Source organism: Paenibacillus sp. FSL R10-2788 (genome assembly GCF_038003885.1).
Taxonomy (GTDB): Bacteria; Bacillota; Bacilli; order Paenibacillales; family Paenibacillaceae; genus Paenibacillus_AQ; species Paenibacillus_AQ odorifer.
Genome location: NZ_JBBOQA010000001.1, coordinates 1268774 through 1326444, shown reverse-complemented (window position 1 = coordinate 1326444; position 57671 = coordinate 1268774). Strand labels below are relative to the sequence as shown.

Sequence of the window (57671 nt, the reverse complement as noted above, 5' to 3'; positions counted from 1 at the left end):
GATACAAAGTGTAAGGAAGGCTCATAGTTGACGAGGATTTCAGTTGTTTTACCTTTACGGTATAAAGCGTTACGAACTGCAGCATATTGATAAGCTTGGTTAGTAGCTACATCTGGATTGTTGAACTCATCCGCAGCGGCAGCAGCACCTTGCATCATTTCTTCAATGTTAATGCCAGCTACAGCAATCGGCAGTAAGCCTACAGGTGTCAATACGGAGTAACGTCCGCCTACATCGTCTGGAATGATGAAGGATTCATAACCTTCTTCAGTTGCCAATTTCTTAAGGGCACCTTTTTCCTTGTCTGTAGTAGCGTAAATGCGTTTACGAGCTTCTTCCTTGCCGTATTTCTTCTCCAGCGCAGCGCGGAAAATGCGGAAAGCAATCGCTGGCTCAGTAGTAGTTCCAGATTTGGAGATTACGTTCACGGAGAAGTCTTTACCTTCTACTAGATCAAGCAGATGCGTGATGTATGTAGAGCTAATGTTATTACCAGCGAAATAAACTTCTGGAGTTTTGCGTTTATCTTTAGAAAGGTTATTGTAGAAAGAATGCGATAACGCCTCAATAGCTGCGCGTGCTCCCAGATAAGAACCTCCGATACCAATTACAATCAGTACCTCGGAATCGCTTTGGATCTTCTTAGCAGCTTGTTGAATGCGAGCAAATTCTTCCTTATCATATGCTGTCGGCAGATCGATCCATCCAAGGTAGTCAGAACCTACACCAGTTTTGTTATGCAACTGTTCGTGTGCTAGCTTAACTGGGGCGGCAAGGTTGTCGATTTCTTGTTGGTTAAAAAACGAAAGAGCTTTTGTGTAGTCAAAATTAATCTTCTTAGACATCGGTAATGGTAACCTCCTGTTTTATCTCTTTAAATTTAAAACCGTTTGTTACAACTTTATAATTAGGATACTTTAATTTGCCTTGACTGGCAAGGTCTTAGGGCACATAGAGGGCATTAGAACCAAGTTTTTCAAAGTTCCTTGGAAGCGTTTCCTGTATCAAAAGACATAGGTGTGCTGTGGTGCTGGACAAAGTGCCGTGATAGAATAAAGAAAACGGAAGGTGGCTATATAAATGAAACAAATCGGTTTTATCGGACTCGGAACAATGGGTGCGCCTATGGCCTCCAATTTACTACGTGGCGGCTTTCAGGTTACGGTATACAACCGTACGGCAGCCAAATGTAAACCTCTTGAAGCAGAAGGTGCCCAGACTGCTCTCACGCCCCGCGAAGCGGCTGAGGGTAAGGATGTTATTATTACCATGATCAGCAATGATGATTCGGTTCGTGAAGTGTTTTATGGTCAAGATGGTATTCTTGATGCTGTGAAGCCTGGTGGACTAATTATTGATTCCAGCACAATTTCACCAGGACTAGTTCGTGAAATTGCCGCTGCTGTAGAAGCTCGCGGTGGACATTTCCTAGACGCGCCAGTAACTGGAAGTAAACCAGCAGCGATTGAAGGAACCTTAGTGTTCATGGTCGGCGGTAGTGCTGAGGTCATAGAACAACATCGTGATATCTTTGATACTTTGGGTAAGAAGCTGCTACATATGGGTGAGAACGGCAGCGGCGCTGTGGCCAAGCTGGCTCACAATGCTATGGTCGGCATTCATAATGTTGCCCTAGCCGAAGGGTTCGCCATTGCCGTTAAATCAGGCGTACCAGCAGACAAGTTCTTGGAACTGGTACAACTTGGTTCAGCGGGCAGCAAACAAGCTGAGCTTAAAGGACGTAAAATCATAGAAGATGATTTCAGCAATCAATTCTCCCTCGCTCTAATGCTTAAGGATTTGAAGCTTGCCTCTGCCCACAGCGATTCAACAGGCGTTCCTTCTCCTATGCTGGGCTTGGCTAAAAGCATGTTCCAAGCTGGATTCACCCAAGGTTATGGTGAAGAAGATCTCTCTGCTGTAGTGAAATGTTACGAAGAGTGGATCGGCCAAAAGATGGGTGCAAATGTATCCGATAAATAAATTCAAGAACTCAATACCTACTTCATAAGAACATTTACGACCGCCCCGCACATGATATTGCGATGCGGTCTTTTCTTTATAGACAATCCCATTGTCAAACCAAATATACGAACGTTTGTTTGTATATTTATAATACCAAATTAACTGTTTTAGTGCAAGAAAATATTGGTTGCTGTGGAGTTACTCATAACGTTGTGGCGGTGTTGGTGGGATAGTTACTAAGAAGGTCGCGAAGTACTGGTTAGTCGCAAAAAGTTACTGAATTAGTGGTGAAATGCTGGATAGTTACTGGTTAGGCTAGTTTGTCGCTGGCTATCGGACTCCATAGTCGTTATTGGCATAAAAAGCGCCAATTATGGGCCTATTTCCATGGAATAGTTGCACTGGTGTCCGAAAACTTGCTCAAAAGACTATAAATTTGCTAATAGCGTCATCTGGGTCCTTAGCGGTAGGATTGGTGTCGACCCGGTGCTACATTGGTGTTGATCTAGTGTTAACGTCATCTGGGTCCGTACGCGGTGGGTTGGCGCTAACCGGGTGCCTAAAGTTGGTGATGACACAGCGCTATCGGACTCAGCTGACCTTATTCGCAGTATAATCTCACATTTGGCATGCTATCGGACTCCATAGTCGTTATTGGCATAAAAAATGCCAATTATGAGGCTGTTTCTATGGAATAGCTGCACTGGAGTCCGAAAGCTTGCTCCAAAGGCTACAAATTTGCTAATAGCGTCATCTGGGTCCTTAAGTGGTAGGAATGGTGCTGACTCAGTGCTAATTTAGTGATTATCCGATTCAGCTCTAACGTCATTTGAGTCCTTAAGCTCCAAAAGAGAATGGTGAATACATAATTGAACATCAAGCAATCACCAGCCACAACAAAAAGCAGCGATCCTCCAATAACGGGAGAACCGCTGCTTTGCTGACTTCTACGATTTTTAAAGTGTATCCGGGTCGTCTCACTCAATGAAAAAAGCTACTTATAGGACAGCCCTTAGAAAAGTCTGTTTTCTATAGAACCGGGTAAGAACAGCAATAATCAGTTACTTCAAATACTTCCAACGCAAATTTAGAGTTGCCAGGAACATTGAACGTTGACGCTCCCTTAATCTCCTGCCATACCTCAGTGCCGGGAAGCAGCACTTTAAGATCGCCGGACAGAATCTCCATAATTTCAGGACCATCAGTACCAAATTCATACACACCCGGCAACATGATGCCCAGTGTCACCTTAGATCCATCTTGCAAAATTACCGTACGGCTGGTTACTTGTCCGCCATAATATACATTGGCTGCTTTTTCGATCGTTGCGTTGTTAAACTGACTCATTACTTGTTCTCCCCCTAATGATTATTCAGTTAATTACAGAAGTGCTTTCACACGGCTAACTACGTTCTCTACAGTAAAGCCGTATTCTTTCATAACTCTATCGCCAGGGGCGGAAGCTCCGAAAGTAGTGATGCCTAGGATATCGCCTTGGTCACCAGTGTAACGTTCCCAGCCGAAGGTTTGTGCCATTTCGATAGCAAGACGAGCTTTGACTCCTGGAAGAATTACGGAATCGCGATATTCTTTGTCTTGTTTTTCGAACAGATCCCAGCTTGGCAAGCTGATTACACGAACATCGATGCCTTCTTCTGCCAAAGCAGCTTGCGCTTTAACTGCCAACTGTACTTCAGAACCAGTTGCGATAAGTTGTGCTTGTGGAGTGCCATTTTTGGAATCAGAGACAACATAACCACCACGTTTGATATTTTCACGAACGCCATCTACGGTTCCAGCAAGAATTGGCAAGTTTTGACGGGTCAGAACCAAAGCAACCGGATTCTCTTTGTTTTCCATAGCATAAGCCCATGCTGCAGAAGTTTCGTTAGCATCAGCCGGACGAATAACAGTTAGACCTGGGATGATACGCAAGGAAGCCAATTGTTCGATTGGTTCATGCGTAGGACCATCTTCACCAACTGCAATACTGTCATGTGTCAGTACATAGGTTACTGGCAATTTCATGATCGAAGCCAAACGAATTGCTGGACGCAGGTAGTCAGTGAATACGAAGAATGTTCCTCCGAATACTTTAAGACCAGTGTGCAGAGCAATACCGTTCATTGCAGCAGCCATACCAAACTCACGTACGCCGAAATAAATGTTGCGGCCATCATAAGATTCTGGTGTGAAAGATGTCAAACCATTCAAATGCGTCATAGTGGAGCTTTCCAAGTCAGCGGAACCACCCACTAGCTGAGGAACGCCAGCAGTCAGACCGTTAAGCGCACTACCGGAAGCGACACGAGTCGATACTGCTTTATCTTCAGTAGTGTAAGTTGGAAGGTTAGCATCCCAGCCTTCTGGAAGATCGCCATTGATTACTGTTTCGAATTGTGCAGCCAGCTCTGGATATGCTTTTTTGTAAGCTGCAAATTTATCGTCCCAAGCTTTGTTAGCTGCGATTCCGTTTTTCTTCACTTCTGCAAAATGTGCACGAACTTCGTCAGGCACATAGAAATCTTCTTCGTATACCCATTTGTAGAAATCTTTGGTCAGCTTAGCTTCTTCTGCTCCAAGTGGAGAACCGTGAGTACCGCCATGGCCGCCTTTACCTTGTTTGTTAGGGCTACCATAACCAATAACCGTTTTCACTTCGATCAAAGTCGGTTTGCTAGTCTCAGCTTGCGCCTCAGCAATAGCTTTTTCAATAGCCGGAAGGTCATTTCCGTCTTCTACACGCAGAACTTGCCAACCATAAGCATCAAAACGTTGAGCTACATTTTCGGAGAAAGAAAGATTCAATTTACCATCAAGGGAAATATCATTTGAATCATACAATACAACCAATTTTCCGAGTTTCAAATGACCCGCAAGAGAAGCGGACTCAGAAGAGATCCCTTCCATAAGGTCACCATCACCACAAATAGCATAAGTATAGTGGTCAACTACGTTATGTCCTTCTTTGTTGTAGGTTGCGCCCAATTGAGCTTCGGCCATAGCCATACCAACGGCCATACCAATACCTTGTCCAAGCGGACCTGTAGTTGCATCAACACCAGCTGTGTGACCAACTTCCGGGTGACCAGGAGTCAAGCTACCCCATTGACGGAATTGTTTCAATTCTTCCATAGGAAGATCATAGCCGCTAAGGTGCAGCAAGCTGTACAGAAGCATGGAACCATGTCCAGCGGACAATACAAAACGATCGCGGTTTACCCATGTTGGATGATCAGGGTTATGATTCATTGTTTTTGCAAACAGTTGGTAGCCCATTGGTGCAGAACCCATTGGCATACCTGGATGGCCGGAATTCGCTTTTTCGATAGCATCAATAGCCAACGTACGAATTGTTGTGATAGACAGGTTATCTACTGTTGAGTTTTCTTCCTTCTGGATCGCTTGTTCTTGTTCACTCATTTAATAGTTCCTCCTCTGAAATCTCAAGAATGTCATTTTGACTCTTATTGTATCACTAGTGTGGAAGCAATTCCAATTGTTTTTAAAAACTCTTTGTTTGACAGCTTATGTTTTGCAATATCTACGCATTTATATACGCAAAAGTAACTATGTCATGAGACGGGTTTTTACTTAGCCTATGGTCTAGTTTTCTATTGCGACTAAAGTTTGTTTTACAATGCTCGAATATAAAGTAAGATGGAGTTACTCAAGTAAAATTTTCATTCATTATCCAATATCTCCAAGTGGAAAGGAATTCTGAACATGACTTCGAAAAAGGATGTTTATATTGTGCTTACCGGTACAGGTACAGCCTTCAGTGGTTTCATTAAGTGGTTTACAAAAGCTGATCTGAACCATGCTTCGATCGCCTTTGATAGTGAACTACGTGAGGTGTACAGCTTCGGAAGAAAAAAAATGCACAATCCATTCGTCGCGGGTCTGATTCAAGAAAATTTCATTCACCCTTTTTATAGCAGCGCAAATTGCTCTATTTATCAGTTACGTGTTAGTGCCACGGAATACGATGCCATGTACAATCATGTCCAAGGGATGATGAAAAATCAGGAACGTTATAAATACCATCTTTTAGGCCTGATCGGCGTACTTCTAAATGTTAAAATAGATCGAGAGAACGCTTATTTCTGCTCTCATTTTGTTGCTTCCTTATTTGAAAATACCGCAGTTCAGCCTGTGAATAAGCCTTCCTGCTTTGTTACCCCGGAGGATTTCGCTCTTTCACTCTGTTCCCATAAAATATTCAGCGGCAAGTTATCCTATTATGTGCGTAGAGCTCAAAGAGCCTCTGCGCGTTCGACGAATATACCTTTACATACACCTTCCGTTGCGACAAGAATGATGAGAATGAATGAAGAACGGACTGAAGGAGTTATATAAGTTGTTGCTCGTAAAAAAAGGGCTATGCGATCGTATTTCCGCGTAGCCCTTTTTAGATGAAAAAAGGATAACGTCGTAGATATATCATTACTTCACACGATGGTTCCGAAAATATTCGGACCAATCGCCAGCGATCACAACAGTAACTGTATCTATTTTGGTATTGTACTCATTCTTAGCTGTGAAGGTAAATTTCACTGGACCATCGGGAAGTTTCACAAATGCTGGATCATATAATTCGCCTGTCCACAAGGTTTTGTCACTGTTCGTTGGATTTAGTTGCGTAGAATAACCTCCCGTCATCGTTACCTCAACAGTATCAGGTAGACCGGTTGCTATCCCTTGCAATATAAATCGCTCACCTGCCCAAAACACATTGTAGCCTCTTGGACTCTCCTCATTACCGCTCTTGTTCAAATTGTAGCCTTTACGGTTGTTATTCCATTCCTCTGTGTGCTGGACCCCACCTTTAATACTCAGCAGATTAACCATGAAATATTTACGCGCTGAGATATTACTCCAGTTATAACCATCAAAAGCTTCCACTTCCACGGCATATTTTTCGTTCTCAACCAATATTCCCGCGGGCACTTGCCACTGTTTGGCACTTGAATTTTGTTCGCCAGATTGAACCTTAACCATCCCTGTCGCCAAGTTGATAATTTGTACCTTATACCGCTGTTGTTCATCTCCATCCTCATCTTGATAATCCCACTTGATGATTGGTGTAAGCGTACTTGCGATCATAGGCTTACTTGAGTCAGTACTTGTTGGGTACGTTATCGTTACGGTCGGTTTACGGTTGGCTACGGTGATAATCAGAGATAGCTCTCGATACAGTCCTAGAGAATCCGTAACGGTTTGTTTCAAGGTAAAGACGCCATTTGAGGTGAATTTCTTCGTAAATTCAGCTTGAGTACTAGCCAATCCGTACGTCCCGTTGGATGATTTCAAATCATACTTATAGCTGATCGTATCTCCTTTTGGAATGTCTGGATCCGTCGCTTTGCTCTTGATATTAAGAAGATCCGTCCGATAAATCGGCTCTTTGGCAGCATCTCTACCTGTATCCGTGATTAATGTGAATCCAGGCTGCGGCGGATTGTCGATGATAAACGTTTTTTCGTTAGATATTTCTGACCAGGATAACTTGGAATAAGCCCGCCCATATACAGTGAAGTATTCAAATCGATTGAATGTATGGTTAGGGAGTTGATATTGCCGCAGCTGACCTGTGGTGTCAAGGTTTTCAACTGTCTTAACTAAGAGTCCGTCTTTTGAAAAAAATTCTAAACGGTACTTCTCCTGCCGATCACTCTCTGGATCTGTATAATTCCATTTAATTAATGGATCTCCTTGTATTTCGGCATCTATTACGGATGGATTGGTTACGGTTCCCGACGGGGTTATCAAGGTCATCGAGGGCGCTAGATTCTTAGTAACATTCACCTTCAACGTAGCTATATTAGACTTATCACCGATCTGATCGATAACCCAGTGTTCCAATGTATAGATACCGGACTCAGGAAAATTAACATCAATATTAGGAGTTCGAAACCATTGCGTAATGCCATCACTATCTGTTACTTTCCAGAAGTATTGCAGACTAGCGAGATCTGAGAGATCTCCATCCTCATCAAAAGATGTATATTGTCGGGTATCATATTGGAATACTGCCGATGGACCATTAATAGCAGCTGTTGGAACATGATTTTTAACAGTAAATACACGTGTTGCATTGGAACTTAAAGCTCCAATACTTGAGGGATTAGGTACGTCTGTTGCTTTAAGGCGCATTTCCCATCCTTCTGATATAGCCTGTTGCGGTGAAATTCCGTTTCCAGCAATAAGATCTCGTATCGTCAAAGATTGGTTCCGGTTACTGCCAGCATAATAATAAGGACTATTGTTGAGTTTGATGTACCATAAATAAGCAAGCGAATCTCCATCTTCATCAGGATCTGGTGTTAGATTATCCATTGTAATTACAGTATCTCGATATACTTCAGCTGGCATGTTAAATGCTGCTGCGGGTGGGTGATTAATCACCTGGACATTTTGGCGATACCAATCTGACCATAAACCTCGGTTGTCATGCACTTGTAAACTAATTTGATAATTACCGATTCCAAAAGCTGCGATATTAGGTGGCGTTGTAGCTCCACCCCAATGCTCCCAAACTTTGTTCCAACCATCTTTGATAACCGTCCAGTAATACATATCTAATGGATCATTATCCGGATCAAACGATTTGTCTGTTATGGTAGTAGCTTTGCGATAGGAAACAATATTAGGATCAACAGTAAATAGCGCTACGGGAGGTAGATTACCTGCAGCCCCCACCGTCCTTACACACCAGTCGCTCCAGACCCCTAACCCATTTTCGCCATCGACATCACGTACTCTAAGGCGTATGTCATATTGTCCAGAACTCGGTAATTGAGCTGGCGGTTGACCGTCTGTCCATATTTCAGAATCAGTTTTTTTATACTGCCATTGCCAAGCTATAAGTCCCTTATTAACAGCCATGATGTGGTCCAAATCGTAGGAACTATCTGTTAGCTGAAGAGATCCCCACGCCAGTTTGGCAGCAAACAATGCAATGGGCTTCCGATGAACATGATAGGTCATTGAGGATAAATTATCTCGACTCCATAAACGATAGTCATCGAATCGGTCATCGTTTTTAGGATTATCTCGTGCTTGAAAGGTTGCGTTATAGAGTCCGCTATATGGAAAGGAGGTATACCTTTCTGAACGCCATAACCCACTATCCGAAATGATACCCATCGAATTATCGAAGAAATACGGGTTATGATCGTATCTATAGCGTTCTTGATATTTAAAATCTCCTTCATAGTCCTTGTATGTGGTTGATATGTCTATAGGAGTGTTAATCAATATAAAGGATTTATTCCTAAGCCTATAGGATACATTAACGACCAACGATTTCTCATCCTTATAATTATAAGGATCCACAACCTTGATAATGATATTGTGCCGTCCAGGAGGAATTCCGTCTGCCAAAACATCTATTGGGATGGAAAACCATTTATTATTTAATGCCTGTTGGATATTGACTTGTTTATAGAACACATTAGGGATTTCAGCACTAACGACTAGATCATTATTGTCCACATCTCGAACATATCCCTCGATGTTCATACCACTGAATCCTGGCTCATTCAGTAGCTGCTGCTCGCTTGGTGTAGTCACTGTGAGCGTAGGTGCTGAATTTATTATTAGAGGTATGTTATCCCAATCATAATATACGTTGTTATGCCAACCATTCATCCATTCGTTAGGTTGGTGTTGCGCATCACTTGCTCTTAGTGCGACTTTAAGAGCTTTTGGAATTCCATACTTCGTTGGATAAGCATAACTTTCATAAAAAGCGGTCGTATTTCTGTCAAGGTTAAACTGAAGACTATCCGAACTTTTCACAGGTGGCATTTCTTCAATTCTCCATGAGGCATCAGTAGCATAATCAGTATTACCACTTCCATCTGTCCTGTACATATAACTGTAAATATTAAGAAATCTAGTACGCTGCGTATCATAGTACCAATTAATATCCCCTGATGTTAAAATTACAGGCGCATCAGGTACATAATCGTAGCGCAGTATTCTTGTTGTTAGATTAAAAGTAATATTGGTTAGGGTCATAGCAGGCATATTCAAATTCAAAGATCCTATATTCCCCATAGCAGGCTCCCAAGGAGTTGTTTTATTAAATCCTTCAAGACGAATATCCATAAAATTGACGATATTTGGGTCACCTGCCGCCTCTACCTTAACACTCCCCGAATAAAATTCAGGGAATGAAAGAAGTAGTAATACAAGGGCCATAAACGTTGAAATTGTTTTTTTTAATTTCCGCATCTCTAATCCTCTCTACCATGACCAATCGACATCAGGTGCTTGATTTTTAACCGTAAAGATTCGTTCGATTACATTTTGTGTAGCTTCCGAATCTATGGATTGCCGATCAGCCTGCGTCACAAACTCAGCAATAGTCGGCTGACCAAACTCTTCAAATACAGTTAGTCTTACTTCGTATTTTCCGACTTCCTTTACCTTGAGATTCAAACGATCTAAATTCTCATTGCTAAAAATAGCCCATGGCTCACCTGTAAAACTACCGTTGTTATCTGAATCGTAGCGGTATTCCCAAAGCCTACTAACCACAATATCTTGATCTGGAGAGTAAGACATATCATCTATTGATAGGGTCGCTTGATTACCATCTGAAGGATTACGATACGCAGTTCCAGCCATCGTAAAGTACGCAAAAGGTTTCTGGTCTGGTGCTATATCAAAAGTTGTTTCGTTTCTCGCAGTTAGCCCTAATGTATTCTCCACAAAAATGGTTGCTTTATATTTCCCTGGCTTCTTGAATAGCACATCTTTGCTATATACTCCGTTCAGGGATCCGCTATATTTAATATCAGAATTCGTTCCACCTGATACGGCTGTGATGGTGATTTTAGTCTTAGCATCTACTAACGGATAGTGAGTCGGGCTACTAACGTAACTTTGTATGATAACCTTTCGATTTTGCTTTAATGTACCATCTACCCTGATAGATGCATCTGGTTTTGGCTCGATGACATTGATCTCAGTGCTAGTACTTCCAGTCATTTTGTCATCGTCTATTACAGTCAAAGCAAGTGTTTGTTCCCCCAAATGGTCTTTATCATACCAAAGCGTTCCCCTTGGCAAAGTGCTCAATTCTCCCTTAGCATTAGGCGTATCCCAAAAGTAATCCGTAATATAACCATCAGGGTCATACGACCCTGCTGCACTGGCTACAAACTCTTGTCCTGCTTTTACAGTTTTGGGTGCATTTATAAGAGCTACTGGAGGTTTTAACTCTCTCGGTAGTTCTGGCGGTGATGTAGGACCTGGAAACCCTCCTCCCGGAGGATCTGAGGTTGTATACACTCCTGCTTTGACTGTAAAAGATTCTTTTAACGAGTCGAACTTACTTCTTTTGGTCACGACTTCATTCTTAAATCTCACTACTATACTTAGTTCGTACTCTTGACTGTAGTTACTTTTACCTGCCACTTTCTCCTTTGGAATTACAAATTTGAAAGTTTCGTTTGCCGTTAGGGTTTTGGTATACACCTTTTTTGTCTGGAGTGAACTGTCATTCCCTTTTTCTTTGGCATAAAAAATCCATTCTGAAATGTTCGAAGTATCTTTATAGGATACGAGTTCGCCCTTCAAAGCGATTTTAACTGGCACGTTCTTATTATCAAACTTAATTGGGTTTGGATTAGGTTGTTCTATAATTGCGGAACCTGTGAGTGTAGCTTCATCTGGGAGACCGTATTCAAAGCTGACTGTTCCCCCGTAGCTGTAGGTGGTTACTTTGGCGTCAGCCTTATAATAATAATGTGTGTAAGCATAATATTTCCGACCTTCTGCTTTTCCAGTTAAACCCGTATTATCTTCAGGGTCCCAAGGTACCCCTGCAGGAATCATATAGTTCAAAATAATTCTTCCATTTTTAAACTTTGGATCTTGAGCATAAGAAGATTTCTTAACAACATAAGATTTTATAGTAGATTGAATAATATCTTGAGAATCAATAACTTCCGTCTTCGATCCGTTATACCACTTTAGGTATTCATTTTTTTGAAAAGGTCCTGCAGTTACTACCGTTGTTGGTGGATTCTTAGAGGGATAACCATCTGCAGCAGCTACGTCTTTTGTCTTCATTTGATCTTTGTATTCATCGTACTCGTTGATTTGCCATCTTCTACCGTCTGAGTATAACCATATTGAATTGTATATTTCAGACTCATAAAGCGACTCAAAAGAAGCTCTATAACCCTGAACCTCTTTTATATACTTTTGATTAGATACTCCCTTTAATGTAACCTTAATTTTCCCATTCTCAAGAGAAAGGTTGGTTTTTTCGTTAGATCCACTATATTTAAAAGTACCTGTCTTAACTGATGAACTAGATACTCCACTAGGAAGTTCCAGATAAAAGTCCTTAGCAGCATTGCTTGATCCTTGCAATCCTGTAGTAATAGGAACAGCAACCGAGATCAATTTCATCTCAGCTGCTTCTACTGAAATGGTTGTCATTAGGGAAGTGAGTAGCATAATGCATAGACATGAGATGATTATTTTTTTCATTCCTACTCTACTCCTGTGAGTTGACTACAAATTTCTCGTCAAATTCACCGCCATAGAACAAACGAATAACAAAGTATCTAAAGTCTTCCTCATACAAATAAGCTTGGTAAGTACTTAATTGCTCACCTGGCTTAATGGTGTAGTAATAAAAGGCTTCCTTACTATTTAATTTTTTCACATTAGCTTTGGGCCAAATTGTATCTAATTGAGATTTACCCTGTAAACTTAACGTCCATAATTTCTCACGATCATTCAATGATCTTTTCACAGTGTTTTTGCTGTTATTCTTAATAGTAATTTTAGTCCAAATAAAATACTTTGGGTTACTAACAAGCCCTCCAAAAGAATCATAATCATATTTCTTCACTAGATTTTGTGCATCTTTTGACTTGAAATCATAAATCATAAACTTCTCAAGCGTATAGCTAAGCCCACCTGCCGTAACCGTAACCGGCAACTCCAAATCCTTTTTCAAACCATATTTACTTAAGTTATCCCTCATAATAGGTACTGGTGTAGCAGTAGGTTTTGCTGTAGCTGTTGGTGTAGCCGTGGCTACTGGTGTAACCGCTGCTGCGTTAGTAATCACGTTCTGCCCCAATACCATGCTAAATAACATTGTCGTAGTCAAAGCTGCCCTTACAATGGTCTTCTTCATCACTGAATCTCTCCCTTTTCTTTAATTGGCTTTTTATTACTTATTGAACTTATACTCCTGAACTGCTGGTACCCTGATGGGCTGTTGTGTTTTGGATCTGGAGATCAGAACCGGGTGCTCCGTCTCAATGACGGCAATAACCGAAGGACCTGCGATGTATTTGGTTATGCCATATTCGCTATCCTCGTATAAAAGTGGAAAAGTCACGCCATCGGAATCGTCAATAATATCGAATTTCACAATTTTCACTTGTGTCTTAAAACGACTGCCCCCTTGGGGGGAAAGGCCGCTATCAAGGCCTAGATTGTTCTGTAGGGTTTGCTGAAAAGTATCGTACGCATCTTCGGGATCTATAATCAGACGACCACGAGTCAATTCGGTCTCATCTAATTCCTGTGCGGCATCGTGAACAGCGATATTATTTGCGTCTTTTAACATGCTGCGCAGCTGGTCCCACTCCTGATTCTGGATCTGAAAGAACCAGGAGTAGATAAAGATCAGTAGGACAAATGCCAGCTTAATAATGTAATCCATAAATTACGCTCATCCCTTAGTCAATCGAGATACTCACTCATAATTGATCCATGCCCATAATATCGAGTCGGCTGCGAAACCGTAGAAAAATTATAAGGAAACAGATTTATCCGCGGCGCGGTTACATACACATCAATTCGTTGCTTTCGCTCTTGAACGGTGTCTGTACTGCTAGTAATTTCTATCGAAGCTTCAGCAAATCCAATCGCCTTCAGATTTGAAATTACTTCATTCCGCATAGAAGCTGTAACCATCCCCTCTGTTGCTGCTTTTTGTGTGATATAGGACGTATTAGCTTTGACCTGTAAATCTAGCAGATAATCTATGTAGGAGAAGATAGGCTGCAGGATAATAAACAGGACTAGCCACATGAACAATGCCCGGAGGACGGTCTCCTTCATTAGACACGCCTCCTTCTAATACTGTTCCACTTGCTTAGTATGTGAGATGATATCGTCCTGACTGCTGCCGATCATATGCGTAGCTACCGTGACAAACATCCCCGCAATTACAAAGCCAATGGCCAAAAACATAGCGACGGAAATAGAGTCTTTTTTCATCTGACTTATACCGAAACGTGAGTCATGGACATAGTTAGTGCAGTCTGGCTGGAATCCAGCGGTTGAGTTAGAGATACCCCCGGGATCGTCGGTCTATTATCATCGGCAGCATTAATCACGTCACGCACCAGAGGAATCAAAATGGCAATTACGATGGCCACACACAAAAAACCGATAGCGATAAACAAACCTGTAGAAATAGCATCTTTTTTCATTGTTAATTTCTCCCTTTTTATTTTAGGTTTTAAAAATAAGGTTGAATATACAATTTTTCACTGGAACATGCCGACTCCATTAAAATTTCCTTTGATTAGCAAAATGTACTGCATCGCCATCGCAACGATCATCAAAAAAGTAGCAATCGATGGAATAACATTAATAATCGTCGATAGATCACCGATGAAAGACCATTTTTTTAAATACTGATCGCTGGAGATTTTGGAGATAATCTTGCCTTGTTCACGCAAATAGTTTGCAGCTTCCGTGTCATCATCCATACCTTCTGTAGCCAGTAAAATGGACCGGATGTCATTAATAAAGTGATGGTTATCCGGAAATTTGGCACAAAACCATTCAATCGCCCCCTCCACACCCTCATCTACTGCCCGTTCTGACAGCTCATACAAGTCCTGACGTATATATTGAAAATGTCCCGCTGTACTCCCACAAAAAGCACCAAACTGCACATATCCGCGCTTACGTAGGCGATTATTCTCATAGAGACGAATGAAGGAGATCAACTCGCCATCTTTTTGAATATTCGTCTTTTGGTGAAGCCACGCCAACACCCAACCAAGCGGAAGATAACGCATCGGACTGCTGATTACGAGAATAAGTAGAGCAATTAGAGGGTCATAGAATGAAAAAGGAACAGATCGGATGAAATCGCTGACGACTTGGCTAAATAAATAGATGATTGCCGCTGAATAACGAAATAGCGTAACTTTTCGAGCCGAAATTGATAAACCGCATTCATTCAACAATTGCTGAAATCTATCACTCTGCACGTGTTCACCCAGCGAATTCCACCGGATGCCCAGTCGGACAAGATATCGTTCCTGCTTACTGCTGCTGCTCACAAACACAAGTAATGCGACATACACGATTCCGATCACTGTAATTAGTAGTAATAATCTATCCATAGTTCATCACCTTAGTGGTAGTCCAGTTTGGGCCTGGCAAGAATAGTACTGATCACAAAAGAGATAAAAAGACCGGAGACGATCACCATCAAAAAGGAAAGGCCTACCGTAGTTTCGAACTGTAGTTGGAAATAGACATCGGGCTTCAGCATATACATAAAGGTTCCAACCGTAGATACCAGCACCAGAAGATTCCCATATAAGCCAAGGCTGATCGCATCTCTGCTTCCTGCTTTTACAGTTAAAATCGTCTCTCTCTGCTGCTCCATAGAACGATTCAACAGCATTAGCGAGCTTTTTAAATAACGGGTTCCCTCCTTCTCGGCATAGAGCAAATCTGATATAAACTCTAAAGCGAAGGTGGTGCCAATCGCACTGGAGAATCTCCCTGCCTCCTCAACAAGCTCCTTCTCATTACTGTAATTAGAAAATGCGGCACCAAGCAGCTTCAGAGGACTCTTTAGTACATTTTTATCTGTTAGAAAATCCGCTGTACGATCAAGAATCGAATCTACCGACAAATGAGTGAATTTGGTGGAGATTTTGACTACATCGAGGAGATCGTAGCTTCCATGTACCTTCCGCTGTGCATAGATGTATCTCATACGAAAATAAGGAATCGTCGCAGATATTACAGCTATAAAAAGCGGAAATCTCCACGCCCCCTGAATCGGCTGTCCTTCATTAAAAGTAATCCCCTCCAAAAAGGGATTGTTAAAACTCAACCTTCCAGGGAGCTCACTAAGTGTCAGTAGTCCTGATAAGAAAACCGCAATAAATAAAATAGCTGTACGCATAACAAAACGCATTACGCTAATGCCCGGCTCATACTTTCGGTGTACGAAATAGAGAAGCTTGTCCAGATGGCGGTAGAGCCACAGCCTTTTTTTAACCGAACTAACTCTTTTGCCAAAAATACTCATCTTATGTTTAATTCGAAAATCGACTTTCTGGAATACCTGCCGTAAATGCCTTTCGATGAGCAGTTTGGTGAGTAACCACAGTCCCCACGCAATCCATAAATGAAGGACAAAACGAAAAATATACAATAGTAAATCCATAGCAGCACCTCCTCACTCATTAAGTACTATCTTAGATTTCAAGCTTTCTTTAAGCGGCTGATCCATCGGCTTTGTTGAAGCAAGTCGTCCCAGCTCTTTTTGGACAATCTGCGTAGCCTGCGCATTTTTCTTAGTCATTTTCAGCATCAGATTTTTCGTCAGCTTGTCATTGTAAGACCAACACATTTCCTGCGGCTCCCAGCGCATAAGATCATTAGCAAACACTGAATTTCTATCCTCTTCGTAAAAGATTTCTGATATTCGCGCCAGCCGCTTCTTCCCGTTCGGAACACTCTCCAAAATAAACACCAGCTCGCATGATTTCAGCGCAGAGATTAAATGCCCCTTTAGACTGCCGCCAATTCTTGTGGATACAGCAAATGCACCTTGATAAGGAATGTCCTCCGAATCCACAGTGTGGAAGGTTCCGGTAATCCCGTCGTATCCTTTTTCCCCACTCCACAAATAAAATTCCCACTCGTTATAACGCATCTCTGTCATATACAAAATATTCGGGTCATGCCGCAGCGATTCTACTCCCACCTCCATCAGTTCCTCATTCGCAGCTTGAATTGGAATAATCCGATGGCCTTTAATTTGATACGGTAAAATGGATTCCGGATGTTTCTCAATCATCACTACTCCCATACAGAAGGAAGAGCCAAGCAGTTGCTCACCAACGATCGTATTGGCAAAGGTTGTTTTTCCTGACCCTACAGCACCCGCAATAATGGTATTGCGAAACGTGGACGATAACGCCCGAATAAACTCAACCGCCTCGGCAGGAATACATTCCGTACCCGCTTGATCTTCCAAATCCAGAAATTCCACAACCTGTCGCCGCAGTGATATCGTAGTAAAACCCTCCCAGACCCTAGGTGATACCCAAATCGCAAGCCGAATAAATCTACCTGGCCAAAGCGGATCATCCATTTTGAACTCCACCGAAGGATTATCCTTGTTCAGCTTTTTATTGGGATCACTTTTTAGCAAGGAACGCTTCAGCTGCTCCACCCGATCCAGTGAAGGCATCTCATACGGGTAAGCTATAAACTCACCTTTATGGTTATAAAAAATTTGCTTCCCAATCATTTGTAATCCGGTTGACTCGCTGTATGCACGATCAGTAAACCAACGATACGCTGGTCCAAAACCCTTCCACTCGTGATACAGGGCCTCTGCCGCCGTTCGGTACGCTTCTGGAACCTTTCCAGTAAAAGGTGTTTTTCGTAAGTACTTCTCAATCTCATTCATAAAAAAGCTAACTGCCTGCGGATCGCCAATTAATGCCTTTGCATTTAGCTCGAAGTAAGCGTCATCCTCACGTTCTAACCCTTCGTTCATCTCGGTTTTCATTTTTTGTAAAAAAGCATAAAAATCTTCCTTGCCCGGTTTGCTAGTGCGCAGCACGCTTTGTTTTAGAGAAAAGAGTGGACGACTCGCGAGAGTTTCAATCATAGAAATATCCCTTTCTTTTTGGCCTCTGGCGCTAATCCCATCGACACCAATAGAGAATGTACCTTATCATCCACATGCTGTAGCTCTTTTTTGCCTAGAGGCAAGCTTTCCTGCAAGGGTTGGTAATACGGTAGCTCCAGCAAGATTTCAGTGCCAAATCTAAGGGCCATATTTTTGGACGAAGATATTTCCTCCACATTACTGCGGTTAATGATCAGCTGGAAATCATGCGGACGCAGATCTATATGCCCCGCAAGCTCGAATAGAGGTTCTAATCTGTATTCATGTTTAGGATGAGTGACAATCATACGTAACGACGACTTTTGCATACCGACATACCACGCAGCACTCTCGGGAATTGAACCGAAATCAGCAATAACCACATCCGCATTTGCTCCAGCTCTAGCCAAGAAATATTCGATCTCCTCCTCCAGATAATCCTGGACACTTAAGTAGTCGTAATTCCCCGGTAGATACAAATAGCCATCCTGCCTAATCAATTGCTCGAAATCTTCATCATGAATCATCTTCCCTGTAAGCTTGGGGCGCAGTTTGTCTAGACTGATCGTAGCTTTGCGCTCATACCCGGGATCATATAGATCCAAACCAAGTACAAGAACACGTAGACCTGCCTCAGCAATTCGTCTTGCAAACAGCTTCGCCACACTTGTGCAACCAATGCCTGGACCTGAGCCAAAAAAACCAACCAAATTGCTCCGTTCCTCCCCATCCTCTTCCAGGATAAAACGAATCTTCTCTATCACTGCTGACGAGGTAGAACGAGGAGGAATAAAATATAGACCTAAGCTTTCACATAACATATGCACAGCTTGATAGCCCCGAATTCCCTTTTGCAGATACAAATACAGGATCATAGAGCTTGGATATTTGTATCGCAGCTCGCTAAGCGCTTGAACAGGTACCTGGTCACTAGTAACCATTAACATATGACCTTCGGTATGCGCCGGATCGGGATACACGTTTTGTGTAACTACATTAAATCCCGCGTTTTTGATATCATTAATCGTTAACTGATCTATGCCCAGACTAAATATTTTCAAGGCAATCTCCCCCTACTCTACCCGTACGATCCACAGCTTTTTGCCCTGCTCCAAAAATTTCCCTAGCCTTTGACCCTCATTTTTCTTCAGCTTCAATTCTGGTGTCGCCACCTTGCCAGTAGAAGTGAATCGGTTATTGTTGTTACCTTTCTCAGAATCCTGCACATCATTATTGTCTTCTGTTCGCACATAGTTCACGGTAACTCCAGATAAGAAGATCTCTTTAGTAGGATCGCTAAGCCAGCTTTGTTCTTTCACCTGCTCCTCGTTTTCTTTTTCCCCTGTATTTGAAACGAGCGCCTCTCGCTGCTTCTCTCGATCACCTTCTACAAGATAAATGTCTACCTTATCCCGGCTTCGCAACGAACCATTAATGGCATAGATGGCCTCCTTCGGAATAGGAAATATACCTTCATCCCGCAAAGGCTCTAAATCACTAACATCCACCAGTGATGCTGTCAAAATACTACCGTTAGTCAGATTCACATTCGTAATTTTGTACTCCACTTGTGCGATTTCCGTAATTACACCAGAGGGTATGTCCTTGGTCTGAACAGAATCCAGATATAAATCACTTGCTTTCAGCTCATAATTTTTAGGTAGAGACTCCCCAGCTCGCACCTTAACTTTGACCACGGTTTGGGAAAGCACGTAGGGCTTGAAATAGAGATCATAACCTAGCAATCCCCCGAATCCAGTAATCAAAATGAGACTTGCGAAAAAATAATTACGTTTTAACAAACGTCCCCGCTGTAACGCCAAACCTTCCACCTCCTTAACTACATGATTTTTGAGAACGACAAAAAGCACCTTGGCATAAATAGCCAAGCTGCTGGTAAAATGCTTTTTTACCTGATAGAGATTTAGTGAACTATTAAATTAAAGGATTCCGGTGAAAGCCCTCGGGCATAACCGTTGCTTTCACCGGAGAATACCTTTATTTAAATACTACAGTTTTATTCTGATGGACGAGAATCCGGTCTTCGATATGCCATTTCACCGCACGAGCCAGAACAACACGTTCAATGGTACGTCCAATCCGTTTCAGCTCAATAACATCATCACTGTGGCTTACCCGCTGTACATCCTGTTCAATAATCGGTCCACCGTCTAGTTCTTCAGTAACATAGTGAGCAGTTGCCCCGATAATTTTCACCCCACGTTGATACGCTTGGGCGTATGGATTGCCGCCAATAAAGGCAGGCAGGAAAGAGTGATGAATATTAATGATCTGATGGCGATAATGCTCAATAAAGGACGGCGAGATAATCTGCATATACCGTGCCAATATAATAACATCGATATCGTCTCCGATGACCTCTAACTGGCGTTTTTCTGCTTCAGCCTTAGTATCCGCTGTGACTGGAATATGATGAAATGGAATGCCAAACGACTCGACATAAGATTTCATATCCAAATGGTTACTAACGACGAGGGCAATATCGGCATCGAGATCGCCCGCTTGCCACTGCCAGAGCAGTTCAACAAGACAATGGTCTTCTTTAGAGACGAATATGGCAAGTTTCTTCTTATGACGAACATTAAAGATCTTCCAGTCCATCTTAAAACGCTCCGCCACTCCGCCAAATTGAGAGCGAATCTCTTCCAGACGATCGCCTAATTCAGGTAGGTCAAACTCGACTCTCATAAAGAACATTCCACCATCTGGATCCATCGTATACTGATCCGACTGCACAATATTTGCGCCATGCTGATACAGAAAGTGTGATACAGCCGCCACAATTCCCGGTCCGTCAGGACAGGAAATGAGCATACGTGCCCGGTTGGAATAATGCTCGACACCTGACGAATTGTTTCTTTTTACGTGTAATTCCATGACCCTCTTCCCATCCTCTCATCTACATACGCAATCTGAAGTATAGCTTAAGCGTTCACGAGCACTTATTTGCCTGCTAACCAAGCAATTAAGCGATGATTAATAGCTTCCTCGCTTAGCTGCGGGAACAGCTGGGCAGCGACAACTTCATCGTATAGACGCTCCAGTGGTTCACGTGGATCAGCTTTTTTAGCTTTGGCATCGTTCTTCAGCAGCTCCCAGACATTAAGTACATATTGACGGGAATCGATCTCCTGCTTGGCAAAAAATTCACGTAATGTTTCAACATCCTGCACGAATTCCGCTCCAAATCGTTCAGCTACATTACCACGCAGCAAAGCGATCTCCACCTCATACATCGGACGTTGTGTCTTAGCATCTTTACCAATCCATGGGGTCTCCAGAATGAAAGGAAGACCTTCCAGCTTTTCATGGTGTACGATTTTGTTAATCGTATCAAAGCCAATCCAACCCGAGCCAATTGGAGTGTGACGGTCTTTGCGAGCGCCACATGGATTTTTACTGTCATTAATGTGGATTACACCAAGACGGTTCAATCCGATAGTCTCATCAAATTTGTTGAGAACACCGTCCAAATCATTAACGATATCATAGCCAGCATCATGAATGTGGCAAGTATCAAGACAGACCGACAGACGTTCGTTATGTTCGACCTTAGCAATAATAGAAGCGATTTCTTCAAAACTGCGGCCGATCTCTGTTCCCTTACCAGCCATAGTTTCTAAAGCGATATGCACTTCCGTTTCGTTCGTGCCTCCAAGCACCTCATTCAGACCATCTGCAATCCGCTGAATACCATATTCAGCATCTTTATCAGTGAACGCACCTGGATGTAATACAATATGCTTGACCTCAAGTGCATGCGTACGGCGAATTTCCTCTTGCAGGAAATCAACAGCCAGTTGATACGTATTCTCTTTATAGGAAGCGAGATTAATAATGTAAGGTGCATGGACAACAATCTCCTCTACACCATTCTCTTTCATAACCTGCTTCCCTTCGTTGGGATACATGGCATCAATCGGCTTGCGGCGCGTATTCTGCGGCGCTCCTGTATATATCATAAACGAGCTGGAACCATACTCATTTGCTTCATTTGCTGCGGTCAAAAGACCCTTGTCCGAGCAAGACACGTGTGAACCTATTTTCAGCATACTTCTTCCCTCTTTCCTTCACGAATTAACCCCTATTCTACCGTGATCGGAAAAATAAATCTAGACGAGGCCAATATGCCGGGTTCTGCTTCGCAAAACTTTGGAAATAAGCTATACTTTAATATGAGAATAATTCGTGTGAGAATCCTCATTGCCAAAAGGTGGTGTATGCATGTTTATCCAATCAGGACTTGGTTTATTATCCACACCGAGCAATTGGTTTATGAACTCTATCGCTTTCTGGACATTTATGCTGCTTGGTTCCATGTGTATCGGCGGTTTTTTTATGTTCCGCAAATTCCTAAAGGTCCTGCCCAAAGCTGATGGAAAGTCAAAGCTAGACTGGCAAAATTACTGGGTGGAACGTAGCCGCCCGCTCTGGAGTGACGAAACAAAGGCCTTTTTGGACCAGCTTGTTCAACCTGTACCTGGGCCATTTCGTGATATTGCGAAGCATTCTATTGCTGCCGAGATCGGAAAAATCGCAGTCGAGAGCAATGCAAAAGAAGTTACTCGCGATCACTGTATTAAAGGTTACATAGTTGCCACACCGCGGCGCGATAACCGTTTTCTTGTCAATTTTCTCGAAAAGAATAAAATCGATTACTCTGCTTACCAGCATTTGTTTAAGTAATTTTTAATGAATTGTACGATTTAGAACGGAGGCCCTCCTTTGAAATATGTGATATGTGGCGGCACCGGTTTTATAGGTAGCGAACTAGCAAAATACTGGCTGCAAGCAGGTAATGAAGTTGCTATTGTAGGTCGGAATTTACCAAAAGACGCAACAACAATTCATCCTAAGCTGAGTTACCACACCTGGGACAGTCTAGGTTCTAATCCCGCTCCAGTGGAAAATGCAGCTGCCCTAATTAATCTCGCCGGAGCTTCCCTTAGCCAGCGCTGGAGTCCAAGTCGCAAAAAAGCGATTATGCAGTCCCGACTTGCAACCGTTTCCGCAGCAGCTAAGTTAGTAGATCAAATGAAGCAAAAGCCTTCCGTAATCATTCAGGCTTCCGCCGTGGCGATTTACGGTACCTCTTTAGAGGATACTTTTAATGAGTCCTCATCAGCCCAGGTCATGGATTTCCCTTCAGAAGTAGTTAAGACATGGGAAGAAGCTTCAGATGAAACCTACCATGATATCCGCGTGGTCAAGCTGCGTACCGGAGTTGTGCTCGGCAATGAGAGCGGAGCATTCCCCAAAATGAAGCTGCCTTATTTATTAGGTTTTGGCGGAAACATTGGCTCTGGAAAGCAGTGGCTCTCTTGGATCCATCTGACGGATATCGTCCGTCTAATTGATTTCTGTACGCAAAATCCAACGATTAACGGACCTGTTAATGCGACTGCTCCACATCCGGTAACGAACGAAGAGTTCGGCAGAACGATTGGCAAAGTCTACAAACGGCCGCACTGGTTCCCTTTGCCAGCCTTCCTGTTAAAAACAGCAGCCGGAGAATTATCCGAAATCTTACTCAAAGGTCAGCGCGTCCTGCCCGCAGCGGCATTAAATCATGGCTTTGACTTTACCTTCCCTACACTTCAAGTCGCTTTAGATGATTTGAAAAAACAAAAATTATAGAGCCACATTCATCGTTAGAACTCACCTTCATACTGTATGGAATGTGTAGCTTCCTTTTACAATTTTAAATGTGGTCCCCTCTGTTAGTGGATACTCTTTATATGGGACCATGGCTTCACCTTGAAAAAGCGTTCCATTTCTGGAGTCAAGATCCTTCAGAATATATCCGCTGGTGCTTCTAGATATCTCAGCGTGTACTCTAGAGGCGCCTTCTGATCTTTCCACATATTGAGCCACCTCTGCCGATCGGCCGATAATGAAGCTAGTTCGATTTAACTCGATCATCTCTGCCTCTTCGCCCTCCTCACCGCTTCTTTGGAGATAAGGAATACTCCGATCCAGCTTTTCGATTTGTCGTCCTTGCTCAGGCGGTTTCTCCTGTGATAATAAGGTTGTTGGAGCTATTGCTTCTGGTGCTTTAACAGAACTTTGTTCCTCTGCTAGTGATTCATAACGTGTCGCCGGAACGCTAGCTGCTGAATCCGAGGATTGCGGAGTTATCTTTGGAATTGTTGCTGGAGAACGCGTAGAAGTCACAGGGTTCCTGCCAAAATTCCACTCCAATTCTTTTCGACTCGGATTACAGTTAGTATCTTCAGAATCCTCACCCAGGCCATCAACATCTTCTTTACCAACCTTTAGCCTTCCGCTCCAAACCATCCAGCTTAAAACAGCCAATACAATCGTCACAACTCCACAGACGGCAAGCCATAACGGCTTGGGACTATCCAAATATAGAAACTTCCACAGTAGTGCATCGCCTAATAGAAACCCTAGCACTATATAGGTTCTTGAGCTTGAGGCTTGTGGATTCGTTACCTGCTCATCCTCCAAGCTTAGAGACAGGCTCTCCTCCTCTTTTATCTTAAGATTAGGATAGCTGCTGATCCAAGGAGTAGCAGTCGGCTGCAGCTCCAATTCCTTATCTTCGCGATGCTCATATATTTTTCTTAATGGTGGAGCTGCTGCCTCTTTCACTAGATATTCTTTTACGCCTTCATGAAGCTGTCTTTCAGGTGTAACGGGCTCTCTTTCTGTCAGCAACTCTGATAAAAGAATCTTTAAGCCAGCTGGAGTAAATCCCTCTTCACTGCAATATTGCAATAGTCTTTGTACACCACTGCCAGTAAGCTCTGTGATAGATGCCATTAACACCATAATCAGTGTCTTGAGTGACTCTCCAAGCTTTGAACCAGACTTATTTTCCTGAATGGGTATGTAGGTTAGGTATACTTTACCGCTCTGTAACGACCCTTCAATAAAAATGTAATCTGCATGCAAAGCATACTGTTCCGCCCGCAGCATATATAACCTGCCATCTTCCATGCCTTGGGCAATTTGCAGCAATAACCCGAAAAACGAGTTCATACTTAGCTTCTCTCCTTTGAGTAGATGACTAAGCATTTTTTTGCGTAAAACAGCGTATTCCATAGTAACCTTCATATCTATTTCTCTAAGTAACAGCCTCAAATGATGAGGAATGTCGGTGTTCATCAGCATGCGTGCCTGAATCAAATTAAGCTTCTCCGCAGGTATTCCTTCGGGTTCACCAAGGATCATATATATACCATCCTGTTGTATAAAATCATGGGTTAATCCGAACAACAAACATCAGCTCCCGAACTAAAAGTATAGATAAGCGCATATGGAACCAGGGATAACAGCCAGCATGAAAGGGAATTTCAACAGTTCACTATCGTTATTTTTTAATAGTAACGGGCTCTTCCATAAAATGAATCCAGAAATTCTGCTGATGATCTTACGCGAACGACTGATCGCCTCCCGTCTCTTTAAAACAATTAGCCAGCCTATTAAAGCTCCAAATAGTACGGAGTACATCACGACTTGCAGCGTAAAAAACATCCCTGTCCACGCGCCGATTCCAGCAAAAAGCTTAACATCCCCCGCGCCAACCGCCCCTATTAAATGCATGATCAGAAGGACTGTAAATCCTACAGCAGCTCCCCCGAAAGCCCTCAGCAGTCCATGCCAGCTATTTATCACCCCTTGTGCGAGCAGACCAGTGAAAAAGCCTGACAAGGTGATCCAGTTTGGTATTCTCATCGACTTTAAATCTGTAATCAGTGCCGCTGCTAAAAACGGTAGACATCCCCAAAATGCCCACTCTGCCATTTATTACACTCCTTTTTCCACCCTTTCACTTCACTACTGTGAACATAACCTCAACAGATCTACCGTCATCCAGTTGTATAACAAACGGCCACGAGCCCGGTGTGGTATTTACGCCAATTTTCCATTCCCACTCGATATATCCATCTGCATCCGCTTGTTTCCAGCCTAAATATTTGGCAGTACTGCCTCCGCTCTTATAAAAGACTGACAAGCTGGCAGAAACATCCGGCGGTATTCTGGCACGAACCTTGCCTTGCTTATTCGCTACAGCCGGGTTCGGCTTTTCTAAGATTTCAATGAATTCTTCTGGTTGGCCAGTACCGTTCCCCTCCTTGGTTGTGCCTTCTCCTGTATCCCCGATCCAGAGACGTTCAACAGCACTTGCTTCTAATACAATACTTTGGTTTAGAAAAGGGACTTTCATCGGCAGCTTATAACTAACCACTAGCCCAAGGTATGGATAAGTACCCTCTTTTAGCTCCGGCACCATAACATTGGATACATGAATTCGCTCATAATCCAGTAAATCTGATGTCAGGTATGGTTTCAATAAAGGTTTGATCGCAAGATCAAGTACACTTTCACTGGTCTCTGCCTGAAGCTTCTGCAACGGTCCCTCACCACTTTCTAAAGCGGACATAACCCACTCATTTAACGGATTGGGTAAAGACTCAGCATAACTATTGCCCCAATCAGTAAGTGACAATCGAGGAATAGTCCAATTCAGGCCAGCAGAATGATCACTGTCATCCCACCCTGAATCATCACTTAATTCGCTGGATGTTCCCCATTTCTGCACCGCCAAAGCCGCAGGATACATATGAGTTGAAATAGACTTTACAGTGTCTGATGCTGTACTTTGCAAAGCTGTCGAATACAAGGTCATCTGTACGATAGATATCAGGAACAGGACGAATAGCAGGAAGAACGGAAGAATCATCGCCGCTTCTACTACCATGCTACCTTCTTCCTTGTCCTCCCCTCTGATTCCATACCCATCCCCCATCTCCTTACCAACCTCCCGCTAATAAGAATAATCAGCTTTTACTGCCCTCAGATACTTATTCCCTTGTACATCTCCCGGAAAACCAGCAGTATAATTCAACATTTTAACTACACCTGGCAGAAACCATAACTGCATTTGGAGCTTAATGTCCGATGATACATAGGTGTTTCTTTCCTCTGGATTTATTCCTGTGTTCAGTTGAATCAGAGCCAGCATCCGCGATAGCTGCACTTCCCCGCCTCCATGCATTATCATGAACAGTCGCAGATGATCACGGTAAGTCAGCTGCGCCGGCATATATTTAGATAAAGGAATCGCATCCTTCTCACAAAGCTGCAACATATCCTGAATGGCATGCTGGATTCCATACAACAGTGCCGCCGCTAGAACAGCCAGTGGATTTCCCAAGGTTGCCTTCTCTATAAAACCTTCCATCGTGCGAATGGACAACCTCATCGCGAATATTTCGGCATAGGCTGCAGCCACATTACCCGCGGGATTATGAAATCCGTATAAAATGTATTCCAGCTCCTGAGCGCGAGGATCAAGCTGATCTGTGAGCTCACTAGTGTCTTCCAGAGAATTCAGTGCCAGACTAGCTAACTTTGAAACATCAAAATGCTGAAAATAAAGCGCGGAATACTCCGTTTGAAAAAGCCTGTCTCTAGCGCCCCCCATAATGCCACTCATTGCTGCATAAATCCCGTCAATATCCTTCATCGCCGAACTTCCAGCAGCATAGGGATCTGAGGATACTTCAGATTTATCAGAGGATTGAGACTCCAATCCGTTGTTAAATGAAACATTGTCCTCATAAAATTGATGAAGGATTTGATAACGTTCCATCGAAGCTGCCGCTCCGCTACCTAGCATTCTAATCTTGTCCAGCAGTGCTCTAACCTCGCCCAGCTTGGATTTAGCTTCCCACTCTACTTGCTTACGTGCTTTATCCGAGCTGCGATGCTGTTCAAGAAAAGCCAAATCACTAGCGATTACACTTCCCTTCTTACCGTATTTTTTATAATAGTTGTCCACTACATGCGAAGCCCCTAGAACAGAGGAAATCATTTGGTAGGAATCGCCGTTGACTCCCAAAGCTTCCTGCAGCTCTGCTGACAATCCTGTTACCGTCGGTTCAATGGATTCGTACACACTTTGTTGCATAAATAAACTATTCTCCATACTACTAATGTCAGCCGAAGAGAGGATCAAGGCATCTTCCTGTTCATGCAGCTTTTTAAGTGGCTCAGCACTTATTTCCCCTGAACTTCCCGGAATATCCCAGTCTTTAGCAGGATCGTCCGCCAGATTTACGCCACTTATTCGGGAAGCTGCCAAAACATCTCTCATCTCGTCATTCAATTGCTGCGCCTTGTTTAACGCATCCTTCGCTTCCTCCATTGATTGTCCATGTTCTTCACGAAAGGTTGTTAATAAGGCTGGGAGCCGCGATAACATTTCTGAAGTTCGGCTCTGATAAAGTGCCAACTGATAAGTGTACTTTGCAGGCTTTTTACTATCACGATACAGATCGTCGTAATATTTCCCGAGATAGTCACTATACTGTGCTGGTATATCCGCGGCTGCTTGCATGCTTCCGAGCGAATGGGCCGAGATAGAATCCCCGGGCGGATTCATAATCCATAGCAGTATTCTTCTTCCACTCTCCGCCGCTTGGCTTCTCCTCTCTAACATTAGATCCAAATTCTCTTCACGTTCATCATATAAAGGTTGCAGCTTACTAAGTAATTCGGTAGCTCTTGAGGCCTCTGCCATTACGCCTGACAGCGGTTTGAATTTACCTGCCAGCTCCAAGGCGAAATCTACCGGAGCCTTATACTTCATCTCTTCCAGTATTTGATGACGAAAAACATCATAACTTCCCAGCGGCCGGCTCCATTCCAAGGAGGAGGATTCCAGTGCAAAGGGTAAGAGATTGAACGTATCCCCCCGCCCACTTTTATGCAAATTTTCGTTGAGCACTTTGGACAGCAGCATATCTCCATTGCTATCACCAAATGCAAACAAACCGTACTTCTCTCGTAATTCAACATGATATGAAGACATAACAGAGCGGACACTGGCTCTCGCTAATCGTTCCTCCTGAACGTTGAACGCAGCAATTCGCGCATAATCAATCAGCACAGCAGTAAAAAGAAAGACGAAAGCCAGCACCATGATTAGAAAAATTGTAACTGAGCCTTCTGTTTTGCCCTTAGCAGGACAACCGGTAAATTTACTTTTCATTAAAACCCCCTCCCTTGGGCAGAGATTTTACTTATCCTGAAGCTTGGTCAGCATAGCAGAAGCATCCTTCTTATCCATGTAAACTGCTGATCCACTGCCCTCAGGGCCCCCTTTAAATTTAGCTCCGAAATAACGCATCAGGTCGACCGTACGAATAAACTCAACAGGCTCAACAATGATAGACTGGGCTTCAACAGTTGGTTTAGCCTCATCCGATAGAACCTTATCAAGCACAGGTAAGCTCAGCAGACGGTTTAACTCAGCACTTACTCTCCGTCCTGTAAGGCTGTGAGCATAACGCATAGTTCCTGGCATATTGTCCGGAATCATGGTAGACGAATGGCCCAGTTTAAGCACTGGCAAATCACCCTTATCTGATACTTCACCGGGCAACTCTATTGTCACGCCAGCACTGCCAGCTTCTGCACCGAATAATGAGGCTAGCAAGGCATCATCCCCAATTCTCCAATAAAGGGAGTCATACTCACCAGCCATGTAAGAACCAGAGACCTCCTTGTGACTGTTGTCCCAGTTGTAAGCCGCCCGCTCAGTAGCTCCTGAGGCCACTTGCAACAGCATGGACTTCTGATAGCTATACAAGCAAAAAAACAAAAGAAGCATCGTAATAAACATGACGATCGGCAACAGAAGTGAAGCTTCAATGGTAAAGCTGCCTTGATCACCCTTAAGCTTGTTCAATCGAATACTTCCTGGCTCTTTTCACCCGCCGTTTTAATTAAGGCTTCTACTACCTCTTGAATTTTGTCCTTAAACAAAAGAACAACCGCAATCAAGACAGCAATAATCAAAATCATCTCCAAAGTTCCTAAACCTTCCTCGTCTTCCCAAAAGTTCTTCATACTGTCCAACATTGTTGATACCATCAGCTTCAGCCTCCTACATTTTTAACATCAAAAATGCTGGCGTTCCCACCAGTACAATTACTATTAAAAAGATAACTACCATCGGGAAAACTAATTTGGAGGATGCCTGCTCTCCGCGCGTCCGGCTAAGTGCCTTTCGTTTATCCCACAGCATCCGCGACAGATCACGTAGCGATAGCACAAAATCCGCTCCACCTCTGCGATAATTCAGCAGAACTGTCGTTGTGAATACCGATATCTCCTGCACAGCGCATCTCTTGCTGAAATTTTCAAACGCCTGCTGGAAGGAATATCCGCCCTCCCATTCACTAGTCATAATCATTAGCTCCTTATACAGAGGATGATTCGTATCCCCCCGGTGGCTTTCCACACAGCGAATAATAGCTCGTTGCACGGTCTCTCCTGCGCCAACCAACAACACAATACTGTTCAGCAGCTCTGGCAATTCGAGCATAATACTCTGCTCCCTTACCCTCACCTTTTTGTGCAGATCACTGACCATAGCGGTTGGTAGAGCAATTGCCAAAAAAGCACCCAATATCATACCTGCCTGTTCGCCACTAAATGCTGTGATCAAGCTTCCACCTACAAGCAACAGCCAGCTGTAACTTATCATCTCACCCATGAACAGCAGGGTCCGCTCTGCGCTATAACGCATCCCATAACTGCGCTGTAGAGAACGCTGAATTCTGAACAGCAGTGAGGGAAACCGACTGGCGATACCACTCTTCTCAATAAGCAGTAATAACGGTTCGCCTAACTTCCGAAGCCGTAATCCTTCCATAGGAAGACTGCGTAACGCGACATATCTGTTGCCGCATTGAATTCGCAGTAGAACCCAGACTATCAGCAAAATAACAGTAACCACCGCACATAGCCAGCGCATGTTTTCACCCCCTTCACAGTGGAATGTCCATTATTTTAGTAGTCCAGAGATAACATAGGAATAAAGCAACAAGCGCTATTGTCGATATGGCTATACCCGCTCCTGTATACATAGGTTGCATATATTCTCCAGCCGTCAAACTCATAAACATCACCATGATCAGCGGAGATATCAGCAGTGCCTTAGCCTCAAATTTCTTCTGAGCAATACTTACAGCAATATCCTGCTGAATATCCAGCTTCTCACCGATAATCGTTGATGTACGGCGCACCACTTCTACAAGATCACCACCAGTACGTTTACAGACCGAGAACACATCCGCGAATCGCTCGATGTCCTCCATTCCCGCTCTTTCACTAAAGTTCCGCAGCGCTTCTTCCACAGGCTGTCCATATTCCATGCGTGCACAGATAATGTTTAACTCGGAGATCATATCACTGCTTCCCTCCGGGTCGAGCATACGTAAATCCTGAACCGCCTCTCGGAATGCATTCTCCACCGAACGCCCAGCTGAAAGGGAGGAAGAAAGCGAAAATAACGTCTGCTTAAATTGTAAATTCAGTGCATTTCGACGTCTTTTCAGCAAATAGTTACGCAGCATACGCGGGGCATAAGCTCCGCATGGCATAAGCAGCAACGACAGCAGCCAATGATGATAAAAAAGATATCCAATTCCATACATCAGCAGTCCACCTGCAGTAAGGGTCAGAATCCTCTGCAGCAAGGTCAATTCGTATACCTTATAATCTGGCAACAAAGAAGGACCATCAGGATCCGCTTCTACAGGCTTTGCAGCAACAAATTTAAACTTAAGCATGACCTCCCCCCTTCTGGAATTTTGAATCTCTATTGAGCCAATGGATAGGAGGTTACGCCAGCCATCCTAAGCTTCGTTGTATGCAACAATGGATTACCACAGGGAAGCAGCCCCCCTTGCACCCGTCCCTCTCGTTCACCAGCTTCTTGAAATTCATATAAAGGATTCAAGATTACTTCCCCGTCTTTCAGCCCCGCAACCTCACTGATCTCCATCACCCGCCTGGAACGATCACGGAGACGTGATAAGTGTACGAAGATATCAATTGCCGATGAAATTTGCTGGCGAACAACAGCTACCGGAAGCTCCGCAGCACTCAGCACCATCGTCTCCAGTCGACTGACCATATCGTGTGCGCTGTTACTATGGCCCGAAGACAAGCTTCCATCGTGTCCGGTGTTCATCGCCTGCAGCATATCGAGACATTCCGCTCCCCGTACCTCCCCCACAACAATCCGGTTTGGGCGCATTCGCAGGGAAGTACGAATCAAATCCCGGATGGAAATCTCCCCTCTACCTTCCGTGTTGGCATTTCTGGTCTCCAGTGAAACAAGGTTCGGCACCGTAACAATCTGGAGTTCAGCGGAATCCTCTATCGTAATGACCCTCTCCTGTGGGGGGATATACTGAGATAACGCATTAAGAAATGTGGTCTTCCCAGAGCCGGTCCCGCCACTAATAAAAATATTGTATTTAGCAGCCACTAAGATTTGCAGCAGCTCTGCGGCTTCCAAGCTTAAGGCTTCACGACGGACTAAATCCTGCATCGTCATCGGTGTTTCAGGGAATTTACGAATGGTCATCGCCGGGCCCTTCAGAGCTACTGGCGGAAGCACGATATTTACACGCGATCCGTCTTTTAGCCGAGCGTCAACGATAGGAGAAGAGTCATTTACAACCCTGTTCACACCGGATACAACCGTCTGGATAATATCCTCTAACCTGCTGCTGGACTCAAATTCCAAATGAAGGCGACGAATCTGACCCTCCTCTTCTACAAAAATCTCAGTATGGCTGTTAATCATAATCTCAGTGATCGACGGATTATCCACTAAGGGCTGAAGCACATCCAACCCTCGAAAAGAATCGAACAATCTCTTCACGAGCTCATGTTTCTCCTGTGCTGTTAAATAACGCAGATTTTCGCTGTCCAAAATTGTCCTTTCAATATATTGGGTGAGTTCACGATTTCCAACTGCAGAAGTAACATCTAATCCTGCCCGGATGTCACTACGAAGTGCCTTAAACATTTCCTCATTCATGTAAACCCTTACCAGTGAATACTTGCGGAAGCGACGGTTCTATAATCTGCTTGCACAGCTGTAAGATCTCCCTTTGGAATTGTGGTGAGTTCAGAAAAAGCTCCTCACGATGCTGCAGTGTCCAAGATGGGATATATGGAAGTACACCTTCAACGATTATCCCTTCGGGAGGTGCCCACACCTCCAAACCATCTGCAGCAAAATTCACTGCAAATCTACTTTTATCCATCACTTGGGAGGGCATACCAGAATTAGGAGCATTACAATGGGATAGCCATCTCATGGTCTTATGAATGCTTACCTCATCATTTCTAACTACCCACAATAGAATTCCGCATTTATGTAACACAGCTTTGGCACGTTCTTCTTCAATACTGCCGGTATCTACAATCACTACGTCAAAATTCCTTTCGGCAACCAACAGCCCCAATAAATCTAGCGTATCCTGCGTAGTCATCTGCAGCATTTCTTTTACATTAATAATTGGCCTAAATGCAGCGCTTCGAAGGTGATCATACCTGATGACGTATTGTCCCAAATCAATCGTATCGGCTCCGCCCTTATCTCGACTAGCTTTGATTTCATAAAGGAGCCGCTCTAGTCCAGGCGTATCCCCTGCAGGGGGGCGCAAAAATAATCCACTGCTGTCCACACTTTCAAGATTCAAATAAAATACCGAAAGCCCCATTTCACCTAGCTGCTTAGCCATATTCATAGCTACTGTGGTTTTGCCCGTGTTCCCGCTTGAGGAGACGATACCGAGCAGCAGCGTTTCATCTAATACAGAGGAACCTCTAGCTCGTTTCACTTCACATAGCTGAAGAAATGCTCCCAGCAGAGAAGGCAGCGCCTGATACTTCGCAATCATAATGCCTCCAGCCAAGCTCTTAGAACTCCTGCTAAGATAAGCACCCTCCTCACTCAAAACTGCCCAAGGCACCTTATTTCTTCCCTCCACAAGCCAAGCCTCGATAAAAGTAACGTCACCTACAACAGCATCCGGCATATCCTCTCCCCTCATAAATTCGATAAAAGCATCCAGCCGGCTAAAAGCCGTAATTCGCAGCATTTCTCCATACTCACTATGATGAAGATAGTGTAGCAATGGTTCGATATATTGGCTTTCACGCACTGCGAGTACAATCCTTGCCGCCATAAAACCTCTCTCCTTTCGTAAGAAATTTATAAATATTATCAAAAAAAAGACAGCAAAAAAGCACCGACAATAACCGTGGATACGGTACATTGAACGGTGCTTCCGTTACTATCCCTTTAATTTACAGCTATAGTAGCATATATATAAGAAGGCAGCAATAAGTTTTTTCGCACATCAAGTGGTTTTTAGACTCTCATCGTATCTTCGCGCCAATTCTTGATGGCAGACCGGATATCGGCAGGACTAAGCTTTTCCTTCACCGCCCGCTGACATAGTGCCGGAAACTCTTCATCTCCTGCATACCGAAGCGCAATAATCTGAGCTAATTCAAGCTCTGGATTTAATGCTTCACCTGTCAATCGGAAATACCGGAACTGCTCCTCCACCCTCACTACTCGATCCTGATTTTTTGTCGCATAAATTCGAATTCGAGTAATCGCAAATAACAGGCATAGAGATAAACCAAATAATAGCAAGGGCACTGTTAAAGCACCATCATCACGTAACACCTGAACGACATAAATTCCCGACCATACAAATATAATCAGCGCAAGCGGCATAGTTACAAAATGATAAGGCCAATCAAAACGCATAAAACCTTTAGGTTTCCCCTTATTCATAATTCATCTCCATATTTATTTGACTTATATATTACTGAAGCTTGGTCTCTCCAGGTATAGCCACGACAAATGGTTTTCTAGTATCGTCCCAAGTCAGAGACTGTCCTGAAACTTTAGTAGTTCCATCCGCATGAACCATTCCATAAATAATCTGACTTCCCCAAACACTCGTATAAAAAGAGGCATAAGATGGAGCTAGAACAGGTGCTTTACCATATTCCTTCGCAACTGGGTAACCGAATATCGCGGTAAAATCTTTATTTGTAGCCTCTTTGGACATATCCAGATCAGCTTCCCAAACTACTTTTACAATATTATCCTTGATCTCATAATACTTTACGAAATGTCCATACATTATAAAATAACCATCAGATCTGCCTTCAGGAAAATAATACGTCATGGACAATGCTTCATTATCACCCGTCAATTTGGAGGGTTCTCTTTCTTCAACCGGGAATTGCAAAGCAGCTATGCGGGAAACAACTAAGTCATTACTATTATAATTCTGCACAAGTTTAGCATTGGCCCGTTCCTGAACCCAGACTGTATTCGTAGCAGCATCTACTGTTACTCTCGCTCCAAGAGCCTCCGCAATAAATCGCAGGGGTACCGCTACTCTTCCATCCACTATTTTGGCCGATACATCCAATTGTACAGCTTCCGAGTTCTTCCAAGCCGTCCGTGAACCAACCGTAAGCTTAATCTTCATAGAATCTCTAGCAATCGTAGCTTGCTTGGTATTGGCATCCCATTGAATAGAAGTATTCTTGAATCTTTCAAAAGCTTTCAGCGGAACCAGCGTCTTCCCCGACACGATTTGCACACCAACATCCACACTTGAATTGTTCACCATAATACGAAGCTTGGGGGCAGCTGAGGCCGTACCGATCATACTTAAAGATAACAACATGACTATAAAAAGCAGAAGCCCTTTCCGTTTCACTATTCGTTCACCCCTAGTGATAATATGAAAAAACTATACCAATTTATAGTTTCATTATAACATTCTCCCAGATTATGGTTTACAAAAATCTCCGTTTGATCTCTGGGGTAGGGAGCATACACTGCTCATCACGTCCGAACCAACGATAGCGGTTCTTAGCTACATACCGATAAAGGGCATTGCGCAATGGGCGTGGTACTAAGATGAACACGTATGCGGCAGGCCAAGGAAATCTCAATTTACGGGCAATTCTTAGCACAGCGGCCGACTCTGTATAATACACTCCGTTCTCCAGTAAAATCACCGTGTTTAATTGTCCAGGCTGAAGTCCGGACTCTTTCATTAGATTTGCCGCAATCTCATTCTGTAAAGGTGCGAATAGAAATTTAGCCTCGGGGTCACGCGGGATAATGAAACGAACTACCCCCTGGCAAAGATGACACACTCCGTCTATCAATACAATGGACTTATCTTTCATAAGGTTCAGTTCTTCGTTCATGGCTCCCCCTCCGTCTTAAAGGCGTAAATTTCTGCTTTTTTGGGTAAACAAAAACGCGGGATATCCTCCCGCGCCATCAAGTGCCGTTCTTTAATTATTCTGCGATTGCTTTCTCAATCCATTGATCCCCGATCATTTGCCCTTCGAAATCAGCAGTGAATGCCTCCATGCATTTGCAGATGAAATCTTTGCGGCAAATTGGACATGGAGTTTTAAGCAGGCGGCTGATGTTCGTCATTTTCCATTCCGGAAACCGATGATAAAACGCGCGGCACTCCGTTCCATCAGCAAGCTTGATAATGAACTCGTACAATCCTTCCTTATCGTTGCTGCTGGCTTTGGTCACATTCGTAATATTCGGTCTGTAAGACATCTTCATCACCCATTATTTAAATTTTTGGTTGTAAATTGCACACGCAGGCACATTCTCAGATACTTAGACATATTAAAGAATTTTAAGGGTGATGTCAACCAAAGACGCCTAACACGGCAGCTATTTATTACTCTTTTATGATTTACGTCTCTATTTAGCCATTATTTCCATAAAATATATACAGATACATTTAATCAACAATCTTTAATTCAACCTCGATATTACCTCTGGTTGCTTTGGAGTAAGGACAGAATTCGTGAGCCTTCTTCGCCAGTTCCTCTGCTTTGTCATGCTCAATCCCTGGCAGCTTCACATCCATTCTCACAGCTAGTCTAAAGCCTCCATCACTGTCATCCTTCCCAATGGACACATTACAAGTTACCTCCACGTCATGGAGTTTCACGCCCTCTTTACGAGCGATATTCGCGAGTGCACTCTCGTAACACGCTCCATAACCAGCCGAGAATAATTGCTCTGGATTGGTACCAGAACCTCCCGGTCCTCCAAGCTCTTTAGGCATGCTTAGATTATGCTTTAACACGCCATCCGAGGATTCAATGGAGCCTTCACGACCGCCATGGACTGTTGTAGTTGCTGTGTATAATGCTTTCATGAGTCATCTTCTCCTTCATCAAGCTGTATTGGTCATGCTCATACTTTATACTTTAAACAACAGGTATGATTTGAAACGAAGATGAGGAATGATTCATAATACTTTCTTATTTGGCTCCAGACCATAAATAGTGTACAATTAAATTGTTAAAAACTTAAATTAACTATGGAGGTGTCATCCATGAGTATTTATGATTTTGAGGTCAACACTCTTAAGGGTGAAGAGGAATCATTGTCAAAGTACAAAGGTAAAGTACTCCTGGTTGTGAATACTGCCAGCAAATGTGGATTTACTCCCCAGTATAAAGGTCTTCAGGAAGTGTACGAGAAGTTTAAGGACCGCGGGTTCGAAGTATTAGGATTTCCAAGCAATCAATTTGCTGGACAAGAGCCTGGCGAAAGTGATGAAATTGCGGAATACTGCGAGATTAATTATGGGGTAACCTTTCCTATGTTCGAGAAGATTGATGTAAAAGGTGATGAAGCACATCCATTATTCAAATACTTATCTAAGGAAGCCCCTGGTGTCTTAGGCTCAAAAAACGTGAAATGGAACTTTACGAAGTTTCTAGTTGACCAAGATGGCCGTGTTCTAAAACGGTTTGCTCCTAAAACCACTCCACAGCAGATCGAATCCGATATTTCCAAGCTTTTAAAATAATTCTTTAGTAAAAGGATACTCACCACATCACACAGCCCCCCCCTGTTGTTATGCGGTAAAGTATCCTTTTCAACTTGAAAGAACGTCATAATATCGCTATATATCAGCACCCTTTAATCTCTTGGAATATTTTATAATATTGTTGGAATATTTTTTCTGGGAGGGATAATCGGTGACTGTTCAACTGCTTGATATACCCGAACTAAATGTTATTGGCTGGGCAAATGTAAACTCATCCGGGGAGCCATACGCGAATCTTTGGGAATATGTTTTTGGCGAGCTGGATATTGATGCAAAATTTGATGCTATACCCACAAAAGTTCAAAGCAGCGGTTGTTATCTCGGTCTATTTCAGAATCGTACGTCCGTGCCTAAATTGTGGGAGCATACCGCATGGGATACTGATTTTTTCCTTGGTGTTGAAGTCGAGCAGTTAGATTGTATCCCTGAAGGCCTTGTTCATAAGAAAATTTCTGCGTCTACCTATGCTATATTTACTGCAAACGGTTTCCCTCAGTTGGCTTTTCAACACACCTGGAATTATATACATAATGAATGGCTGCCGGATTCCGGTTATAAGTTCAACCCTGATGGAGTCTTTTACATCCAATACACGGAAAAGTCCGGTCCGGATGATGAAGGATTCGAAGCCAATCTATGCGTGCCGCTTGTAAAGAAGTAGGTTATGTGATTGAGGAATGTACAAAAAAAGAAGCCTTGCATCGCAAGGCCTCTTTCTTCATTCTGTATGCGGTAGAGAGGACTCGAACCTCCACGGGTATACACCCACTACCCCCTCAAGATAGCGTGTCTGCCATTCCACCACTACCGCGCGGTGTGTTAAACATAGAACATAAATTTGTTTGAGGTCAACATTCATTATTATAAATGTACTTTTCTCAAAAGTAAAGATGCAGATTTTAAGATTCTTCGTCGACCATTTTCTGTTTACGATATTCAGCAAAAGCTATATATTCCTTGATAAAATTCTTTTCTGCTGGAAGTAATTCATCTACTCGGCTTTCCGATAGCTGAACATCACTCAAATCATAGTCTACGCCGCTCTCTCGTACAGTATCCGGTGTATCTTTGCCGAGAATAAGCCAGTCCAGACTAACATGAAAAAAATCACCGATCTCAATCAGCTTATGTGTTCCTGGAGTAGTCTTCCCCCGCTTCCAATCTCCCATATTACCTGTGCTGATATTTAACTGCTCACAGAATGATTTTTTGGTCAAACCTTTCTGCTTAATCAGGTATTCTATACGTTCGTATATGGTCTGCATCGGTGAATCGCCCTCCATCTAAAAATAAATTACTTATTTACGTAATTTCCTATTGCAAAATAACGTAAAAAAGTATATAATTAGTATTGTTATGTATTATCCGATTATATCATATGGCTGGAGTGACGATAAGAGGCGACTCAGGTGACAAGTATCTGTTAGAATACCGTCTGGCCCCCTTTGTTAACTTATCATCCTGAATGATCTCTAGGAGGGAGCGGTGACTTTTGTCAAAATGCTTATCATCTTCCATTATCCATTCACTTGAAGCTTTACCGCACAATGCGGTGGTGATCAACAGTCATGGGATTATCCAGTTCACCAACAGTAGGTGGAAGGCCTTTAGTCATGAATATGGTCTTTCTACTAATAAGAAATGGATTGGTGCGTATTACTCAGAGCTCATGCAAGATGTGATTATCGATCCCGATCAATGGGCCAAGCTTTATGAATCAGTGAAATATATACTCCGCAGAGAGCATCAGGTTTATACTTCCGAATTCTCCATACAAACCGCTAATAAAGGGAAACGAATCTTCCGTTTGGAGATCTATCCATTTCTCTCAGATCCGCACCCAGAAGCCACTTTTATAATTTCACTATATGATGTGGGCCCCTATAAAGAAGAACCTCTTCATCCGGAGATCATAAACCTCCGTTCAACCTTACCATCATCTTTTGAGCTAATCCCAATCTGTGCTTCCTGTAAATGTATTCGTAATCCCAAGGATGAATGGATCACCATTGAACATTTCTTAAAGCATCAGCTTTCTTTGCAATTCACCCATGATATCTGCCCAGACTGCATAAGACAGCTCTATCCCCAGTATGCTGGGGCTTTTAAGAGATGACCTGAGGCCACTGAATTTCACTTCTGATCTTATAAAAAAAAGTAAGAAATCCTCTGCGAACAAAGGGTTTCTTACTTTTTATTTGTATGCGGTAGAGAGGACTCGAACCTCCACGGGTATACACCCACTACCCCCTCAAGATAGCGTGTCTGCCATTCCACCACTACCGCATAATATGACCCGTATGGGATTCGAACCCATGTTACCTCCGTGAAAGGGAGGTGTCTTAACCCCTTGACCAACGGGCCATGCTTTACAAGTTATTTTCTTGTCACAACAAAAATGAGTATATCAAACCATAAGAATTTTGACAAGCCTTTTTTCAAAAAAAAGTTTAAACTAAAAGAAACGCGCACCAATAAAGGTACGCGCCTCTAATCACAACGCTTATGGATTTACTTTTGCCTCAAAGGTTTGTACTCCATCTACAAATTTTAGCACCACAGCTGCTTTTACCGGGTCATGCGTTTCATTCATTGTGATTTTACCCGTGGCCAGTAGTAAATCCTTCGTCCCCGCCAGTGCAGCCTTCAGCTTCTCAGGTTCTGTGGAGTCTGCACGTGTAATCGCGTCTGCCACTAGTTTCACAGCATCATATCCAAGCGCAGCCATCCCATCTGGAACAAGATCACCGTTAGCAGCCTTGAAGGCATCTACGAACGATTTTACTTCTGGCGAGCTATCTTCAGGTGAATAGTGATTGGACATAAACGTATTGTTTAGGGCATCCGCTCCGGCAATCTCAGCCAGTTGAGGTGAATCCCAGCCATCCCCGCCCATAAACGGAACGGTGATCCCCATTTCGCGAGCTTGCTTTACGATTTTGCCGACCTCCTCATAATAGCCTGGAAGATAAATAACATCGGGATTAGCTTCTTTAATACGTGTTAATACAGCTTTAAAATCAGAATCTTTTTGTTGATAGGATTCTTCGCTTAAGATAGAGCCACCGTTCTTAGTAAACGTTGCTTTAAAGAAGGTCTGCAGCCCTTTGGAATAATCGCTTGAAGCATCCGTATAAATAACAGCCGTCTTCGCTTTAAGTGTATCCTTAGCAAAGTTAGCCATTACTTCACCTTGGAAAGGATCAATAAAAGAGGCCCGGAATACCCATTCGTTCAAATCTCCAGTACGTTCATCAACTGTCACTTTGGGATTGGTGGCTGAGGAGCTAACCAGCGGGATGCCTTTTTCTTGAGCAACGGGAACAATCCCGAGTGTATTCGTAGATGTAGTTGCACCGATAATAGCTACAACTTTATGGGTAGTAATCAGCTTTTGCGCTGCGCGTGTCGCCTCTTCCGACTTGGAGGCATTATCCGCTTCAATCAGTTCAAGTTTTTTGCCTAGTATTCCACCTGCGTCATTAATTTCTTTTACCGCCAGCTTTGCCCCTTTGAGTGCAGAATCACCGAAGGAAGCCTGGCCGCCTGTAAGCTCAAGGTCTGCTCCAATCTTGATGGTCCCTCCGCCAGCATTCCCACCTTCAGCAGTAGTGTTGTCTGTCTTGTTCCCACAGCCTGCCAGCAATCCACCAGCCAGTAACGCAATCAGCAATATGGCCCCGATTTTCTTCATCCTCTTCCAGCCTCCCAAAATAAATAATTTATAGGTTCTTTCTGTGATGCTGTTATGAACTAGCCGATGAATTAATGTCCCAGATAAGCCATTCTGATCTCTTCCGAATCTGCCAATTCCTTGGCATCTCCCTCAAGCACCACTCTGCCCGTCTCAAGAACGTAAGCCCGATGAGCAATTTTAAGCGCCTGATGGGCATTTTGTTCTACAAGAAGCACTGTTGTTCCAGAGGCATTTACTTCCTGGATGATTCGAAAAATATCCTGAACGAGTAATGGAGCAAGCCCCATCGAGGGTTCATCTAATAATAAAAGCTTGGGATGCCCCATCATCGCACGCCCCATAGCAAGCATCTGCTGCTCCCCGCCGGATAATGTGCCGGCAAGCTGTTTTTTTCTTTCTAAAAGACGCGGGAAGGTGGAGTAGACCTTGGCAAAATCAGCAGCTAAGCTGCCCGAATCTTGTAAAAAAGCTCCTAGCTCCAGATTTTCTTCCACAGACATATTAGCAAATACACGCCTGCCTTCCGGACAATGAATAAGCCCCTGTTTTACGATGGACTGAACACTCTGATTCGTAATAGACTTATCCATGAAATCTATACTGCCTGTTTTGGGTTTCAGTAGTCCCGAAAGCGTCTTAAGCAATGTGGACTTACCCGCTCCATTTGCGCCGATTAGAGTTACAATCTCACCTTCTTTTACATTCATACTTAAATCCTTCAAAGCATGAATAGCCCCATAATATACATTGATCCCCTGTACGCTAAGCATGGTCCACTACGCCTCCTGTCCCAAATAGGCTTCTATGACTTTGGGATGATTCCGTATTTCAACGGGCGTACCTTCAGCAATCAACATTCCGCGATCCAGCACATAAATCCGGTCACACACCCCCATAACCAGGGACATATCGTGCTCGATAAGCAGGATCGTCAGCTCAAACTCTTCACGGATCCAGGCAATAAGATTCATTAGATCCCGAGTTTCATTCGGGTTCATCCCTGCGGCTGGTTCATCCAATAGCAAAAGCTTAGGTCCTGCTGCAAGCGCGCGCGCAATTTCCAAACGCCTTTGATTTCCGTAGCTAAGATTCCCGGCACATTCATCACATTGATCGGCAAGATTAAATATTTTGAGAATATCCATAGCCTTTTGCGTAATTTCGTTTTCTTCTGCAAAATGCTTAGGCAGGCGGAGCATGGAAGTGAACATCGAATGTCTGGCATGCTGGTGAAATGCGATCTTAACGTTATCCAGCACCGTCATAGAGGTAAATAGACGGATATTCTGAAATGTCCGTGCTGCCCCTTTTCGGTTAATCCGATAAGGCTTCATCCCGCCTACTGCCTGATTGCTGAGGATAATATCGCCACTGGAAGGCGGGTATACACCTGTCAGCAAGTTAAAAAGGGTTGTTTTTCCTGCGCCATTAGGTCCGATGAGCCCAATCAACTCGCCTTTATTAATATGGAGAGATACCTCGTTAAGCGCCTTAAGCCCGCCAAATGCACGACTTGCTTGTTGAACATCAAGAAGCACTTCCACTGTTGATGCTGTCACTTGGTTTGACCTCCTTTTTAGACCATTTCAAGAAAGAAAAACCCGTGCTGCCAAGCAGCCCCTTAGGCCGAAAAATCATCATCAGAATTAGAATCGCCGAGTAAATAATCATCCGCAGCTCCGGATATTCCTGAAGCACCGTGAAGAGCACCGTCAGTACAATCGCACCCACGATGGCCCCGCTTGTACTTCCTAGTCCACCTAACACAACCATGACTAGAATTTCGAATGATTTTAGAAAATTAAAGCTTCCAGGATTGATGACGTAGAACTTATGAGCAGAGAGACCACCCGCTATTCCCGCAAATAATGCTCCAAGTGAAAAAGCAATGACTTTGTACAAAGTTGTATTAATCCCCATCGCTTCAGCAGCAATTTCATTCTCACGAATCGCTATACAAGCCCGGCCGTGAGTGGAACGTATAAAGTTATTGATCACAACAATCGTGACCAATGTGAACAGAAACATAATCGTCCAAGTCGTTTGATTGGGGATGCCGCTTAGACCTGAAGCTCCGCCCACATATTCTGTATTGAGCAGGACAATCCGGATAATCTCACCAAATCCCAGCGTAGCAATCGCCAGATAGTCTCCATTCAGCCGCAAGGTCGGAATCCCGATTAGCACACCGAAAAATGCAGCAACCAGTCCAGAGATCACTAGCGCCAGCACGAATGGCATATCAAAGTTCAAAGTTAAGATGGAAGAAACATAAGCACCAATGGACATAAATCCAGCATGCCCGATTGAGAATTGCCCCGTTATCCCATTAATCAGATTCAAAGACACCGCCAGCATGACATTTATACAAATTAGAATTAGCGTAGACTCCATGACATCATCAAATATTCCCGTTGTTAGAAGAACTTGAATAATGATATAAAGCATGATAGAAAAGACAATGCCTATCCAAAATGACTTATTTATCTTCTTCATACGGCATCTCCCTACACTTTCTCGCGGACATTTTTACCAAATAGCCCGGATGGTTTAAAGATAAGGATTAGGATGAGTACAGCAAATGCCACACCATCACGCCACGAAGAATATCCCAGAGAAGAAACCTCTGTCTCGACTGTGCCCAGCAGAAGTCCCCCTACCAGAGCACCAGGAATACTGCCAATGCCACCTAAAACCGCAGCCACAAAAGCTTTAAGCCCCGGAAGTACCCCCATCATCGGATCCACTGAATTGTAAGTCATTCCGAAAATAACGCCTGCTGCTGCCGCAAGTGCAGATCCTATAGCGAAGGTGGCTGAAATGGTCCGATCTACATTAATCCCCATCAACCGTGCTGCTTCCATATCAAAAGACACGGCCCGCATCGCTTTACCAATCTTTGTTCGGTGCACAATATACTGAAGGATAATCATCAAAATAACCGTCGTCCCCAAGATCATGATTTGATTGGAGTCCACCTGAATCGAGGAACCAAACAAGTTGTATTGCTGCTTATTAAGAATCTCCGGAAATCCTTTAGCCTGAGGACCAAGCACAAACACACCGCTGTATTCCAGCAAAAAAGAAACGCCAATTGCAGTAATCAACACAGCGATTCGCGAAGCTTTTCGTAGAGGTTTGTATGCTAGCCGTTCGATTGACATCCCCAGCAACGCACTGATTGTCATAGAGATCACCAATGAGATAAGTAAGACCAGTATCGGAGAAAGCCCTGCTGAAGCCAAGTACCTGGCACTGAACAATCCAATAAACGACCCAACCATAAACACATCCCCATGGGCGAAATTGATCAATTTAATAATCCCGTAAACCATGGTGTACCCAAGTGCGATCAGAGCATAGATACTCCCTACAGAAATCCCGTTAATTAACTGTTGAATGAAATACTCCATCGCCGTCCCCCAATCCCCATATTTATTTTTAAAAACACCTTTCTTTAGCTTACATTCATTTTCATCGTTTTATGTCACTTATATTAACACAGTAATATACATGCGTCAGTAAAATTTGTGGTTTTTACTATAATATTCAATATTTTATGTTATATTACATAACATTTTAAGTTAATCCTTTGGGATGTATAAAGATAGAAAGTGGGTAAAGAGAAGAAAATAGGAGAATTATGGAGATTTTTAAAGTTTGATTTTCAGAGGGAGAGTCTTTGATTTTACCTACAGATTGCATTTAATGATAAATAATATAACATTTGTCTCTTTGGATATGTGTTTTTCGAGTTTATTATGAGTTACCGGTCAAGTTGTTTCTCTATTTTCGCGCAAAAAAAAGCTCTGTCCCACACAATAATCGAGTGAGAGAAAGCTAATTATGGTGGTCAGCTCCATTCTTTGAACTTCCGTCACGAGTCAATTACTCATCATTTTCTTTTTTAATTCTTTAATCTGCGTCATATGATGTAGGTCATGCGATATAAAATCCTTTAAATAGGACTCAAAGGAAAACCTTCCGTCCACATATTTGTCTGAGTATTTCCCCTCTTCAAGACTACTTATACAATCTAATATTAAGTTACGATACTTCACAGTCAATTCTATTAATTCGTCTTTGGTTTTTGTTTGACCATATGTAACAGCATCATTATTGAATTGATCGAAATCAATAAGTTGAAGTGTTATCGCTTTATCGCATGCTATCGGTTCTATCGTCGATTCATAGAAGTATTTATCCCATAATAAAATATGACTAACAACATCATGAATGGTCCATTTTCCTTCAGCGATGGGTGTTTTCCAATCTAAATCAATAATTTCTAGAACAAATCCATTCCATTCCTTAAACTGATTTAGCAAATCTGATCTGTTATTCATTGGCACATCTCCTTTTTTGGTAATCATCAAAATTCTAACAAAATCTCTTTAATTCATTCCTATATAGTTCATAGTTCGCTTCATCGAAACATATAAAAACAATCTTATTTATTTCCGACTTATTATTTATAATATATTTTGAAACTTCATCTATAGCTATGCTACAAGCAAGATCTTTCGGAAAATTATATATTCCAGTACTTATATTAGGTATCGCAATACTTGTTACTTCATTAGATTCAGCTAATATTAATAAATTTTTATAGCAATTCCTTAACTTCTCTTCTTCGTTATTCTTTCCACTATTCCAAACAGGACCAACGGTATGAATAACAAATTTACATTTCAGATTTCCTCCTGTTGTTATTACCGCTTCTCCAACCTCACAACCTCCCCTTTGGTTACGAATTTTCATGCAATCCTCTAATATCGCTTTTCCACCAGCTCTATGGATAGCTCCATCAACTCCGCCTCCACCCATCAAGCTTGTGTTTGCTGCATTGACGATAGCATCAACATCTAATTTAGTTATATCTCCTTGAATCAACTGAATCATTGAGTTATTTATAATTACATCCATCTGAAATCCCCCCCCGAAGTATATTGGTTGCGAACAAGTATCAAGTGCTGATTGACATTCAAGCGGCTTAAATCACCCTAGGAAACAGTCGTTAGCATTAGACTCGTGGGGTTGTCCACCTGGCTAACTCTTCTTCAAACCTTTACCTTCTATCGAACCAACACCTCGTGGTCCACAGCGTGAACGTATTGTTCGCAGATATCTAGCTTTTTCGGAGCTACTAATATGTTCTTCAGCATCCAGCTATTTTTTATATATGTAATCGATAAATCCTTGTCGTATCCATTCACCTTCAAACTTTCTTTCCAGTACTCGATCTTCTTTGTATATTAACTGCAAATCATCAAACATAGAATCCGCCTCATGATAATCATAATAAGAGTGTATTACGAATTCATCATCTTCCATTTGTTCAAACTGATTATCCCCCAAATCAACTCCATCGCCGACTCTAAAATCCTTTAGGGTTAAAAAATTTACAAATAATAATCCATTAGGTTTTAGAACTCGTTTCATTTCATTTATCGCTTTTTTTACATCTTGTTTTCTCATATGAAAAATAGAGTTATACGAATACACAAAACTCATTGACTCATCACTTAGCGCCAACTGTCTCATGTCGCCTTGTTGTATATTTAGAATCTGTCCCCTTTCAGTTGCGAACTGATTAGCTCTTTTAATTTGTTCGTCATTCATCTCAATTCCGTTTGTACTGTATCCATAGTTCGCAAACAAACTTAGTGGAGGTGAATCCCCTCCCGCTCCGCAGTCTAATATGTTTTTTTCCATACCACTTTCATTGCATAATGCCAAAAATCTGTACAAGGGGATTTGCTTAAACAGTTCCATGTTGATTCCACTCCTTTGATCATGTAGTAATTGGATTTACTCATAGATCTTTCCCATATAAATTATTTGAGCACATCTTATTGAATCCCCGCAGTTTCAAATGTCTCTCTAATAACTTTTTCGTATTCATCCCATTTAAAGCAAAAAGGGCCTATATCAATAGCCTTATTACCGGATTCTAATTTGAAATCTCTCCATATAATAAGATCCCCTTCTCTCTCAATAAACACTGATATAAAGCCACATTCTTCATCGCCACACCAGGGACAGACTAATATTGGGTACCTGCAGTACAAATATTCATGCATTTCGTTTAACAAAAAATAGTTAATCATTTTCCTTTGATGCTCTTCACTACCCCACCCGAGGGAAGGAACCCTATCATATTTTTTTAACATTTGGTAAAGAGATCTACCATCAATTATTACGTCGGCAAAAATAGTATTTTTATTTCCCTCTTGATCCGGATCAAAACTATCATATCGGCTTGACGGTTTTGTTTGTATTTGATTTATAGTTTTCATGCTCCTCCTTTAAACTCTTCACACTTATCAAATAAACATTCGATCCCTCCACTCCATTCCCCTTCCAAAATATTGAATTCACCGTTTCTCAGAATCGCATATAGCAACCGAAAAATAAATTTACACAACAAAAAAGAGCTCCCAGAATGGAAGCTCTTCTTATGTAATTCAGAACGGAGAGAGTGGGATTCGAACCCACGCACCGCTTACGCAGTCTAACCCCTTAGCAGAGGGTCCCCTTATAGCCACTTGGGTATCTCTCCATGAAAATGGCTCCCCGAACAGGACTCGAACCTGTGACAACTCGATTAACAGTCGAGTGCTCTACCAACTGAGCTATCAGGGAACATTACAAGTGAACATGAATTAATTTATCATGATTTCAAGGTCTAGTCAAGCGGGCAAAATAATTTTTGTGATCGTTTTCAAATTTATGCTATGATTCGGCCGCTTCTAGATTTTTCAAAGAGATTTCCATCCCTCTCCGTCTATAGATTACACCATTCTCCATCCTGCGGAAGCTGTACCCGATCCCCCAACGATTCCTTCTCTAAATGAGCTTTTAGCTTATCTCGGGTAACCAAACAATGGTTAATGGCGTCCATGTGCACAGCAATCACTTTAGTAGAAGGTGCATATTCACATAAGTCTACGACATCCTGCTCATTCATTGTAATATGACATCCGCTTAAAAACTGCGCACCACCAGCATTCACAACTGTCACCTCAGGTTTAAAAACGTCCAATGCCATTTTCACCTTATCACACCAAATCGTATCTCCAGCCACATATAGAACAGGTTCGCCTTCCGCCTGAAACACAAACCCGGATACCTTACCCATAAGTTTACCAGTCACTCCAGTGCCATGCCGTCCATCCGTACGTGTTATAGTTATTCCATTAAACGTCAGTGAATCGCTAATTTCCGTGGTATGCTCAAACCCCTGCTTCGCTAATTTATCTCCATCTCCTTCCTGACATAATAGTGGTAGATCATGCGGCAACAAAGAAATGGCAGCGGCATCCCAATGATCCTGATGAAGATGTGTGACAAGAATTGCATTAGGACTCAACCATTGTTCTACGGCTCCCGGCAAAGGAACGAGCGGATTGCGGCGATCATTTTCAGTATTAAAAATAGGTGGATTAGCACCCTGTTCACTCAACATAGGATCAATTAAAAATGTACTGCCACCATACTCTAGCCATAGGGTCGCGTTGCGGATATGCTGTATTTTCATCGGAAGCCCTTCTTTCTTTCAGATATCTTCTGCTACAATTAATTATAGTTGGACCTTGAAACAGAATACATTGAGATTGGAAAGAGATTGGTCCGTTCTACTTTCACGCAGAAAGGATTTTAGATAATAATGAGCTCCTATTTTATAGATGATGTGGATTTTCGCATCCTGCAGCTTCTAATTGAAGATTCCACGATCAGTCACAGAGATATTGGGCAGCAAGTGCATATGACCGGTCAGGCTGTGGGCGCACGTATTCGCAAAATGATGGACACCGGAGTGATTGAAGGCTACACGGTCCGCTGGAATCCGGATAAGGTTGGGGAGACTATTCATGCCTTTATTACTGTTTTTTTGGGTTCGAATACGCTTCACCCAGCCTTTCAGACATTCGCAAAGCAGCATGATAGTGTAAAAGAAATACATAGGGTCAGCGGAGAAGGCTGCTACTGGATACGTGTTCGTACCGGAAGCCAAGAGGAGTTGAATAGCTTTCTCGACGAACTGCTGAAGTTCGGAAATTACAGAGTCAATCTATCGATGGGAAAACTGAAGTAAGGCTGCATCGGAATCGGATATGAAGCTACTATCGGACCCAGTTGACCTTATACTCAGCATAATCGCATATTTGGCATACTATCGGACCCCATTGCCTCTATTGGCACGAAAAACACCAAATATGAGCCTCTTTCGAACGAATAGCGTCACTTGAGTCCGAAACCCTGCCCAAAAGGCTAAAAACTTGCCAATAGCGTCATTGGGGTCCGTAAGCCTCAGCCAATGATAGCTCGGCGATGTTGGTGTTGGTGTGGTGCAAGTGAATGGGTTACTCAAAGTCAATGAGCTTTTGCTTGCCCATAAGCTTTTATAGCAGGCCAGTCAACGTTAAAAACGCAGAGCAGCGATTCTCCAATAACCGGAGGAGATCGCTGCTCTGCTGTCTTTTTACTTATGCCATATTGTAGCTTCTACCACGGTAGCTAATTCAATAATTTAGCTGCTCTAAGCAGCCGGACAAGAATTACAGCGGCTTCTGCACGGCTAGTATCACTGCTAGGTGCAAAGCTGCCTGATGATTGACCTTTCATAATGCCTTTTGCAACCAGGTCAGACACTGCTTCTTTAGCCCATGAGGAAATAGTTGAAGCGTCTGTGAAAACATCTGCAGCAACGTTTGCTCCATATCCTTCAGCTTCTAGGTTCAGCAGCTTCATTGCTCTGGCTGCCATAACAGCCATTTGCTCCCGTGTAATAAGGGCGTTCGGACGGAAGGTTCCATCCTCATAGCCTTGAACCAATCCTAAGGCTGCAGCAGCTCTGGCATCCGCTGCATACCACGACAAATCGGACACATCACTGAAGGTCTTCGTCGTGTTCGCAGCTACAAGACCCAACGATCGAATCAACATAGCTGCGAACTCGGCACGACTGACAGATTTCTGAGGTGCAAAGGTATCTGTGGATTGTCCGGTCAAGATCAGTCGGCTGGCAAGTCTCTCAATCTCATTTTTCGCCCAATGTGTAGCAATATCCCCGAAAGTCACAGGGTGCAGCGCAGCGACAAATACACCGCTCGCAATACTGCTCTTAACAGTAACCTTGGTCATCCCATTAACGGGCTCAAACAATGCAGGTACATAACGGAAGGAACCCGTCTGTTCATCGTAAATAAGGACTACACCTGTCTTCGCATCCAGCGCCTCCTTAAGCATAAATGTACGATCTACATAAGTGGTGCCGAACCCACTTGCTGCTACAGAGGTTTTGCCATCCGTTATCTTTAGAGTGACAATAGCCGGTGTTCCTTGCACAGTAAAGCCTTGCTGCTTAGCCTTGGCAAGCAGTTGTTCTAATCCTTTTCCGCTTAGCGAATTTAAATTAAACTCCAGTGTGCCTGCCGGCATTTGTGCGGATTTGAGCACACTCTCCACAAGCTCTAACGGGAAGCGGTAGCTCATACCTCCACTTTCAATAACAAGCACAGCTTTGGGGCTAAGTGCCGCCGCCTTACGTAAAGCATCTGCACTAAACCGGGCTGTGCCGTCTCCATTAGCTGAAATCTCGATAACAGCCTGCCCTGCAGTCGCCTTAGCTTTTAGCTGCGCATCATGATTAGCTGCTAGCGTAGGTGCTGGTGTAGCGGTCGGTGTGCCGGTTTGAACAGGGTTCACTGACCCTGTAGGGTCTGTTGGACCAGGAGTACTTGTTGGTTCTGGAGTATTCGTTGGACTAGGAGTACTCGTCGGACTAGGAGTACTTGTTGGATCCACAGGATCGATCGGGTCTACAGGATCTGTCCCGCCAGGTGATAGCACCTCAATTGTATATACCCTCTTCTCGTTGCCCACAGTTACCGTGAAGTCTGTGATTCCCGCTTTAATTCCATTAAGACTGTCGTTGGTAAATGTAGCAATCTCACTGCTCATAATATTTAGAGTAGCTTGTGCAGTAATATCTCTACCTTCCTTATCTAGTACATTAAGAGTAACTGACTTACCCTGCTCTAATATTACAGGACCGCTCTGTCCATCTGCTAGTTTGATAGAGAACGGTTTAATGGCTGTGGCTATTCCTTGATTTTGTTCTTTAATGCTTAGGTCAGGAGAGGCATTGGTCAGAAGATTCATCCGTTCGCCACGAATAATCATGTTGTCGACCAGCAGACTCCCTTTCAGATTTTTCGTAACTTCTATACCGCTTGTACCTGCGCCATCTAATACATTATTCGTCAGCACTACTCCATCAATGGAAGTGAGAGTATCTCCTTCTAGATCACCTTGAGCAATCAACCCCGAATAAGTGCTGTCCAGTGCCGTATTGTTGCGAATGAGTACTCTTCCTTTCAGATCACTCTCACCAGCATAAAGCCATAACGCACCCAGATTCACGCCGTAACCGGAATCATAACTGCCAGTTCTAAGCAAGGTATTTCGCTCCACAATCGTTGTTCCTTGGAAGGGCTCGGCGGTGAAACGGGTAGACACTGCAATCCCGGCTCCATTAGTCACAGTGTCTTTTACCACGTTGTCCTGGACTTTGTTATCTTTCCCCCCAAAGACTACAATGTTATCCGCTAACCAAGGCAAGGATACCGTATTAAAACGTGCCGTGTTATTATAGCTCGGTGTACGTTCCGTACCATTCACATCCGTCAACTTGCCGTCTGTAAACGACCACATTGCAATTCCATCATCCCCTGGATAGCGGATGTCACTTTGTTCCATCATGCTGTTGCCAGTCCCTACGGCAAAGTTAATCCCGTCTGCCATAAGATTGCGGATCCGCAGACCTGCTATGTACAGACCATTCGTACGCGCCTTTTCACCCATCGGCTGAGTTAACCACAAGCCTGCTTTGGTATGTTCTATCCAAACGTTCTGTATAATCGAACCTTGGCCAAAAGCACCATGGAAAGCGTTGGTGATCGCTTCATCATCCCGTTCGTTAATGCCGCCTTCAATCATCAGATCGTAAACACCAACCTTACCGCCGTGACCATAAAACTTAGCTCCATTCAGAACCGTATACCACATGCCGGCACCACGTATTTCAGCGGTATCCAGATCCAGCAGACCCTCACCGACATTAAAGGTACCCGCCGGGAACCACACACCTTTACCTGTCGCATTCGCTTCGGCAAGAGCTGCCTTGAAGGCTGCGGTATCATCTCCCTCATCATTTGCTGCCGCTCCAAAATCCGTTACGGAAATAAATTCGTCCGGGCGAGCCAACTCAGGGGCAACCTGCTCCATATCCACCAGGTCAATGACGTAAGAAGCTGCGTTATCTCCTGTTCCCTTCTCTAAGCGAATAGTTGCTCCGGCAGGAGTATCGCCGATCAGAGCATGGATTTCGTCAAAGAAGCGGTGTCCACTGCCTTGGCGAGGATCATTTGACCATGGGTAGCTGCCATATTCCCAAGCATATTTAGATGTCAGCTTAAGCTGCTTCTTAACTCCATCTACATATAAAGTCAGGGTTTCTTCCGCACCAGCCCCATCTGGATTATCAGGAATGGAATATCGAAGAACAATGGAGTTAGCCGACTTCGCAAGCTTGAACTCTAGATAATCTCCCGTATTCTTCAAGGCCACCGCTTGTCGTCCAGAAGCCTCGGAAGCCATGCTGAGATATTTCCGCGACGAGCCAATCAGCGTTCCGTTTGTTGCCGCATCCTCAGCTTCATAGCTGATATATGGAACCGTTGCTCCACGGTATGTTTTGTTAACGCTGTTTTTTACGGTCAGCCTATCAAGGGTTACTTTACTCCAATCCACGTTGTCACTACTTAGAGAAACCGTGTTGATGCCTGCACGAAGCTGCAGTATTACCTGTGCATTCTTCCAAGAGGCAGACTTGCCAAGACTAACCTTGCCCCCTTCGTTTAAACCATTCACCTCTAGCGCCAGATCCGTTGCAGCAGCAGCGGTATTTTTGTATCGAATAACAGCGTCATATTCCCCGGCCTGCTGGGCGTTGACTGCAAACCGTATAACACGATCCCCTTTGAATGCTTCTCCTCCTGCATAAATTGCATCAGTAGGGATAGGTAAGAAGCTCCAGAGCTCACTATCAGTTCCATTTGCAGCAGAACCAAGCTGAACAGCCGATGCGCTGTGAGTAAGAAGACCTGTTCCATTCGCATTTAGCAGAAGAGTATAACCTAACTTCTCTTCCAGCTTCCATTGGGATCTTTCTGTATCTCCAGCAGCTAACAAGACCACTTGGCCCGATTCATTGAGCGAAAGATAATGTTGTGTCTGAACATTCATAATCCGTTTGCGTCCGTTTATCTCCTGAACCAGCCATTGGGATTGAGCCGCCATATCGGAAGCATCTGCATATAGGACAGCCCCCTCTTTTTCGGCCAATACTTTACCAGCCATGCCTTTCGGTACAATGGTTATGATGTTGGTATCATTTTGAACTGGAGTTGTTGTATTGTTATTGCGCAGTTCTCCAGATGGAGTAGTAAACTCCTGTGGAGCCGCGTCAAGTGTCCATAGTGCCGTACCCTCACTCTCTAGCAAAAGCGCACGTTCAGCATATCCTGTCTTATTGGCAATGTTTATTAATTCATCGTCGTATTCTCCAAAGAGACTACGAATGGTGTAATGTGTATAATCGGAAGCCAAGCTTACTTCCCAGGCAGAGGCTCCGTCTACAGCAGGTTCTGTACTACTGCTCTCCAAATATGAATAATCACCATTCAGCGTTAAAAAATGACCTGTTGCCCGGTTGGTGATCGTCTGTTTACCCTCCTGCACAGTTACATTCCAGTGCGAAAATCCATTGTCTGCTGACGGCTGTCCGTACAGAACAACCCCATGCTCATTTTCGTATAAATACTCCCCACTGCTTGCATTCTTGAATCTTACAGGGTAATCAGGCAGTGGCGGAGCAATCGCTTCAACCGCTTCAGCAGTAAAATGCGCACTGCTTTTTTCCGCTGTATCTGCAGCTTTACTGATTCGGAGAGTTGGGTTGCCGTTATCATCCGACGCACCATAGATATAGTGACCAGCCCATGAGCTCATAATGGTAGTCACACCGGACGCCTGCATATCAACCTTCCACTTAATGCTGGCCCATACATCGTACACTGTTTGCAAAGTTTGAACGCTAACTTTAGGATCAATCTCATCTACAGCCCCACCTATATGCTCAAGGGAGAGATAACGTCCAGTGCCTTTATTTTTTATCTTCACCGATCCATTGCTGCCGGCTATTTCTTGCAACTGCCAGACAAAGGAATCGTCATTCAAATCAAGTGGACCATAAGTAGCCTGGCCTACTGTTACATCCTCGTTGGCAGCTGCTAGAGGTGCAAGATTTTGGTTAGAGTGAGCAGAGTCCTGGTCAGCATAGACAGCTTCAGTAACCGTCTTGGATTCTGGCAATTCCTCTAGTGCAGCTGGAGAAGTCAGCAAAGGACCGTCCTTAAGATATTGATCCTCTCCATTTACAGCATCTAGCTGAAAACGGAACAAGTCTTGTTTTTTCTCGGTAACCGGTACAAATCTCCACTGCGGACTGCCCCAACCTGGATTGATCACTCCGTACTCAGCATATTTAGTGAGGTTCTGAAGTGAAATATACTTCTCTGGGATTTCATTAGGTTCCTTGTCTAGAACGCTACTGATTACGTAGGTGTTGTTCCCAACATTTTTGCCTGTCCAAATGTATTCTCGTTCCACATGATTTCTGTCTGGAAGCTCTGTGACCTGAAGGTGGCCATTTGGCATGTTCATCGTGTTCATGTAATGGCCCGTTTTCTTGTTTTTGAACAGCTTGCGGCCGTTATATTTCTCCACGAGCCATTGATCGGAGCCGTCCTTTTGCATATTTCCATATTTTAAAAGACCATCAACACTCTCATACCAATAAAATGACTTCCAGCCATTCTGAATCCGGTAATATGGCATTGTGCCGTCAGTCGGTGTGTTAGGATCTAAAAGCTGCCACTGAGCGCTCAAAGAAGTCGCATCCCCAATCGCACCAGCCTGTTCTCCACCCAATGTAGACAAATAAATGCCTGTGCTTTCGAGATTCTGAAGCGTCTGGTAATCATCATAATCATCGGAATCATTAAAAATCCATTGATCCGACGGCTGACTTCCGCTAATCTGCAAGGCCTTGGCGGTACCTTCACTATAAGAAACATAATGATCGGTTGCCGCATTACGGATACGCTTATTGCCGTCATAATCCTCTATATACCATAGATAGTCAGAGGTGTTGGCGGCATCTGGCGCAATAATTCCATGCTTAAGCTCGCCGTTTACGGATTCATATAAGAAATCTGTAGCCACTTGTGCATCCGTATAAGTTGCCAGTCGTACAGGCTGTAATTCGGAAATAGGCACGATTCTCCACTGTGCACTTGGATTAGAGGCTGAACCCGGCCAGCTGTTAGATCGCACATTATTGTCATCGCTGAATTGCGGATTTAGCCATAATGGACTCCCCTCTTCAGTTAAACCACTGTTACGAAGGGTAATGAAGCCCGTTCCATCAGGGCCTGGTGCATTCTCTTGGGTCCACTCACTTAGCTTCACGTGATCCATATCGACTTCCTGCGAAAAAACCCCAGCCCAGGTCACTTCATTTTGCTTAATATAATGGCCTGTCGCACGGTTGCGAATCATTACTGTTCCGTCATCCGTCCCTGATTCAAGATACCACTGTGCTGCTTCATTGCTGACAGGCTGTTTACCGTAAAGAACGTTCCCTTCACTTTCATACATTACCTGACCGGGGCGGAGACGGCTCTCTAGCCGTACAGGTGCTGCATTTGGAACTATAAAAGCCCACTGCGGACTCTCAAACGTAACATTGATATCCGAGCTTACTTGCGCATAACCAAGCTGATTCTCCTCGTGGATAACCAACTTCCCCTCTGGCACAGTCGCACTTCGGATGATCATGTATCCATTGCGATTGGAAGTATCGATCAGCCACTGATCCGCAACACTTCCTGAACCTTGGCGTTCTGCCGTCTTAAGTGAATCCTCTTTGCCGTTGTTACCATCCATTGTAATGTAATGGCCTGTCTTCACATTCTTGATTCGTGACAGCCCATTCACCGTCTCAACCGTCCAATGCGCTGAAGTATCGGCTGGATTGGTCATGCCATAACGCACGATTCCTGCGGATGTCTCATATAAAAAGTTGTTTTTCCACTTATTCTTGATGAGTACCGTACCTGATGGAATTTGCTCAGCGCCTGTTCCTCCAACCCCTTCTGCTCCTACGGAACCTTTACCGGTTCCCATTACAGGCAAGCTTAAAAAAATCAGCAGCAGCGCGAGCAGACCCGCCATTGCGGACCTGATTCGTTTCATACATGTGCCCCCTCTAATTAATATGGACTTCCTTTTCATATTAGTTTGGGAACGCTTACAAAACGATGTGCGATTTTATCCAGAAAAAGGTGTATTTGTACGGATATCCAATCCCTACAACCTTCATGAAGATTGACAAATCGGTTTAACGCGATGATAGTTAGTTTTAGCTACCCGCAAAGAGTAAACAAACGGAGGTACATATGAATTTCAAAATTGATTCGCCAAAAATAGCAGATCCAGACTCTCTTCTTCCTGAGCAAATATATTCGCTACAAACCAAGGACGAATTCAGCTGTTGCGGCATCAGCGATACGGTTATTGATAATCAAGAGGCTAATAAGGTCAGCTTTGATCGCGTGATTTTTAAAAATGTAACGATTACGGAGTGCTCCCTAACTGGGATCGAGCTTATGGACGTGATTTTTGATCGCTGTGATCTATCTAATGTGGATTTTACGAATGGCATTATTCATCGAACTGAATTTAGAAACTGCAAGCTTATTGGCACAGACTTTACAAGAGGCAGATTCCAAAATGTTCGTGTAGTAGATTGTATCGGGGATTTTGCTACGTTTCGATTCGCTAATCTGAAGCAGGTTGCTTTTGAGAGCAGTTCATTAATGAGTTCCGACTACTATCAGTCAAATTTCCAAAAAATCAGCTTCAGCGAGTGTAATATGGATCAAGCCACATTGTCAGGATCAAAGCTTAATGGGATCGATCTTAGTGACTGCGAGTTCAGTGGCTTGATCGTGGATATCAAAGATTTAGAAGGATGCATCATTTCGCCTCAGCAAGCTGTTTCTTTTGTCGGATTATTAGGTTTGGTTATAAAATAAATAACTTCAACTTGCCCGAACATTTACCGCAGCGATAACGCTTAGGGTCTACTTTTCGCTTACGCGGATACTCCATGGCA

Annotated in this window: 54 protein-coding genes and 5 tRNA genes (2 of these 59 running past the window's edge); 9 read left to right on the top strand and 50 right to left on the bottom strand. The window is 43.4% G+C overall.

Features of this window, described 5'->3' with window-relative positions; genetic code table 11:
• Positions 1–845, bottom strand: the 5' portion of a protein-coding gene (locus tag NSQ50_RS05815; protein WP_036681734.1) for a glucose-6-phosphate isomerase. The gene continues 511 nt to the left of window position 1, outside the view; only the first 845 of its 1356 coding nucleotides appear in the window; the start codon lies at positions 843–845; the stop codon falls past the left edge of the window.
• 235 nt (positions 846–1080) lie between these two features.
• Between NSQ50_RS05815 and NSQ50_RS05810 the strand changes: the two genes are divergently transcribed.
• Positions 1081–1983: an NAD(P)-dependent oxidoreductase gene (locus NSQ50_RS05810; RefSeq protein ID WP_076099037.1), complete on the top strand. Its 903-nt coding sequence runs from the start codon at positions 1081–1083 to the stop codon at positions 1981–1983.
• Positions 1984–2994: 1011 nt separating this feature from the next.
• Here the strand turns inward: NSQ50_RS05810 and ppnP are convergent.
• Entirely contained in the window at positions 2995–3312 is a 318-nt protein-coding gene (gene ppnP / locus NSQ50_RS05805) for a pyrimidine/purine nucleoside phosphorylase (protein ID WP_036681729.1), read from the bottom strand.
• A 33-nt stretch (positions 3313–3345) separates the two neighbouring features.
• On the bottom strand, positions 3346–5388 hold the full coding sequence (gene tkt, locus NSQ50_RS05800; RefSeq protein WP_036681727.1) for a transketolase: 2043 nt from the start codon (positions 5386–5388) through the stop codon (positions 3346–3348).
• Positions 5389–5691: 303 nt separating this feature from the next.
• On the opposite strand from tkt, the gene NSQ50_RS05795 reads away from it, so the two are divergent.
• Entirely contained in the window at positions 5692–6324 is a 633-nt protein-coding gene (locus NSQ50_RS05795) for a hypothetical protein (protein ID WP_036681725.1), read from the top strand.
• Between the two features lie 87 nt (positions 6325–6411).
• On the opposite strand, the gene NSQ50_RS05790 is transcribed toward NSQ50_RS05795, so the two are convergent.
• The 14 genes from NSQ50_RS05790 to NSQ50_RS05725 all read right to left on the bottom strand — a co-directional run bounded on the left by NSQ50_RS05790 (position 6412) and on the right by NSQ50_RS05725 (position 21963).
• Positions 6412–10206: a glycoside hydrolase family 78 protein gene (locus tag NSQ50_RS05790; protein WP_076224695.1), complete on the bottom strand. Its 3795-nt coding sequence runs from the start codon at positions 10204–10206 to the stop codon at positions 6412–6414.
• Between the two features lie 12 nt (positions 10207–10218).
• Positions 10219–12477, bottom strand: coding sequence for a PKD domain-containing protein (locus tag NSQ50_RS05785; protein WP_076224692.1), 2259 nt, complete (start codon positions 12475–12477; stop codon positions 10219–10221).
• A gap of 7 nt (positions 12478–12484) precedes the next feature.
• Complete coding sequence (locus NSQ50_RS05780) at positions 12485–13135, bottom strand: hypothetical protein (protein ID WP_076224690.1); 651 nt, start codon at positions 13133–13135, stop codon at positions 12485–12487.
• Between the two features lie 36 nt (positions 13136–13171).
• Positions 13172–13669 (bottom strand): hypothetical protein, encoded by a 498-nt coding sequence (locus NSQ50_RS05775; RefSeq protein ID WP_076224687.1) that lies wholly within the window; start codon positions 13667–13669, stop codon positions 13172–13174.
• A gap of 20 nt (positions 13670–13689) precedes the next feature.
• On the bottom strand, positions 13690–14070 hold the full coding sequence (locus NSQ50_RS05770) for a hypothetical protein (protein ID WP_076224684.1): 381 nt from the start codon (positions 14068–14070) through the stop codon (positions 13690–13692).
• Between the two features lie 15 nt (positions 14071–14085).
• On the bottom strand, positions 14086–14229 hold the full coding sequence (locus NSQ50_RS05765; RefSeq protein ID WP_162636675.1) for a hypothetical protein: 144 nt from the start codon (positions 14227–14229) through the stop codon (positions 14086–14088).
• 5 nt (positions 14230–14234) lie between these two features.
• Positions 14235–14444, bottom strand: a complete 210-nt coding sequence (locus NSQ50_RS05760; protein ID WP_076137569.1) for a hypothetical protein — start codon at positions 14442–14444, stop codon at positions 14235–14237.
• 57 nt (positions 14445–14501) lie between these two features.
• Positions 14502–15371: a hypothetical protein gene (locus tag NSQ50_RS05755; RefSeq protein WP_036681711.1), complete on the bottom strand. Its 870-nt coding sequence runs from the start codon at positions 15369–15371 to the stop codon at positions 14502–14504.
• A gap of 11 nt (positions 15372–15382) precedes the next feature.
• Entirely contained in the window at positions 15383–16432 is a 1050-nt protein-coding gene (locus tag NSQ50_RS05750; RefSeq protein WP_076142342.1) for a hypothetical protein, read from the bottom strand.
• Between the two features lie 12 nt (positions 16433–16444).
• A complete protein-coding gene (locus tag NSQ50_RS05745) occupies positions 16445–17890 on the bottom strand; it encodes an ATPase, T2SS/T4P/T4SS family (protein ID WP_076142341.1) in 1446 nt (481 codons plus the stop codon).
• On the bottom strand, positions 17887–18951 hold the full coding sequence (locus NSQ50_RS05740) for a hypothetical protein (RefSeq protein ID WP_076224682.1): 1065 nt from the start codon (positions 18949–18951) through the stop codon (positions 17887–17889). Before NSQ50_RS05740 ends, NSQ50_RS05745 begins: the two co-directional genes overlap by 4 nt.
• A 12-nt stretch (positions 18952–18963) precedes the next feature.
• Positions 18964–19713, bottom strand: coding sequence for an SAF domain-containing protein (locus NSQ50_RS05735; RefSeq protein ID WP_076224679.1), 750 nt, complete (start codon positions 19711–19713; stop codon positions 18964–18966).
• A gap of 175 nt (positions 19714–19888) precedes the next feature.
• Positions 19889–20788 carry a formyltetrahydrofolate deformylase gene (gene purU / locus NSQ50_RS05730; protein ID WP_036681703.1) on the bottom strand — a complete coding sequence of 300 codons (900 nt, stop codon included), beginning with the start codon at positions 20786–20788 and terminating at the stop codon, positions 19889–19891.
• Between the two features lie 65 nt (positions 20789–20853).
• Positions 20854–21963, bottom strand: a complete 1110-nt coding sequence (locus NSQ50_RS05725; RefSeq protein WP_038569120.1) for a deoxyribonuclease IV — start codon at positions 21961–21963, stop codon at positions 20854–20856.
• A 172-nt stretch (positions 21964–22135) separates the two neighbouring features.
• Here NSQ50_RS05725 and NSQ50_RS05720 point away from each other — a divergent pair, with 172 nt between their 5' ends.
• Both NSQ50_RS05720 and NSQ50_RS05715 read left to right on the top strand, forming a co-directional pair.
• A complete protein-coding gene (locus NSQ50_RS05720) occupies positions 22136–22597 on the top strand; it encodes a DUF2621 domain-containing protein (protein ID WP_036681700.1) in 462 nt (153 codons plus the stop codon).
• Between the two features lie 39 nt (positions 22598–22636).
• Entirely contained in the window at positions 22637–23548 is a 912-nt protein-coding gene (locus NSQ50_RS05715; protein ID WP_076224676.1) for a TIGR01777 family oxidoreductase, read from the top strand.
• 27 nt (positions 23549–23575) lie between these two features.
• Here NSQ50_RS05715 and NSQ50_RS05710 read toward each other — a convergent pair whose 3' ends face one another.
• The 15 genes from NSQ50_RS05710 to NSQ50_RS05640 form a co-directional block, all read right to left on the bottom strand.
• A complete protein-coding gene (locus NSQ50_RS05710) occupies positions 23576–25153 on the bottom strand; it encodes a DUF6382 domain-containing protein (RefSeq protein ID WP_256717085.1) in 1578 nt (525 codons plus the stop codon).
• An 18-nt stretch (positions 25154–25171) separates the two neighbouring features.
• Positions 25172–25681: an A24 family peptidase gene (locus tag NSQ50_RS05705; protein ID WP_076099045.1), complete on the bottom strand. Its 510-nt coding sequence runs from the start codon at positions 25679–25681 to the stop codon at positions 25172–25174.
• Between the two features lie 25 nt (positions 25682–25706).
• Entirely contained in the window at positions 25707–26687 is a 981-nt protein-coding gene (locus NSQ50_RS05700) for a TadE/TadG family type IV pilus assembly protein (protein WP_076224674.1), read from the bottom strand.
• Positions 26688–26705: 18 nt separating this feature from the next.
• Complete coding sequence (locus NSQ50_RS05695; protein WP_076224671.1) at positions 26706–28934, bottom strand: hypothetical protein; 2229 nt, start codon at positions 28932–28934, stop codon at positions 26706–26708.
• A 27-nt stretch (positions 28935–28961) separates the two neighbouring features.
• Positions 28962–29633, bottom strand: coding sequence for a TadE family protein (locus NSQ50_RS05690; protein ID WP_235219464.1), 672 nt, complete (start codon positions 29631–29633; stop codon positions 28962–28964).
• Complete coding sequence (locus tag NSQ50_RS05685; protein WP_036681690.1) at positions 29630–29818, bottom strand: Flp1 family type IVb pilin; 189 nt, start codon at positions 29816–29818, stop codon at positions 29630–29632. The genes NSQ50_RS05690 and NSQ50_RS05685 overlap by 4 nt, the downstream gene beginning before the upstream one ends.
• 13 nt (positions 29819–29831) lie before the next feature.
• Positions 29832–30704: a type II secretion system F family protein gene (locus NSQ50_RS05680; protein ID WP_076224668.1), complete on the bottom strand. Its 873-nt coding sequence runs from the start codon at positions 30702–30704 to the stop codon at positions 29832–29834.
• A gap of 13 nt (positions 30705–30717) precedes the next feature.
• Positions 30718–31521: a type II secretion system F family protein gene (locus NSQ50_RS05675; protein WP_076224665.1), complete on the bottom strand. Its 804-nt coding sequence runs from the start codon at positions 31519–31521 to the stop codon at positions 30718–30720.
• Between the two features lie 29 nt (positions 31522–31550).
• Positions 31551–32783 (bottom strand): CpaF family protein, encoded by a 1233-nt coding sequence (locus NSQ50_RS05670; protein WP_076224663.1) that lies wholly within the window; start codon positions 32781–32783, stop codon positions 31551–31553.
• A complete protein-coding gene (locus NSQ50_RS05665; RefSeq protein ID WP_076224660.1) occupies positions 32776–33939 on the bottom strand; it encodes a hypothetical protein in 1164 nt (387 codons plus the stop codon). The genes NSQ50_RS05670 and NSQ50_RS05665 overlap by 8 nt, the downstream gene beginning before the upstream one ends.
• Positions 33940–34124: 185 nt before the next feature.
• A complete protein-coding gene (locus tag NSQ50_RS05660) occupies positions 34125–34559 on the bottom strand; it encodes a DUF6526 family protein (protein ID WP_036681683.1) in 435 nt (144 codons plus the stop codon).
• Positions 34560–34590: 31 nt separating this feature from the next.
• Positions 34591–35502, bottom strand: a complete 912-nt coding sequence (locus NSQ50_RS05655) for a copper amine oxidase N-terminal domain-containing protein (RefSeq protein ID WP_076224657.1) — start codon at positions 35500–35502, stop codon at positions 34591–34593.
• A gap of 79 nt (positions 35503–35581) precedes the next feature.
• A complete protein-coding gene (locus NSQ50_RS05650; RefSeq protein ID WP_038569098.1) occupies positions 35582–36001 on the bottom strand; it encodes a thiol-disulfide oxidoreductase DCC family protein in 420 nt (139 codons plus the stop codon).
• A gap of 94 nt (positions 36002–36095) precedes the next feature.
• The gene (locus NSQ50_RS05645; RefSeq protein WP_036681678.1) at positions 36096–36374 is read right to left on the bottom strand and encodes a hypothetical protein; all 279 of its coding nucleotides are present in this window, start codon (positions 36372–36374) and stop codon (positions 36096–36098) included.
• Positions 36375–36564: 190 nt separating this feature from the next.
• Positions 36565–36987, bottom strand: a complete 423-nt coding sequence (locus tag NSQ50_RS05640) for an organic hydroperoxide resistance protein (protein ID WP_036681676.1) — start codon at positions 36985–36987, stop codon at positions 36565–36567.
• A 180-nt stretch (positions 36988–37167) separates the two neighbouring features.
• On the opposite strand from NSQ50_RS05640, the gene NSQ50_RS05635 reads away from it, so the two are divergent.
• Together NSQ50_RS05635 and NSQ50_RS05630 are read left to right on the top strand one after the other, a co-directional pair.
• Positions 37168–37647 (top strand): glutathione peroxidase, encoded by a 480-nt coding sequence (locus NSQ50_RS05635; RefSeq protein ID WP_036681674.1) that lies wholly within the window; start codon positions 37168–37170, stop codon positions 37645–37647.
• A gap of 172 nt (positions 37648–37819) precedes the next feature.
• Positions 37820–38329, top strand: coding sequence for a GyrI-like domain-containing protein (locus tag NSQ50_RS05630; protein ID WP_076224655.1), 510 nt, complete (start codon positions 37820–37822; stop codon positions 38327–38329).
• Positions 38330–38396: 67 nt separating this feature from the next.
• Here NSQ50_RS05630 and NSQ50_RS05625 read toward each other — a convergent pair.
• Together NSQ50_RS05625 and NSQ50_RS05620 are read right to left on the bottom strand one after the other, a co-directional pair.
• Positions 38397–38479: transfer RNA gene (locus tag NSQ50_RS05625), tRNA-Leu, on the bottom strand.
• Between the two features lie 88 nt (positions 38480–38567).
• A complete protein-coding gene (locus tag NSQ50_RS05620) occupies positions 38568–38933 on the bottom strand; it encodes a helix-turn-helix domain-containing protein (protein ID WP_036681672.1) in 366 nt (121 codons plus the stop codon).
• A gap of 227 nt (positions 38934–39160) precedes the next feature.
• On the opposite strand from NSQ50_RS05620, the gene NSQ50_RS05615 reads away from it, so the two are divergent.
• The gene (locus tag NSQ50_RS05615; RefSeq protein WP_051491199.1) at positions 39161–39784 is read left to right on the top strand and encodes a hypothetical protein; all 624 of its coding nucleotides are present in this window, start codon (positions 39161–39163) and stop codon (positions 39782–39784) included.
• Between the two features lie 87 nt (positions 39785–39871).
• Here NSQ50_RS05615 and NSQ50_RS05610 read toward each other — a convergent pair.
• The 14 genes from NSQ50_RS05610 to NSQ50_RS05545 form a co-directional block, all read right to left on the bottom strand.
• Positions 39872–39954 (bottom strand) — tRNA-Leu (locus tag NSQ50_RS05610).
• A gap of 6 nt (positions 39955–39960) precedes the next feature.
• A tRNA-Glu gene (locus NSQ50_RS05605) sits at positions 39961–40032 on the bottom strand.
• 139 nt (positions 40033–40171) lie between these two features.
• Positions 40172–41362 (bottom strand): ABC transporter substrate-binding protein, encoded by a 1191-nt coding sequence (locus tag NSQ50_RS05600; RefSeq protein WP_076224652.1) that lies wholly within the window; start codon positions 41360–41362, stop codon positions 40172–40174.
• A 71-nt stretch (positions 41363–41433) separates the two neighbouring features.
• Positions 41434–42135: an ABC transporter ATP-binding protein gene (locus tag NSQ50_RS05595; protein ID WP_076106949.1), complete on the bottom strand. Its 702-nt coding sequence runs from the start codon at positions 42133–42135 to the stop codon at positions 41434–41436.
• A 6-nt stretch (positions 42136–42141) separates the two neighbouring features.
• On the bottom strand, positions 42142–42924 hold the full coding sequence (locus NSQ50_RS05590) for an ABC transporter ATP-binding protein (protein WP_076106951.1): 783 nt from the start codon (positions 42922–42924) through the stop codon (positions 42142–42144).
• Positions 42893–43861, bottom strand: coding sequence for a branched-chain amino acid ABC transporter permease (locus NSQ50_RS05585; protein ID WP_076137616.1), 969 nt, complete (start codon positions 43859–43861; stop codon positions 42893–42895). The genes NSQ50_RS05590 and NSQ50_RS05585 overlap by 32 nt, the downstream gene beginning before the upstream one ends.
• Positions 43862–43872: 11 nt before the next feature.
• On the bottom strand, positions 43873–44700 hold the full coding sequence (locus tag NSQ50_RS05580) for a branched-chain amino acid ABC transporter permease (RefSeq protein ID WP_370510626.1): 828 nt from the start codon (positions 44698–44700) through the stop codon (positions 43873–43875).
• A 549-nt stretch (positions 44701–45249) separates the two neighbouring features.
• Positions 45250–45711, bottom strand: a complete 462-nt coding sequence (locus NSQ50_RS05575; RefSeq protein WP_036681655.1) for a DinB family protein — start codon at positions 45709–45711, stop codon at positions 45250–45252.
• A 34-nt stretch (positions 45712–45745) separates the two neighbouring features.
• Positions 45746–46291, bottom strand: a complete 546-nt coding sequence (locus NSQ50_RS05570; RefSeq protein WP_218641103.1) for an O-acetyl-ADP-ribose deacetylase — start codon at positions 46289–46291, stop codon at positions 45746–45748.
• A gap of 243 nt (positions 46292–46534) precedes the next feature.
• Positions 46535–47140 carry a class I SAM-dependent methyltransferase gene (locus NSQ50_RS05565; RefSeq protein WP_036681653.1) on the bottom strand — a complete coding sequence of 202 codons (606 nt, stop codon included), beginning with the start codon at positions 47138–47140 and terminating at the stop codon, positions 46535–46537.
• A 77-nt stretch (positions 47141–47217) separates the two neighbouring features.
• Entirely contained in the window at positions 47218–47664 is a 447-nt protein-coding gene (locus NSQ50_RS05560) for an oxidoreductase (RefSeq protein WP_076224650.1), read from the bottom strand.
• A gap of 174 nt (positions 47665–47838) precedes the next feature.
• Positions 47839–47927, bottom strand: a tRNA-Ser gene (locus tag NSQ50_RS05555).
• A gap of 7 nt (positions 47928–47934) precedes the next feature.
• Positions 47935–48010, bottom strand: a tRNA-Asn gene (locus NSQ50_RS05550).
• A 142-nt stretch (positions 48011–48152) separates the two neighbouring features.
• Positions 48153–48905: an MBL fold metallo-hydrolase gene (locus NSQ50_RS05545; protein ID WP_076225053.1), complete on the bottom strand. Its 753-nt coding sequence runs from the start codon at positions 48903–48905 to the stop codon at positions 48153–48155.
• Positions 48906–49034: 129 nt separating this feature from the next.
• Between NSQ50_RS05545 and NSQ50_RS05540 the strand changes: the two genes are divergently transcribed.
• Complete coding sequence (locus tag NSQ50_RS05540; protein ID WP_076225052.1) at positions 49035–49463, top strand: Lrp/AsnC family transcriptional regulator; 429 nt, start codon at positions 49035–49037, stop codon at positions 49461–49463.
• Between the two features lie 422 nt (positions 49464–49885).
• Here the strand turns inward: NSQ50_RS05540 and NSQ50_RS05535 are convergent, their stop codons facing one another.
• Positions 49886–56749, bottom strand: a complete 6864-nt coding sequence (locus NSQ50_RS05535; RefSeq protein WP_076225051.1) for an S-layer homology domain-containing protein — start codon at positions 56747–56749, stop codon at positions 49886–49888.
• A gap of 203 nt (positions 56750–56952) precedes the next feature.
• Between NSQ50_RS05535 and NSQ50_RS05530 the strand changes: the two genes are divergently transcribed.
• Complete coding sequence (locus NSQ50_RS05530) at positions 56953–57591, top strand: pentapeptide repeat-containing protein (RefSeq protein WP_038569077.1); 639 nt, start codon at positions 56953–56955, stop codon at positions 57589–57591.
• Here the strand turns inward: NSQ50_RS05530 and NSQ50_RS05525 are convergent.
• A protein-coding gene (locus NSQ50_RS05525; protein ID WP_080742673.1) for a SprT family protein crosses the window boundary here: on the bottom strand, positions 57581–57671 show its 3' end. Its footprint extends 371 nt past the window's final position; only the last 91 of its 462 coding nucleotides appear in the window; the start codon falls outside the window, past its right edge — the gene reads right to left on this strand; the stop codon is at positions 57581–57583. The two genes, NSQ50_RS05530 and NSQ50_RS05525, sit on opposite strands and share 11 nt — an antisense overlap.

What these genes read in the sequence shown, in the direction of transcription:
- NSQ50_RS05810 (WP_076099037.1), top strand. Translation starts at nt 1,081, where the DNA reads ATGAAACAAATCGGTTTTATCGGACTCGGAACAATGGGTGCGCCTATG.
- ppnP (WP_036681729.1), bottom strand. Translation starts at nt 3,312, where the DNA reads ATGAGTCAGTTTAACAACGCAACGATCGAAAAAGCAGCCAATGTATAT.
- tkt (WP_036681727.1), bottom strand. Translation starts at nt 5,388, where the DNA reads ATGAGTGAACAAGAACAAGCGATCCAGAAGGAAGAAAACTCAACAGTA.
- NSQ50_RS05795 (WP_036681725.1), top strand. Translation starts at nt 5,692, where the DNA reads ATGACTTCGAAAAAGGATGTTTATATTGTGCTTACCGGTACAGGTACA.
- NSQ50_RS05790 (WP_076224695.1), bottom strand. Translation starts at nt 10,206, where the DNA reads ATGCGGAAATTAAAAAAAACAATTTCAACGTTTATGGCCCTTGTATTA.
- NSQ50_RS05785 (WP_076224692.1), bottom strand. Translation starts at nt 12,477, where the DNA reads ATGAAAAAAATAATCATCTCATGTCTATGCATTATGCTACTCACTTCC.
- NSQ50_RS05780 (WP_076224690.1), bottom strand. Translation starts at nt 13,135, where the DNA reads ATGAAGAAGACCATTGTAAGGGCAGCTTTGACTACGACAATGTTATTT.
- NSQ50_RS05775 (WP_076224687.1), bottom strand. Translation starts at nt 13,669, where the DNA reads ATGGATTACATTATTAAGCTGGCATTTGTCCTACTGATCTTTATCTAC.
- NSQ50_RS05770 (WP_076224684.1), bottom strand. Translation starts at nt 14,070, where the DNA reads ATGAAGGAGACCGTCCTCCGGGCATTGTTCATGTGGCTAGTCCTGTTT.
- NSQ50_RS05765 (WP_162636675.1), bottom strand. Translation starts at nt 14,229, where the DNA reads ATGAAAAAAGACTCTATTTCCGTCGCTATGTTTTTGGCCATTGGCTTT.
- NSQ50_RS05760 (WP_076137569.1), bottom strand. Translation starts at nt 14,444, where the DNA reads ATGAAAAAAGATGCTATTTCTACAGGTTTGTTTATCGCTATCGGTTTT.
- NSQ50_RS05755 (WP_036681711.1), bottom strand. Translation starts at nt 15,371, where the DNA reads ATGGATAGATTATTACTACTAATTACAGTGATCGGAATCGTGTATGTC.
- NSQ50_RS05750 (WP_076142342.1), bottom strand. Translation starts at nt 16,432, where the DNA reads ATGGATTTACTATTGTATATTTTTCGTTTTGTCCTTCATTTATGGATT.
- NSQ50_RS05745 (WP_076142341.1), bottom strand. Translation starts at nt 17,890, where the DNA reads ATGATTGAAACTCTCGCGAGTCGTCCACTCTTTTCTCTAAAACAAAGC.
- purU (WP_036681703.1), bottom strand. Translation starts at nt 20,788, where the DNA reads ATGGAATTACACGTAAAAAGAAACAATTCGTCAGGTGTCGAGCATTAT.
- NSQ50_RS05725 (WP_038569120.1), bottom strand. Translation starts at nt 21,963, where the DNA reads ATGCTGAAAATAGGTTCACACGTGTCTTGCTCGGACAAGGGTCTTTTG.
- NSQ50_RS05720 (WP_036681700.1), top strand. Translation starts at nt 22,136, where the DNA reads ATGTTTATCCAATCAGGACTTGGTTTATTATCCACACCGAGCAATTGG.
- NSQ50_RS05705 (WP_076099045.1), bottom strand. Translation starts at nt 25,681, where the DNA reads ATGGCAGAGTGGGCATTTTGGGGATGTCTACCGTTTTTAGCAGCGGCA.
- NSQ50_RS05700 (WP_076224674.1), bottom strand. Translation starts at nt 26,687, where the DNA reads ATGGGGGATGGGTATGGAATCAGAGGGGAGGACAAGGAAGAAGGTAGC.
- NSQ50_RS05695 (WP_076224671.1), bottom strand. Translation starts at nt 28,934, where the DNA reads ATGAAAAGTAAATTTACCGGTTGTCCTGCTAAGGGCAAAACAGAAGGC.
- NSQ50_RS05685 (WP_036681690.1), bottom strand. Translation starts at nt 29,818, where the DNA reads ATGGTATCAACAATGTTGGACAGTATGAAGAACTTTTGGGAAGACGAG.
- NSQ50_RS05680 (WP_076224668.1), bottom strand. Translation starts at nt 30,704, where the DNA reads ATGCGCTGGCTATGTGCGGTGGTTACTGTTATTTTGCTGATAGTCTGG.
- NSQ50_RS05675 (WP_076224665.1), bottom strand. Translation starts at nt 31,521, where the DNA reads ATGCTTAAGTTTAAATTTGTTGCTGCAAAGCCTGTAGAAGCGGATCCT.
- NSQ50_RS05670 (WP_076224663.1), bottom strand. Translation starts at nt 32,783, where the DNA reads ATGAATGAGGAAATGTTTAAGGCACTTCGTAGTGACATCCGGGCAGGA.
- NSQ50_RS05665 (WP_076224660.1), bottom strand. Translation starts at nt 33,939, where the DNA reads ATGGCGGCAAGGATTGTACTCGCAGTGCGTGAAAGCCAATATATCGAA.
- NSQ50_RS05660 (WP_036681683.1), bottom strand. Translation starts at nt 34,559, where the DNA reads ATGAATAAGGGGAAACCTAAAGGTTTTATGCGTTTTGATTGGCCTTAT.
- NSQ50_RS05650 (WP_038569098.1), bottom strand. Translation starts at nt 36,001, where the DNA reads ATGAACGAAGAACTGAACCTTATGAAAGATAAGTCCATTGTATTGATA.
- NSQ50_RS05645 (WP_036681678.1), bottom strand. Translation starts at nt 36,374, where the DNA reads ATGTCTTACAGACCGAATATTACGAATGTGACCAAAGCCAGCAGCAAC.
- NSQ50_RS05640 (WP_036681676.1), bottom strand. Translation starts at nt 36,987, where the DNA reads ATGAAAGCATTATACACAGCAACTACAACAGTCCATGGCGGTCGTGAA.
- NSQ50_RS05635 (WP_036681674.1), top strand. Translation starts at nt 37,168, where the DNA reads ATGAGTATTTATGATTTTGAGGTCAACACTCTTAAGGGTGAAGAGGAA.
- NSQ50_RS05620 (WP_036681672.1), bottom strand. Translation starts at nt 38,933, where the DNA reads ATGCAGACCATATACGAACGTATAGAATACCTGATTAAGCAGAAAGGT.
- NSQ50_RS05600 (WP_076224652.1), bottom strand. Translation starts at nt 41,362, where the DNA reads ATGAAGAAAATCGGGGCCATATTGCTGATTGCGTTACTGGCTGGTGGA.
- NSQ50_RS05595 (WP_076106949.1), bottom strand. Translation starts at nt 42,135, where the DNA reads ATGCTTAGCGTACAGGGGATCAATGTATATTATGGGGCTATTCATGCT.
- NSQ50_RS05585 (WP_076137616.1), bottom strand. Translation starts at nt 43,861, where the DNA reads ATGAAGAAGATAAATAAGTCATTTTGGATAGGCATTGTCTTTTCTATC.
- NSQ50_RS05580 (WP_370510626.1), bottom strand. Translation starts at nt 44,700, where the DNA reads ATGGTTTACGGGATTATTAAATTGATCAATTTCGCCCATGGGGATGTG.
- NSQ50_RS05575 (WP_036681655.1), bottom strand. Translation starts at nt 45,711, where the DNA reads ATGAATAACAGATCAGATTTGCTAAATCAGTTTAAGGAATGGAATGGA.
- NSQ50_RS05570 (WP_218641103.1), bottom strand. Translation starts at nt 46,291, where the DNA reads ATGGATGTAATTATAAATAACTCAATGATTCAGTTGATTCAAGGAGAT.
- NSQ50_RS05565 (WP_036681653.1), bottom strand. Translation starts at nt 47,140, where the DNA reads ATGGAACTGTTTAAGCAAATCCCCTTGTACAGATTTTTGGCATTATGC.
- NSQ50_RS05560 (WP_076224650.1), bottom strand. Translation starts at nt 47,664, where the DNA reads ATGAAAACTATAAATCAAATACAAACAAAACCGTCAAGCCGATATGAT.
- NSQ50_RS05545 (WP_076225053.1), bottom strand. Translation starts at nt 48,905, where the DNA reads ATGAAAATACAGCATATCCGCAACGCGACCCTATGGCTAGAGTATGGT.
- NSQ50_RS05540 (WP_076225052.1), top strand. Translation starts at nt 49,035, where the DNA reads ATGAGCTCCTATTTTATAGATGATGTGGATTTTCGCATCCTGCAGCTT.
- NSQ50_RS05535 (WP_076225051.1), bottom strand. Translation starts at nt 56,749, where the DNA reads ATGAAACGAATCAGGTCCGCAATGGCGGGTCTGCTCGCGCTGCTGCTG.
- NSQ50_RS05530 (WP_038569077.1), top strand. Translation starts at nt 56,953, where the DNA reads ATGAATTTCAAAATTGATTCGCCAAAAATAGCAGATCCAGACTCTCTT.